Source organism: Collinsella sp. SGI.184 (genome assembly GCF_050313415.1).
In the GTDB taxonomy this organism is placed as follows: Bacteria; Actinomycetota; Coriobacteriia; order Coriobacteriales; family Coriobacteriaceae; genus Collinsella.
Window position 1 is genome coordinate 115,344 of sequence record NZ_JBNPLJ010000001.1, and the last position, 57,671, is coordinate 173,014.

41 protein-coding genes, 2 tRNA genes and 3 pseudogenes (2 of these 46 cut by a window edge) are annotated in these 57,671 nt (G+C 57.5%); 36 read left to right on the forward strand and 10 right to left on the reverse strand.

What is annotated here, in order from left to right; all coding sequences use genetic code 11:
• A protein-coding gene (locus ACQRAJ_RS00480) for a SpaA isopeptide-forming pilin-related protein (RefSeq protein ID WP_427747374.1) crosses the window boundary here: on the forward strand, nucleotides 1–6,393 show its 3' portion. It extends 3,309 nt beyond the left edge of the window; 6,393 of the gene's 9,702 nt are visible here — the last part of the coding sequence; the start codon falls outside the window, past its left edge; its stop codon occupies nucleotides 6,391–6,393.
• Between the two features lie 251 nt (nucleotides 6,394–6,644).
• Here the strand turns inward: ACQRAJ_RS00480 and ACQRAJ_RS00485 are convergent, their stop codons facing one another.
• The 3 genes from ACQRAJ_RS00485 to metK all read right to left on the reverse strand — a co-directional run bounded on the left by ACQRAJ_RS00485 (nucleotide 6,645) and on the right by metK (nucleotide 11,751).
• Nucleotides 6,645–8,102 (reverse strand): L,D-transpeptidase, encoded by a 1,458-nt coding sequence (locus ACQRAJ_RS00485; RefSeq protein ID WP_427747375.1) that lies wholly within the window; start codon nucleotides 8,100–8,102, stop codon nucleotides 6,645–6,647.
• Between the two features lie 416 nt (nucleotides 8,103–8,518).
• Nucleotides 8,519–10,126: an L-serine ammonia-lyase, iron-sulfur-dependent, subunit alpha gene (gene sdaAA / locus ACQRAJ_RS00490; RefSeq protein WP_427747376.1), complete on the reverse strand. Its 1,608-nt coding sequence runs from the start codon at nucleotides 10,124–10,126 to the stop codon at nucleotides 8,519–8,521.
• A gap of 344 nt (nucleotides 10,127–10,470) precedes the next feature.
• On the reverse strand, nucleotides 10,471–11,751 hold the full coding sequence (gene metK / locus ACQRAJ_RS00495; protein ID WP_427747377.1) for a methionine adenosyltransferase: 1,281 nt from the start codon (nucleotides 11,749–11,751) through the stop codon (nucleotides 10,471–10,473).
• A 326-nt stretch (nucleotides 11,752–12,077) separates the two neighbouring features.
• On the opposite strand from metK, the gene gltX reads away from it, so the two are divergent.
• The 5 genes from gltX to ACQRAJ_RS00520 all read left to right on the forward strand — a co-directional run bounded on the left by gltX (nucleotide 12,078) and on the right by ACQRAJ_RS00520 (nucleotide 19,295).
• Nucleotides 12,078–13,553, forward strand: coding sequence for a glutamate--tRNA ligase (gltX, locus tag ACQRAJ_RS00500; protein ID WP_427747378.1), 1,476 nt, complete (start codon nucleotides 12,078–12,080; stop codon nucleotides 13,551–13,553).
• Between the two features lie 70 nt (nucleotides 13,554–13,623).
• Nucleotides 13,624–16,095, forward strand: a complete 2,472-nt coding sequence (priA, locus tag ACQRAJ_RS00505) for a replication restart helicase PriA (RefSeq protein WP_427747379.1) — start codon at nucleotides 13,624–13,626, stop codon at nucleotides 16,093–16,095.
• 18 nt (nucleotides 16,096–16,113) lie between these two features.
• On the forward strand, nucleotides 16,114–16,650 hold the full coding sequence (gene def, locus ACQRAJ_RS00510; protein WP_427747380.1) for a peptide deformylase: 537 nt from the start codon (nucleotides 16,114–16,116) through the stop codon (nucleotides 16,648–16,650).
• A 327-nt stretch (nucleotides 16,651–16,977) separates the two neighbouring features.
• The gene (gene fmt / locus ACQRAJ_RS00515) at nucleotides 16,978–17,898 is read left to right on the forward strand and encodes a methionyl-tRNA formyltransferase (RefSeq protein WP_427717377.1); all 921 of its coding nucleotides are present in this window, start codon (nucleotides 16,978–16,980) and stop codon (nucleotides 17,896–17,898) included.
• Nucleotides 17,895–19,295 (forward strand): RsmB/NOP family class I SAM-dependent RNA methyltransferase, encoded by a 1,401-nt coding sequence (locus ACQRAJ_RS00520; RefSeq protein ID WP_427729059.1) that lies wholly within the window; start codon nucleotides 17,895–17,897, stop codon nucleotides 19,293–19,295. The genes fmt and ACQRAJ_RS00520 overlap by 4 nt, the downstream gene beginning before the upstream one ends.
• 460 nt (nucleotides 19,296–19,755) lie before the next feature.
• Here the strand turns inward: ACQRAJ_RS00520 and ACQRAJ_RS00525 are convergent, their stop codons facing one another.
• The 7 genes from ACQRAJ_RS00525 to glgB form a co-directional block, all read right to left on the reverse strand.
• On the reverse strand, nucleotides 19,756–19,992 hold the full coding sequence (locus ACQRAJ_RS00525) for an FmdB family zinc ribbon protein (RefSeq protein WP_154518065.1): 237 nt from the start codon (nucleotides 19,990–19,992) through the stop codon (nucleotides 19,756–19,758).
• Nucleotides 19,993–20,080: 88 nt separating this feature from the next.
• On the reverse strand, nucleotides 20,081–23,377 hold the full coding sequence (locus ACQRAJ_RS00530) for a 4-alpha-glucanotransferase (protein WP_427747381.1): 3,297 nt from the start codon (nucleotides 23,375–23,377) through the stop codon (nucleotides 20,081–20,083).
• 219 nt (nucleotides 23,378–23,596) lie between these two features.
• Entirely contained in the window at nucleotides 23,597–26,011 is a 2,415-nt protein-coding gene (gene glgA, locus ACQRAJ_RS00535; RefSeq protein WP_427747382.1) for a glycogen synthase GlgA, read from the reverse strand.
• Nucleotides 26,012–26,101: 90 nt separating this feature from the next.
• A complete protein-coding gene (gene glgD / locus ACQRAJ_RS00540; protein WP_427747383.1) occupies nucleotides 26,102–27,229 on the reverse strand; it encodes a glucose-1-phosphate adenylyltransferase subunit GlgD in 1,128 nt (375 codons plus the stop codon).
• A gap of 4 nt (nucleotides 27,230–27,233) precedes the next feature.
• Nucleotides 27,234–28,382, reverse strand: a complete 1,149-nt coding sequence (locus tag ACQRAJ_RS00545) for a glucose-1-phosphate adenylyltransferase (protein WP_427747384.1) — start codon at nucleotides 28,380–28,382, stop codon at nucleotides 27,234–27,236.
• 105 nt (nucleotides 28,383–28,487) lie between these two features.
• Complete coding sequence (locus ACQRAJ_RS00550) at nucleotides 28,488–30,914, reverse strand: glycogen/starch/alpha-glucan phosphorylase (RefSeq protein ID WP_427747385.1); 2,427 nt, start codon at nucleotides 30,912–30,914, stop codon at nucleotides 28,488–28,490.
• Nucleotides 30,915–31,007: 93 nt separating this feature from the next.
• Complete coding sequence (gene glgB, locus ACQRAJ_RS00555) at nucleotides 31,008–33,287, reverse strand: 1,4-alpha-glucan branching protein GlgB (protein ID WP_427747410.1); 2,280 nt, start codon at nucleotides 33,285–33,287, stop codon at nucleotides 31,008–31,010.
• Between the two features lie 331 nt (nucleotides 33,288–33,618).
• On the opposite strand from glgB, the gene ACQRAJ_RS00560 reads away from it, so the two are divergent.
• The 30 genes and pseudogenes from ACQRAJ_RS00560 to ACQRAJ_RS00705 all read left to right on the forward strand — a co-directional run.
• The gene (locus tag ACQRAJ_RS00560; protein ID WP_427747386.1) at nucleotides 33,619–34,308 is read left to right on the forward strand and encodes an HAD family hydrolase; all 690 of its coding nucleotides are present in this window, start codon (nucleotides 33,619–33,621) and stop codon (nucleotides 34,306–34,308) included.
• A gap of 9 nt (nucleotides 34,309–34,317) precedes the next feature.
• A complete protein-coding gene (locus ACQRAJ_RS00565) occupies nucleotides 34,318–34,959 on the forward strand; it encodes a thiamine diphosphokinase (RefSeq protein ID WP_427747387.1) in 642 nt (213 codons plus the stop codon).
• 295 nt (nucleotides 34,960–35,254) lie between these two features.
• A tRNA-Ala gene (locus ACQRAJ_RS00570) sits at nucleotides 35,255–35,330 on the forward strand.
• Nucleotides 35,331–36,116: 786 nt separating this feature from the next.
• Entirely contained in the window at nucleotides 36,117–36,662 is a 546-nt protein-coding gene (gene loaP / locus ACQRAJ_RS00575; protein WP_427747388.1) for an antiterminator LoaP, read from the forward strand.
• 102 nt (nucleotides 36,663–36,764) lie between these two features.
• Nucleotides 36,765–37,478: a sugar transferase gene (locus ACQRAJ_RS00580; protein WP_427747389.1), complete on the forward strand. Its 714-nt coding sequence runs from the start codon at nucleotides 36,765–36,767 to the stop codon at nucleotides 37,476–37,478.
• Nucleotides 37,479–38,600 carry a glycosyltransferase family 4 protein gene (locus ACQRAJ_RS00585; RefSeq protein ID WP_427747390.1) on the forward strand — a complete coding sequence of 374 codons (1,122 nt, stop codon included), beginning with the start codon at nucleotides 37,479–37,481 and terminating at the stop codon, nucleotides 38,598–38,600. It abuts the gene before it with no gap.
• Nucleotides 38,601–39,833 (forward strand): glycosyltransferase family 4 protein, encoded by a 1,233-nt coding sequence (locus ACQRAJ_RS00590; RefSeq protein ID WP_427747391.1) that lies wholly within the window; start codon nucleotides 38,601–38,603, stop codon nucleotides 39,831–39,833.
• The gene (locus ACQRAJ_RS00595; RefSeq protein ID WP_427747392.1) at nucleotides 39,830–41,023 is read left to right on the forward strand and encodes a glycosyltransferase family 4 protein; all 1,194 of its coding nucleotides are present in this window, start codon (nucleotides 39,830–39,832) and stop codon (nucleotides 41,021–41,023) included. The genes ACQRAJ_RS00590 and ACQRAJ_RS00595 overlap by 4 nt, the downstream gene beginning before the upstream one ends.
• 9 nt (nucleotides 41,024–41,032) lie before the next feature.
• Complete coding sequence (locus ACQRAJ_RS00600) at nucleotides 41,033–42,178, forward strand: radical SAM protein (protein WP_427747393.1); 1,146 nt, start codon at nucleotides 41,033–41,035, stop codon at nucleotides 42,176–42,178.
• Between the two features lie 180 nt (nucleotides 42,179–42,358).
• Nucleotides 42,359–43,447 carry a hypothetical protein gene (locus ACQRAJ_RS00605; protein ID WP_427747394.1) on the forward strand — a complete coding sequence of 363 codons (1,089 nt, stop codon included), beginning with the start codon at nucleotides 42,359–42,361 and terminating at the stop codon, nucleotides 43,445–43,447.
• A gap of 202 nt (nucleotides 43,448–43,649) precedes the next feature.
• On the forward strand, nucleotides 43,650–44,726 hold the full coding sequence (locus ACQRAJ_RS00610) for a glycosyltransferase family 4 protein (protein ID WP_427747395.1): 1,077 nt from the start codon (nucleotides 43,650–43,652) through the stop codon (nucleotides 44,724–44,726).
• Nucleotides 44,727–44,735: 9 nt separating this feature from the next.
• A complete protein-coding gene (locus ACQRAJ_RS00615) occupies nucleotides 44,736–46,844 on the forward strand; it encodes a polysaccharide pyruvyl transferase family protein (RefSeq protein ID WP_427747396.1) in 2,109 nt (702 codons plus the stop codon).
• Nucleotides 46,845–46,862: 18 nt separating this feature from the next.
• A complete protein-coding gene (gene wzx / locus ACQRAJ_RS00620; protein WP_427747397.1) occupies nucleotides 46,863–48,278 on the forward strand; it encodes an O-unit flippase-like protein in 1,416 nt (471 codons plus the stop codon).
• Nucleotides 48,279–48,342: 64 nt separating this feature from the next.
• A complete protein-coding gene (locus tag ACQRAJ_RS00625; RefSeq protein ID WP_427747398.1) occupies nucleotides 48,343–48,573 on the forward strand; it encodes a hypothetical protein in 231 nt (76 codons plus the stop codon).
• A gap of 211 nt (nucleotides 48,574–48,784) precedes the next feature.
• Nucleotides 48,785–49,054, forward strand: a complete 270-nt coding sequence (locus tag ACQRAJ_RS00630) for an ATP-binding protein (RefSeq protein WP_427747411.1) — start codon at nucleotides 48,785–48,787, stop codon at nucleotides 49,052–49,054.
• Between the two features lie 90 nt (nucleotides 49,055–49,144).
• A pseudogene (locus tag ACQRAJ_RS00635) lies at nucleotides 49,145–49,981 on the forward strand (IS256 family transposase); the annotation flags it as partial.
• A gap of 287 nt (nucleotides 49,982–50,268) precedes the next feature.
• Nucleotides 50,269–50,532: pseudogene (locus tag ACQRAJ_RS00640) on the forward strand (transposase); the annotation flags it as partial.
• Between the two features lie 27 nt (nucleotides 50,533–50,559).
• Nucleotides 50,560–50,874: a UDP binding domain-containing protein gene (locus ACQRAJ_RS00645; protein WP_427747412.1), complete on the forward strand. Its 315-nt coding sequence runs from the start codon at nucleotides 50,560–50,562 to the stop codon at nucleotides 50,872–50,874.
• A 594-nt stretch (nucleotides 50,875–51,468) separates the two neighbouring features.
• Nucleotides 51,469–51,858, forward strand: a complete 390-nt coding sequence (locus tag ACQRAJ_RS00650; protein ID WP_427747400.1) for a hypothetical protein — start codon at nucleotides 51,469–51,471, stop codon at nucleotides 51,856–51,858.
• 255 nt (nucleotides 51,859–52,113) lie between these two features.
• Nucleotides 52,114–53,202, forward strand: a complete 1,089-nt coding sequence (locus ACQRAJ_RS00655; RefSeq protein WP_427747401.1) for a hypothetical protein — start codon at nucleotides 52,114–52,116, stop codon at nucleotides 53,200–53,202.
• Nucleotides 53,203–53,371: 169 nt separating this feature from the next.
• Nucleotides 53,372–53,662: a type II toxin-antitoxin system RelB/DinJ family antitoxin gene (locus ACQRAJ_RS00660; protein WP_427747402.1), complete on the forward strand. Its 291-nt coding sequence runs from the start codon at nucleotides 53,372–53,374 to the stop codon at nucleotides 53,660–53,662.
• The gene (locus tag ACQRAJ_RS00665) at nucleotides 53,643–53,942 is read left to right on the forward strand and encodes a type II toxin-antitoxin system YafQ family toxin (protein WP_427747403.1); all 300 of its coding nucleotides are present in this window, start codon (nucleotides 53,643–53,645) and stop codon (nucleotides 53,940–53,942) included. Before ACQRAJ_RS00660 ends, ACQRAJ_RS00665 begins: the two co-directional genes overlap by 20 nt.
• A gap of 581 nt (nucleotides 53,943–54,523) precedes the next feature.
• Nucleotides 54,524–54,841: a hypothetical protein gene (locus ACQRAJ_RS00670; protein WP_427747404.1), complete on the forward strand. Its 318-nt coding sequence runs from the start codon at nucleotides 54,524–54,526 to the stop codon at nucleotides 54,839–54,841.
• Between the two features lie 234 nt (nucleotides 54,842–55,075).
• Nucleotides 55,076–55,342 (forward strand): hypothetical protein, encoded by a 267-nt coding sequence (locus ACQRAJ_RS00675; RefSeq protein ID WP_427729114.1) that lies wholly within the window; start codon nucleotides 55,076–55,078, stop codon nucleotides 55,340–55,342.
• A gap of 52 nt (nucleotides 55,343–55,394) precedes the next feature.
• The gene (locus ACQRAJ_RS00680; protein WP_427729116.1) at nucleotides 55,395–55,739 is read left to right on the forward strand and encodes a hypothetical protein; all 345 of its coding nucleotides are present in this window, start codon (nucleotides 55,395–55,397) and stop codon (nucleotides 55,737–55,739) included.
• Between the two features lie 24 nt (nucleotides 55,740–55,763).
• The gene (locus tag ACQRAJ_RS00685; protein ID WP_427747405.1) at nucleotides 55,764–56,132 is read left to right on the forward strand and encodes a hypothetical protein; all 369 of its coding nucleotides are present in this window, start codon (nucleotides 55,764–55,766) and stop codon (nucleotides 56,130–56,132) included.
• Nucleotides 56,129–56,443: a type II toxin-antitoxin system RelE family toxin gene (locus tag ACQRAJ_RS00690; RefSeq protein ID WP_427747406.1), complete on the forward strand. Its 315-nt coding sequence runs from the start codon at nucleotides 56,129–56,131 to the stop codon at nucleotides 56,441–56,443. The genes ACQRAJ_RS00685 and ACQRAJ_RS00690 overlap by 4 nt, the downstream gene beginning before the upstream one ends.
• 381 nt (nucleotides 56,444–56,824) lie before the next feature.
• Nucleotides 56,825–57,037: pseudogene (locus tag ACQRAJ_RS00695) on the forward strand (DUF3825 domain-containing protein); the annotation flags it as partial.
• Between the two features lie 138 nt (nucleotides 57,038–57,175).
• Nucleotides 57,176–57,250: transfer RNA gene (locus ACQRAJ_RS00700), tRNA-Val, on the forward strand.
• A 393-nt stretch (nucleotides 57,251–57,643) separates the two neighbouring features.
• A protein-coding gene (locus tag ACQRAJ_RS00705) for a hypothetical protein (RefSeq protein WP_427747407.1) crosses the window boundary here: on the forward strand, nucleotides 57,644–57,671 show its beginning. 1,130 nt of this gene lie beyond the right edge of the window; only the first 28 of its 1,158 coding nucleotides appear in the window; its start codon is at nucleotides 57,644–57,646; the stop codon falls past the right edge of the window.

Sequence of the window (57,671 nt, forward strand, 5' to 3'; positions counted from 1 at the left end):
GGGTCTAAGTACGACTACCTCTTTCTTGAGGAATCGGTGGATGGCTTTAACCTAGACCATACGGTTCGCGGTATCGACCCCGAGTCTCGCAAAATCTATACCAAGTTTTATAACCGGCCCGTGATTGAAGGCAATGCCTCCAGTTCGAAATTTGCGGTCTCCAAGAAATGGCTTGATAGCGGCAACGCTGCCTCCCGCGTGCCTGTTGAGATTGGCCTGTATGCGAATCACGATATCTATTCTCACAGGGATAGACAGTTGGCCTATAGAGAGGGTGAACTGATTAATAAGGTCACTCTTAACGAAGAGAACTCTTGGTACGACGAATTAAATGTCCCAGTTGGCGGGCTTTCCAAGAATGACGTCTCTATCAGAGAGCTGTCTACGCTTAATAGCAGCGATACACCAGACGACCTAAAATATGAGGTCATCGATCGCGATACTGCTGTTCGCAGGGCTACAGACGGCTCTGCCGAGGAGATTGCGGCCTATCGTTCGCTGCTTAGAAATTGGCCTGAGACGGATACCTCTACTCGCATGATCTCCAAGAACCTTTCGCAGGGCTTTTCGTATGAGGTTTCGTATGGGGAAAATCTCGATAAAAATTCTCTCGAGGTCACGAATCGCCGCGTTGGTTCGGTGGATATCTCTATCGATAAGACCTGGGCTGACGCTGGATCCGATGCGAGCAAGCGCCCCAAAGCTCAGATAACAATCTCTGCGCCCGCATCGAGCTCCGAGTTTAGGTTTGTCTATGACAGTAGCCGGGAGCTGTCCGTTATGGTTGCCGGTAAAATCGACCAGCCTCTAAAGAAAAAAGATTCGGAGGGCAACTTTAGCCAGCTAACTGGGTCTGCTGACGCCTCCGAAAACACCGATGTGATTGTTTCAGAGGATTCAAAGTCCATTACCTTTACGGTCGATGTGAACAAGGCCTCATCCTTCTTCTCCGTCGTGGGACTTCCTAAGTACGATCTTTCCGGCGCCATCGTTGATTGGAAGGTCAAGGAGCATATCGTCAATGCCGGTGACTATCGATCCGTCGGCGGACTTTCGAGCACAGACTTCGGTTCGCCCTGGCATCAGGAAGACCAGCTCAACTATTCGTTTACTAACAAGCGTACGGGCACCAAGGACGTGACGTTCCATACCAAGTGGTTTGACCACTACGTCAAGGACGTCCTCAACCAGCGCCCTGACGTTAAGCTGGTGCTGTATCGTGCGGCTTATACGTATGACGATAACGGCAATATCATTATAGATGGCGAAGGAAATCCCGTAATCACGCTCTCGTCGGTTTCTCCTTCCGAGTACGACGGCCACTTTGAGTGGGTGTCGTCCGACCCAGCCGATCGCCTGCGCAACGACACCAAGGGTGACTTTACCCAATACGCCACGTTCAAGAACCTTCCCAAGTACGACGGCAACGGCGGACAGTACGTCTATTACGCGCGTGTGGATATGAATGTCCTGGATGACACCAAGGGCGCGCTCGACTACTATGATGACGATACGGTTTCGCAGGATCCATATACAAAGGACCCCGGCTCGTGGGATAAGGCAGATGACGAGGTTGGATCGTTTGCCGATTGCCTCCTTGCAGACAACGACCAGCAGCTCGTTTACCGTGAGGACTCGACGTTTAATTTCCATATCCACGGCTCGGTAACGGTCTCGGGTGAGAAGCTGTGGGAGAACGTCCCTGTCGGTTACTCCAAAGACGACCTGCCGGCGATTTCTATCTACGTGCAGCGCCGCCTGCTTAAGGGTTCGTACGGAGCTAACGGCAACTGGACCGATGGCGCTGCTTTGCCTTGGTCTGGCCTTGCACTAACTGTGGATGATACGCAGGCAAAGGGCTATAGCGTGGCCAGCTCTAATACGGGTAAGACCGACTCTGGTCAGGAGATCCTTGACGGCAAGACTGCTGTGGCCTGGACGGACAGCCTTGAGAAGGACGGCAACAACTGGACGTTCAGCATCGGCCAGTACGGGGACAATTCCAATAGCAACGCTCTGCCGAGCGATAATAAGCTCGCTGCCTACGATGCCGAGGGACGTCGCATTGAGTACCGTGTGCGCGAGGTCATCGATGGCATTGTTGGTAAGGACGGTTGGCACCTCACGTCCGAAAGCGAACTCGAGAAGGCCTTTGACAAGGTCTACGATATTAGATATACGGACTTCTCGATCAGGAATACCTATAAGTCTAAGCAGAGCAAGCTCACGCTGTACAAGGTCTTTACGGGGCGTGCCTACGTTGACACCAAGTACCCCGACTCGACGTTTAGACTGTACCGCTACTACGTCAAGGATGATGACTCCAAGAGCGCTCTGACCTTTGTGGCTGAGCAGACGCTCAAGGGCGAGGACGTCAATCATGGCACCGAGTCCGGTGCTGTCACGTTTGACAACCTCGACATCTACGCGCCCTCAGGTGCCAAGTGGCAATACGTTGCCGTTGAGGTTGTGCCCAACGGCTACACCGCCACGAGCGGCATGGGCGAGCTTGCCGCCGATGCTTCTGGTTTTAAGTCTTCGGATGAGTGGGCGGCCGCCAACGGCGTGTCGCTTCCCACGGACGTGACCGGTGCCCTCTCCATGGGCCCCACCGTTGAGCTTGAAGAAGCTGGCACTGAACCCGACGTGACGTTTAAGAACGCCTATGAGCCTGCTACTGCGACGCTTACGGGTAAAAAGATCTGGCAAGACCGTAATAACGTGTTTAGCACGCGGCCTGATTCGATCACGATCGAGTTGACGCGTAAATACCAGAACGGCACCTTGGATGAGGACCTTGATGCTGGCCTGGTCAATCTCCAGTGCGATAATCCTGATCTGGAGAACTATATCTCCTGGGACAGATCTTCTGATACAGGTTCTTGGACCTATACCATCAAGAACCTCGAAAAATGGGCGCCCGATGGTACCCTGTGGCGATATGACGTTCGTGAGACGGTGACGCCGGATCAATATCGCATAAGCGGTAACGGCGGCTCGTGCCTCTCCGATCCAGGCGAGCTCCCCAATATCACCAACGTCCTGAATGGCCAGGTTGGTTTTTCCAAGCAGTGGGATGCTCTTGATTATTGGAAGCAACGGCCGATCCAGTACTTTACGCTCCAGGCGCGAGAGGCTGGCACCGACTCTGATTGGAAGGAAGCGGGCACGTTCTTTACCGCTCATGGTGTTAACGTGGGTACCGCGTCGAGCTATAAAGACACGGTCAACAACATAGATACCGGCCTGACGTGCTATACGCTTTCTAATGGTTCGGTCGTTCGTAAAACGGTCGATCAGCTGACGCCAAAGGAAAATGACGGCAAGGATCCCTACAACTTCAATAGCCATTGGACCATGCTCCCGCTCTCTCTCGGTGCCGGTTCTTCTGCGGTTAACGTTGAATATCGCGTTGTCGAAAGCCTTCTGGTCTATGAGCAGCGGGGGTCTAAGGTCAAGGTCTATCTTGACTGCGATAAGAACGGAAACTACTCAATAAGGGGTAGCGGGGCGAGCATCTACCTGCCTTCTCAGACTGAAGAGCATGCATCTGGAAGCTCAACCTGGAAATCGAACATTACCAACGAGTTGAAGGGTAAAACGACTTCGATAAAGGTTCGCAAGACCTGGGACGATGGTGGCAACGCTTGGGTAACTCGTCCGGGCACGTCTTCTCCAAATGGCTCCTGGGCTACGACGTTTGTCCTGCAGCGCTCTTCTGATGGCGGGGATACGTGGGAGTGGTTTACCAAGTACGGGTCCGTTGTCGCCAATCCATTTGTCTACGATCCATTTAACGGTTGGATTCTTAACGATAGCCTGCTTACCCGAAATGTCAGTGTCGCAGATACCAATGATTCCTTTGATGAGTTGCCTGCGCAAGGCGTTGGTGTGAAAGATCAGGCCGTTAAGTACCTTGAGTACCAATACCGCGCAGTGGAGCTGGTTAAGGGTAGCTATCTGGCTACGACCGCTCCGAGTGATGTTCTGGCCACGAGCGGCGACGGGTCGATGCGTCTTGAGCTGGTGCCGGCCTCAGAAGAAGGAGGGGTTCAGCACTATGTGAACACGCTGCTGACGACCACAGTTACCGGTACTAAGACTTGGAATGACTGGGGCTCGGGGCTTGCTTCGACGCTTGATCCTTCTACCTGCCGTATTAAGCTCAATTTGTATCGAAAGGTTGCGGGTGGCAGCGAGGAGCTTGTCAAGGTTGCCGATGCCACTGGCGCCCTGCGTGATGCGGCGCCTAAGTGGACCAAGAATGAAGATGGCACCTGGACCTACAAGTTTACGGGATTGCCCCAGACCGACCAGAACGGCAAGGTGTATTCCTACAGCGTGAAAGAGGTCGACGGGTCCGTTGCCGGTTGGTATAACGCTCAGAATGATAAGGGCAACCTTACCAACGCTGCGACGCGCTTGACGTTTGACAAGGTTGAGGGCGGCTCGGGCACCGGCGCCGCGACCGGCGATGCGCTCAACGGCGTGAAGTTGGAGGTCTCGGATAGCACTGGCAAGAAGGTCGCTACGTGGTCGCGCGATGAGAATGGCGCTGTTTCCGTTACTGTGGAGGACCGTTATGGCAAGGCTGGCGCCGGCGAAATCGCTGGCTGGATCGTGGGTTTGCCGGCAGGGGAGTACAAGGTTCACGAGGCTGTGGTGCCCGCGGGCCATGTCGCCGTGGCGGACTTCACGGTCAAGATCGGCGTCGATGGCGTCGTGACGCTCGAGGAGCCGCCCGAGGGCGTCGAGCTCGAGGAGCCGCCCGAGGACGTCGAGCTCGACGCTTCCGTCGCCAAGATCACGGTGGCCGACCCGCTCTACCGCTCCGCCTTCTCGCTGGAGAAGGTCTACAGGCACGGAGATTCCGAGCTGCCGGTCGCGGGCATGACGTTCGACCTCTACCGCGGCACCTACCATGCCTCCTCCGTTGACGGCGGCGGCGTGAAGATCGCCGCGATCGTGACTGATGCCGATGGCAAGTGGGGCGCGGACGGCTCCGCTGAATGGCTCAACCGCGATGACGCCTTTGGCGTGCTCGCTGGCTACTTTGTCAGGCAGTCCGACGGCCTGCCCGCGGGCAAATACTACCTGGTGGAGACGGGCGAGTCCGCGCTCACCAAGAAGCCCGGCGCGGCCGGCGCGGTGACCGAGTTCACGCTCGGCGACAACGACAGGGGCGCGGTGAAGGCCGTCAAGGTCGAGAACGGCGAGTTCAACGCGGGGCTCGCCATTGAGAAACGCGATGCCGCGACCGGATCTCCGGTCAACGGTGCGGGCTTCGAGCTCGTCTACACGCCGCTTGGGAAGACTGACTCCGTGACGATCTCCGGGCTTAAGACCGGCTGTTCATATGTGCTCGACGCGACGGGCACGCAAGTGGCGGCGCATTCCTCAAATGCGGACGGCTGCCTTAAGGTGACGGGCCTCAAGAAGGGCGGCTATCGGCTTATCGAGACGGTTTCCGCAACCGGCTATGCGCCGGTTGCGCCGGGCGGCTCGCTCGTGAGCTCGTTCGATGTGCTCGATGCTGCCAATGGGGTCGGCAACGTGCTCGCCACGGCAGACAGCTCGGCTCCCGTCGTTACCAACGAGCCGCTGCTGGGTAGCGTGTCGATGCGCAAAGTCGACGAGGGCGGACAGCCCATTGCCGGCACAACGTTTAAGCTGCAGCTCAAGAGCGGTTCGGACTGGGTCGATGTGGGCGATGGCCGCGCAACCGATACGGATGGCTCCATCGTGGTGACGGATCTCGCGTGGGGCACCTATCGCTTTGTCGAAGTCGCCCCCGCGGCTGGCTATTACCTCGATCGCGAGGAAGTCGCTACAAACGAACTGACCGTTACGGCAGATAATGTGGCCGGTTCCATCGAGTTACCGCTCGACTGCGGCACAGTGACCAATACGGCTTTTGCCCTAAAGCTCCTCAAGCGTAATGGGTCCGGCGATGCGCTGCCCGGTGCGGTCTTTACTGTTGAAGGCCGGTTTGCCGACGGCTCATCTGTCGTTGAACTTACCAGCGGCGACGATGGCATCGCCTCGCTTGGCTCGGCCCAGCTCGTGGCCGGGGAGACCTATACCGTGACGGAGACTGCGGCGCCTGCCGGTTACATGATCGGCGACGGTACCGCCGCGAGCGCATCGTTCTCCTTCTCGGTTGCCGCAGACGGATCTTGGTCCGCTGTGGGTGAGAGCAACCCCGCCGTCTGGTCCATGAGTGGCACGGGCTCGCTTGAGCTTGCTGTGACCGATAAGGCCCATACGGTCTTGCGCTCCAAGGACGGCATGCCCGGCACGGGCGACAGTCTGTTTGCCGTCTCTGACGCGCTCGCAACGCTTGGTCTCATGGCGCTTGCCATTGGCTTGCGTCGCACGCGTCGACGCAGCTAGGCGGTTATTAATTACGCCAAAGCGGGGCATACGGTTCATCACCGTATGCCCCGCCTTTCTTGTCTGATGCGTTATCCCGCGTTAGTAGCTGCCCTTCGCCGCTCGTATCGCTTTCGCCCATGATCGTGCCGCCTGTTACCGTGCGCCCTCGTTGACGCTCTGACCGGCCGGTTGGGGCGGGTGCGTATACGTGTTTCTTTCAGCATTAAAAGGTAGGTGACACGAGGCTTTGTTGTGTTGCATGTGATGTGCTACGAGTGCACGACCACGCATAGGCCTACGTTGATGCAATCGTGGAGTGCCTTGGCATCGGCCAGACGCAAGTTGATGCAACCGTGGCTGCCGCACCATTTGTACGAATTTGGGTCGTCAAAGCTCTGATCGTTTTGCCATGTTGCATCATGGAAACCAACCATGTTGCCTTCAAACGGCATCCAATATGACACGGGGCTTTCGTATTTTGGTTTTCCGGTCTTTGGGTCTTTGGCACCGATGAGCTTGCTTGCGCCGTCATTGCTATTGATCTGCCAAACGCCCTCGGGGGTGGCATCCTCTCCCGGTTTGCCCGAGATAAAGTTGGCCTCCCAAACGATATTACCGTTCTCGTCATAGTAGCGCGCGTGCTGCTCGGACAGGTCGACGTCGATATACGCCTTCCAGTCGGGCTCTCCCTTTGCGGTATAGGTGTCGGCCTTCTGGGAGTACTTAATCTCGATTTCGCCGGTCTGCTTGTTGTTAATGGCGTCCTCGACCTGCTTGGCAAGCGCGTCGCTATCGACGGACCAGCCAAAGTCACCGCCCTCGACGGCACATTCTTTGCCGTCGGCACGCGTCCACCAGCGGGTGGTGCCCACGGTATTAAAGCCGTTGGCGAGCTCGGCTGCCCAGCTACCGATCTGCGACGTATCGAGTGTGGGGTTGGCCGGATCGGCAAAGCTGATCCACTGCAACACGGAGCTGCCGTCGACCTTGCCGGCATCCTCGCCGTTGAGCTTGAGGGTCACGTTGACGCCCAAGAAGTTGTTGGCGGCATCGCATGCGGCCTGAATCTGATCATTGGTCAGCGTTTCATTGAGCGGCTCATAGGCATCGTTGCCGAGCTTGGAAAGATCTACGGTCTCGGCCAGCGAGGCAAGCTCGAGCTCGGCATACTTAATGACATGCTCGCGGTTGAGTTTTTCGTTGGAGCGCGCCTTCTCGACGGTAAACTTGCCGGCTTGCTCGTCATAGGAGCTATTGGCCTCGAACGTACCCGAACGGCCCTCGTTAAACTCGTCAATGGCGGCGCCCAGATCCTCCTCAAACTTCTTTTGGTCAAAGGTGTCAGAGAGCATGGACAGGTCGACGTCTTGTTCAAGATCGACTTCGTTGGAGGTAGCGATTGTTTTGGTCTTGCCGCTTAAGGATTCCACAAGGCGGACCGGCCATATAAAGGCTTCGTTGCGGCTGATGATTTCTTTTGCGGCAGCTTCGCCGTCGACGATGGGTTCATCGGACTCGGGCTGATAGGCCCAGTTAAAGTCATCGCCTGTCACGGTGAGCTTATAGTGCTTCCATGCCGAGTTGACCTTAGTGGCAGCAGACGAAGCGTTGGAGAACGAGACGTCGACGCCGGCAATGGTGGTGTTGGGGTAGGCTACCTGCGAAAATGCGACAACGCCAACAATGTAAACGACAACAATGAGGCCCAGAGCAACGAAAAGGGTCATTTTGGCCCCGGATTTTTTCCCGTTGGCGTGGTTCTCTGACCCACGGGGGCCCTTGTGATGGTTTTGCGTGTGTGAAGGCGCGTGCTTAGTCGCTTTATTGCCCTGACGCTGCTGATACGCATGGGGGTTCTGGCGCTGTGAGGTGTTTCCCGAACCATGCTTTGTGCTATGCGTTGGCGTAATGGGGCGCGGCGACTGAACGCCGCCGGTAGGCCTAGAAGGCTGCTGCGGATCGGGAATCAGTTGGGTGCGGTCGTTTTGCGACATCGTATGCATATCCTTCGAGTTTCGCCTTGCGGCTCATCGTGTTTTTACTGGGCTTGCATTATAGCGATTACCTAGTTGTTTGTGGTATTGAAACGGTGGCATTGGCAAGAGGTTGGACATTTGTCCCACCTCTTGTTTTGGACTGCTCTTTATCCGCACACACCGCATTTAGCGCAAGCCGAAAGTGCTGCGGGAGCTTGTGCGATGCCACCCTTGGCCGTCTCGCGCAGCGTGGCCGGCAACGCGTGGCCCACCGAGAGCATGACGTGTGCCATCTGGTCGAAGGGCACAAGGCTTTTGATACCTGCAAGGGCGAGCTGCGCCGAGCTAAATGCGGCCGCCACGCCGATCGCGTTGCGGTTTTGGCATGGCACTTCGACAAGGCCGCCCACGGGATCGCATACAAGACCAAGCAGATTGCTCAGTGCGATAGAGCTAGCGTCAAGTGCCTGCTCGGGCGTGCCGCCCAGCATCTGGACTAGCGCGGCAGCGGCCATGGCGGCGGCGCTGCCCACCTCAGCCTGACATCCGCCTTCTGCACCGGCGACGCAGGCACTTGTGGTGAGGTTGAGACCAATCGCGGCAGAGCAGTAGAGTGCGTCCATGACCTGTTCGTCATCGAGCTGTAGATGGTCGGCGAGCGCCAACACGCAGCCGGGCACGACGCCCGCAGAGCCGGCCGTGGGGGCGGCGACGATGACGCCCATGGTGGCAGAGCGTTCAAGCACAGCCATGGCGCGGGCTACGGCTTCGGTTTGGACGGCGCCCATCAGGTTTGTGCTCAGATCGTTGCGGCGTGTGGCGTCGACGAGTTTTGCCTCGCCGCCGATAAGCCCGCCGAGCGAGCGCTGCGGTGCGGCGATGGGCGCCGTTGTCTCCTCGCGCATGACCTCGAGTACGCGGCGCATGGCGGCGACGGCGTGCTGCTCGCCGGTCAGGCGGGCTTCGCGTACGGCCATGACGGCGCCAATGTTGAGGCCCAGTTCGGCGCAGGCGTCGAGGAGCTGTTCGCCATCGTCGAAGATTTCCTTGGCGGAAACGCCGGGGGAGAGCGATGAGGCCGAGCCGGGAAGCTTAATGAAGGTGGCGTAATCGACATGGTCGAGCATGCGTAGCATGGGAACGACGATGTCATCGGGGGTGCCGTCGGTCTCAAAGACGGAATAAGCTTGGCCGCCTACCTCGGTGCGGTAGGTGCGGCAGAAGGCAATGTTTACGTGTGCGTAGGCGAGCTGGTTCGTGAGGGCGGCGAGAACGCCGGGTACATCCTGGTGCGCCACAAACAGGGTGGAATACATGCCCGAGATATCGACGCCGACGCCGTTGATGCGGCTGATGCGCATCTTGCCGCCGCCAAGGCTCTCGCCCCGGACCTGCGCAGTGGCGCCCGTGTCATCGACCATGTCGATGTCGACGGTGTTGGGGTGGATGGAGGCGTCGTCGCCCTTAATGTCAAAGTGATAGCTGAGGCCCTGCTCGCGCGCGAGGTCAAAGGCCTGCTTGATGTTCTCGTCGTCGGTATCGAGGCCCAAGATGCCCGCGACGAGTGCGCGGTCGGTGCCATGGCCGCGGTAGGTGTGGGCAAAGGAGTTCCACAGGCCAAAGGTGACCTTGGTGATGCGGCCTTCCAGCAGGCTGGCGGCAACCTGGGCGCAACGCAGGGCGCCGGCGGTGTGCGATGAGCTGGGGCCGACCATGATGGGGCCCAAGATCTCGAATGCCGAGGTCGTAGCTAGTGTTTGCGGCTTGCCTGCCATGGCTGCTCCTTCTCTATCTCGTCGTCCCGAGGGGCGGGGCACACGCTGTCCCGCCGTTCCGAGGGCTTTAGTATTTGGTCGCCTGCTCGGACAGTCCTGACTCGCACGGAGAGCACATTAAGTGCTCTCCGGCTCGTGCGGAACTCGCGATCGACCAAATACTAAAGTCCTCGGAACTTAGGATACATGGTTGGAGTCGCTCTGCTGCAAAATTTATCGGCCTGTGACCTATTCCATGTCCCAGGTCGGCTCATCTTCACCACCTTTAAATAAAAAAGAGGTACCGATTGTTCCGGTACCTCTTTTTGGTGCGTTTTTATTTGGCTGTGGCTTTTCTCGTTAGCTTACAGGCCGCAGGCTGCTTTGAGTTCGTCGATGCGGTCCGTTTTCTCCCAGGTAAAGTCGGCGTCTTCGCGGCCAAAGTGACCGTAGGCTGCCGTCTTTTCATAGATGGGGCGACGCAGGTCCAGGTCGCGGATGATTGCGCCCGGGCGCAGGTCAAAGGTCTTCTCCACGGCCTCGACGATCTTGTCCTCGGCAACATGCGCGGTGCCAAAGGTGTCGACCATGATCGACAGCGGCTTGGACACGCCGATGGCGTAGGCCAGCTCGACCTCGCAGCGATCGGCCAGACCGGCGGCGACTACGTTCTTGGCGACCCAGCGAGCGGCGTATGCGGCAGAGCGGTCGACCTTGGTGCAGTCCTTGCCGCTAAAGGCGCCGCCGCCGTGACGGCCGTAGCCGCCGTAGGTGTCGACGATGATCTTGCGGCCGGTCAGGCCCGTGTCGCCCATGGGGCCGCCCACGACAAAGCGTCCGGTGGGGTTCACATAGATATCGGCGCCATCCCACGGCATGTTCTCGGCATCCATGACGGGTGCGATGACATGCTCGATGAGGTCGGCCTTGATCTTGCCCATGTCCTCAACTTCGGCAGCGTGCTGCGTGGAGATGACGATGGTTGTGACCTCCACGGGCTTTCCGTCCTCGTAGCGCACGGTGACCTGGGTCTTGCCGTCGGGGCGCAGATAGGGCAGGGTGCCGTCGTGGCGCACGGCGGACAGGCGTTCCGCCAGGCGGCTTGCCAGGTAGTGCGGCATGGGCATGAGGGTCTTGGTCTCGTTGGAGGCGTAGCCAAACATCATGCCCTGGTCGCCGGCACCGATCAGGTCGATCGGGTCGGTGGTGGCGCCGGTCTGGGTCTCAAATGACTCGTCGACGCCCTGGGCGATATCGGGGGACTGCTCGTGGATGAGGCTCATGACGCCGCAGGTATCGCAGTCAAAGCCAAACTTGGCGCGGTTGTAGCCGATGCGGCGGATGACGCCACGGGCGATTTCCTGCACATCGACGTATGCCTGGGTGCGAATCTCTCCGGCGACGATGACGGTGCCGGTGGTCACGAGGGTCTCGCAGGCGCAGCGGACGTTTTCCACATTGGCGGGCACCCCGTTGGGCGCAATATAGCCCTGCTCCTGCAGCTCTATTTCTTTGGCGAGGATTGCGTCGAGGACGGCATCGCTGATCTGGTCGGCGATCTTATCGGGATGGCCTTCGGTCACCGACTCCGACGTAAACACAAAAGACCCCTGCTGGGGCGGGATGGAACGAAGCTCTTCTGACATGATTGTCCTTTCGAATAACGTGTCCCAGCGACCGTTACCATTCCGCCGGGCTCTGTATGCAGGGGCACATCATAGCGCGTAAATCCAACATTCACACCCTTTACGCACCTACTTATGAGGTAGCTAATTTGGGACGGGGCTTTTTTAGCTACCCCGGCTGATTGTTTGCTGGTTTAGCCGATAGCCTGCCGGGGCAGCTAAAAAAGCCCCGTCCCAAATTAGCTACCCGGCTTCGATGACTGGGTCGGTGCCCTTTGTGCGGAGGTGGGCATTGTTGCTTTATACTGGTGCGGTTAGACATCCATCCTGCAATCGAGGAGATTTCCATGGCATCAGACGTTCGCGTCCGCTTTGCACCCTCACCGACGGGCAAGCTGCACATCGGCGGCGCCCGCACCGCTATCTATAACTGGGCTTTTGCCCGCGCAAACGGCGGCACGTTCATCCTGCGCATCGACGACACCGACCCCACCCGCTCTACCGACGAGAACACGCAGATCATTCTGCGCGCTATGCGTTGGCTGGGCCTGGACTGGGACGAGGGCCCCGAGGTCGGCGGCGACTATGGCCCCTATGCCCAGACCGAGCGCCTGGACCTGTACAAGCAGGCCGCCCAGAAGCTTTGGGACGAGGGCAAGGCCTATCCCTGCTTCTGCACCAAGGAGCAGCTCGAGGCCGACCGTAAGGCCGCCCAGGAGCGTAAAGACCCCTTCCAGGGCTATCAGCGCCGCTGTCGCGATCTCGATCCCGAGGAGGCACGCCGCCGCATCGAGGCCGGCGAGCCCTACGTCCTTCGCATCAAGGTGCCCGAGGACCGCGGCGATGTCGTCATCCACGACGCCGTCCACGGCGAGGTGACCTTCGACGCCAAGGAGCTCGACGACTTTGTCATCTTCCGCTCCGATGGCACGCCCACGTATAACTTCGCGACTGTCGTCGACGACGCCATGATGAAGATCACCCATGTCATCCGCGGCGACGACCATCTGTCCAACACCCCGCGCCAGGTCATGGTTTACGAGGCCCTCGGCGCCCCCGTTCCCACATTCGCCCACATCTCCATGATCTTGGGTGCCGACGGCAAGAAGCTCTCTAAACGCCACGGCGCCACCTCGGTGGAGGAGTACCGCGACGCCGGCTACCTGTCCGACGCGTTCGTTAACTACCTGGCGCTGCTCGGCTGGTCGCTCGACGGCGAGACCACGATCATCCCGCGCGATGTTCTGGCCAGTAAGTTCTCGCTCGACCGCATTTCCAAGAACCCGGCGACCTTCGACCCCAAAAAGCTCGACTGGGTCAATGCCGAGTATATCAACAACATGTCCGACGCCCAGTTTGCCGACGAGATCATGATCCCCGAGCTGCACGTGGCCGGCATGATCGAGGGTAATGTCGAGTACGGCGAGGACTGGATCGACGCGCTTGCCGCCATCGTCAAGCCGCGCACCAAGATGCCGGCCGACGCCGTGACCGTCGCCGTTCCCATCTTTGCCACGGCCGAGACGCTCGAGTATGATGAGAAGTCTGTCAACAAGGGTCTGGCCAAGGAAGGCATGGGCGCCATTCTGGATGCCGCCAAGGCCGCGCTCGAGGGCGTGGACGAGTGGACGGCTGCCAGCATCGACGCCGCGCTTGAGCCGCTGCCCGAGCAGATGGACCTCAAGAAGCGCGTGGTGTTCCAAGCTGTGCGCGTCGCCGTCTGCGGTAACATGGTGAGCCCCCCGCTGGGCGAGACCATGGCGCTCGTCGGCCGCGACGACTGCCTGGCGCGTATCGACCGCGCCCGCACGATGGCGCTGTAGCAGCTGCGTAAACGCATGTATCTGAGCCCCGTTCACCTGAGCGGGGCTCTTGTTTCTAAAGACGTATGGGATGGGAGGTACAGAGACCATGGCCGAGCAACTGTCGTTGTTTGGTTCGCCGGAACCTAAGGAAGCTCCGAAGTCCACGGCCCCTGCCGCCGCCCCGGCGCAGCCCGAGCCCGCACCCGAACCCGTCTCCGCCTACGCGAGCGTGGTCCTCGACATCCCGACCCGTGCGCTCTCCGAGCCATTCGACTACGGCATCCCGCAGTCTCTTGCCAACGATGCCCAGATCGGGTCCACGGTCCTGGTCCGTTTTGGCAACCGTGCGGCCGCGGGCTATATCGTCGATATCGCGCCCGAGCTGGGCGACCTGCAAGGCAACGACGCCCTCGACCCCTTGCGCATCAAGCCCATCGAGGCCATCCTCAGCAAGCCGCTCTTTACCGCCGAGGCTGCACGCATTGCGCGCTGGATGAGCCACGAGTACGTCGCGACGCTTTCCGAGTGCCTGCGTCTGTTCTTGCCTCCGGGCGGCAGCCCGCGTGTCGTGAAGGGCGATGACGGCGTGTGGACCGTTGAGCGCCCCGCCGTAAAACCCATCCAAAACCGTTGGGTCATGCTCACGCCCGAGGGTTTCGACTACACGCCGCCCAAGACAGCGGTCCGTCAGCGTCAGCTCATCGACGCGCTCCAATGCGGCCCGGTCACGACGCGCGACCTCAACCTGCTCTACAACAGCATGTCGGCGACCATTAAAGCGCTCGAAAAACGCGGCGTCGTGGTGGTGGAGGAGCGCCGCGCCTGGCGTGGGTGTAGCGAGCAGACCACGTTGTCCTCGGCAAGCGGCAAGGCACCGGTCTCTCTCACCAACGGCCAGCAGCAGGCGCTCGCGCAGATTGAACGCGCCCGCCTTGATGCCCATGGCGACGTGGTCCTTGTCGATGGCGTCACCGGTTCCGGCAAAACCGAGGTTTACCTTTCGGCTATTGAGCGCGTGCTGGCGGCCGGCCGTTCGGCCTGCGTACTCGTGCCCGAGATCTCGCTGACGGCCCAGACCGTCGGCCGCTTCCGCTCGCGCTTTGGCGAGACGGTCGCGGTCTTCCACTCGCGTCTTTCGGCCGGCGAGCGTCTGGACCAGTGGGATATGGTTGCCAGCGGTGCCGCGCGCGTGGTCGTGGGCGCCCGCTCGGCGCTCTTTTGCCCGCTCAGCGATCTTGGTCTCATCATCATCGACGAGGAGCACGAGACCAGCTACAAGCAGGGCTCCAGCCCGCGCTACCATGCGCGCGAGGTGGCTGCCGAGATGGCGCGCCGCTATCGGTGCCCGCTCGTGTTGGGCTCCGCCACGCCCTCGGCCGAGGCCCTCGACCGCTGTTGCCGCGGTATGTACAACGGTGCCACCTGGACGCGCGTCGAGATGCCCGAGCGCCCGGGACACGCCGTGCTGCCCACGGTCCGCATTGCCGATCTGCGCCGCGAGTTCGCGCACGGCAGCCGCTCCATGTTCTCTAAACCGCTGATGGAAGGCCTGGAACGCGTGGTCGAGCGCCGCGAGAAGGCCGTACTGCTGCACAACCGCCGCGGTTTTGCGCCGTTTTTGATGTGCCGTGAGTGCGGCTGCGTCCCCACCTGCAACCACTGTTCTACCGCGCTCACGTACCACGAGCGCACGCACACGCTGCAGTGCCACACCTGCGGATCGTCTTGGCGCGTGCAGCCCTATCCTGCGCCCACGAGTCGTTGTCCCAAGTGCGGCAGCCGCTACCTGGCAAAAATGGGCCTGGGTACGCAGCAGATCGAGGACGCCCTACACCAGATGCTGCCCGAGGATGTCGCCATCATTCGTATGGACGCCGATTCCACACGCGGCAAGGATGCGCACAAAAAACTACTCGAGCAGTTCGATGCCGCCGATTGTGCGGTGCTGCTGGGTACCCAGATGATTGCCAAGGGCCTCGATTTTCCCGAGGTCACGCTCGTGGGCGTGGTCAATGCCGACTTTGCGTTAAAGCTGCCCGATTTTAGGGCGGGGGAGCGCGCCTACGATTTGCTAGAACAGGTCGCCGGCCGCGCCGGTCGCGGCGATCGTCCCGGCGAGGTTATCATCCAGACGTATCTGCCCGAGGACCCGGTCATTCGCGCCGTCGCAGAGCACGACCGCTCGATCTTTACCGACTACGACCTGGACCAGCGCCGAGACGCGCTGTACCCGCCTTTCGTGCGTCTTGTCAACATTTTGGTGTGGTCGGCGAATCGTGATAATGCGCAGGACTACATTGGGCGCATCGCAAAGCTTCTCAAGCGCCGCTGGCATGCCGCCGCGCCTGACTTTTTGCGAGCGGGGAGCGCCGTGCCCCAGGTGCTGGGCCCCGCTTCGTGTGTAATCGAGAGAGCCAAAGACCGTTATCGCTTCCATCTGCTTGTAAAGTCGCCGGTAGGGTACCATGTCTCTGATGATATCGACGCCTGCCTCAAAGAGGTGGGCTCCGTGCGCGGCGTGAGCGTGAGCGTTGACGTCGACGCCTATGATTTGATGTAACAACCCGAAAGGATGGCCATGGAAGCCAACGGAATCGTATTGTCGCCCGACCCTCGTCTGCGCCAGGAGTGCGCCGTCATCGAGGAGATCACCCCGGCGATTGAGGCGCTTGCCGAGAAGATGAAGAAGATGATGTTCGACAACGGCGGTTGCGGCCTGGCTGCCCCGCAGATCGGCGAGCTCGTCCAGCTCGTCACCATCGACTGCGACTACACCGACAAGAACGACTACGATCCCTACGTGCTCATTAACCCTGTCATTGTTGAGCAGAGTGACCATCTGGTGCCGTTTAGCGAGGGCTGCCTGTCCATCCCCGGCATTAGCTGCGAGATCGAGCGTCCCGACCATGTCGTTGTCGAGGCATACGATTTGGACGCCAACCTGATTCGCTATGAGGCCTCGGGCGACCTGTTCTGCGTGTGCCTGCAGCACGAGATCGATCACCTGCACGGCAACACCATGTTCGAGCGACTCAAGCCGATGCAGCGCATCAAGGCCGTCAAGGAGTACCAGGACGCCCTGGCCCGCGGCGCTCGACCGGGCGAGACTGAATAAGGTCGTCCGTCCCTGGGGCTGGCCGCCTATATATCGTCCCGCGCGCAGTTTCGCAGCGCAGCGAGAATGTTTGAGCACGGGATGATATATAGGCGGCCAGCCCCAGGGACTACTAGTTCTTGGCTCGGTTCGCCCGGGTGCCGTCGGGCCAGGGAGGGGCGTCTTCGCTGATAATTGCTTTGTTGGAAGAGCTGCTTTTATTGCGGCTCTTTCTTTGGTTTTGGGTATATTTGTTCTTGTTGAATTGTTATTGCGGATGGGCTGGCGACTTGGCTTTCCGCTGTTATTTGGAGCCGTCTCGGTTTTGTTTGAGGGGAGACGTTCTTTATGCGTATTGTGTTTATGGGTACGCCCGATTTCGCGGTGCCGTCGCTGACTTCGCTTGTTGAGGCTGGGAATGAGATTACGCTGGTAATTACGCGTCCCGATGCTGTTCGCGGGCGTGGTAAAAAGCTGGAGCCGTCTCCTGTTAAGGCCAAGGCGCTTGAGCTTGGTCTTCCCGTTGTTGAGGCAAATCGTATGACGCCGGATGTTATTGATCGGCTTAAGGCTGCTGATGCCGATATTTTCTGTGTGGCTGCCTATGGCTGCATTTTGCCCGATGAGGTGCTGCATATGGCGCCGCTCGGTATTGTGAATGTTCATGCTTCGCTGCTGCCCCGTTGGCGTGGCGCTGCTCCCATTCAGCGTGCCATTCTTGCTGGTGACGAGGTTGCTGGCGTTTCCATTATGCGCATTGGGCATGGCGTGGATACGGGCGCTTATTGCGCCCAGGCGTCGACCTCGGTTGCCGGTAAACATGCCGAGGCACTGACCATGGAGCTTGGTGAGCTGGGCGGTAAGTTGCTTGCCGATACGCTTCCCTCGCTTGCCGATGGCTCGGCTGTTTGGACTGAGCAGGATGAGTTCCTTGTCACGCATGCTGCCAAGATTTCCAAGCAGGAGATGCGTCTGGATCCGCAGATGGGGGCGCTTGATTGCGTGCGTCATGTGCTTGCCTCTTCCGACACCGCTCCCGCTCGCTGCGTGATTGCCGGCAAGACCGTGCGCGTGCTCGATGCCGCGCCGGCAGATGTATCGCTTGGCGAGGGGCTCGTCGCCGTTCAGGCCAAGCGCGTCTACCTGGGCCTGTCCGATGGCGCGGTCGAACTGCTCGAGGTTAAGCCCGATGGAAAGCGTGCTATGGCTGCTTCTGCCTGGGCTGCCGGCCTGCAGGGTGCGGATCTTTCGTGGGGTGTTTTGTCATGAGTAAGCTTTCCCCTGCGCGCAAGCTCGCGCTCGATGTTTTGATGGAGGCCGATCGCCGCGGCATGTACGCGCGTGACGTGCTCTCGTCCCGTGCCTCGGCCAAGGCCATTGACCAGCGCGATTCTGCTTTTGCCGCTCGTTTGGCACTGGGCGTTGCAGCCACCCAGGGCATTTTGGATGAGCTGCTCGACCAGTTTCTCGATAAGCCCAAAAAGGTCGCGCCTCGTGTGCGCATGGCACTTCGTATCTCGGCCTTCGAGATGCTCTACCTGCATACCCCGGGTCGTGTTGCGGTGAGTCAGGGCGTTGAGCTCGTGCGCAGCGGTGCTAAGTCTGCCGCCGGTCTGGCGAACGCCGTGCTGCATAAGGTTGCGAACAACGTCGAGGACTTTGCCACTGCGGCGGATGCCGATGAGTCCGAGCGCCGTTTGGTTCGACTATCTCGCCTGATGGGCATGCCGCGCTGGCTTTGCGCTCGCATTATGGCGTCGTTCGATACACCCGAGGGCGCGCTCGGCTTTGCCGGCAATCTGGCGCCCGCGCCGCTGGCTTTGCACGAGAATGCCTTTGCCACCAAACCCGATCCGTACATTTCGCAGCTTGTGGCACCCGTGTTCCCGGGTTGCCATGCGCCGGTCGACGCGCAGGCCACGGTTGCGTCGGGCGTGTTTGAGCGCGCAGCTGCCGTGGCCTCGGACCTTAACGCCCAGCTCATCGCTACCGCGGCGACCCGTCCCGGGCGTTGTCTAGAGATTGGCGCCGGTCGTGGCACCAAGACCTATGTGATGATGTGCCAGGCCAAGCGTGCCGGTTACGACCGTCAGCACACCGCACTCGATTTGCACGACCGCAAGTGCGACCAGAATCTCGCACGTCTGCATAAGGCGGGTATTACGGGTGTTCGTACGGTGTCGGGCGATGCCTGCGAGCTCAATGAGGTGCTCACGTCCTTTGACGCGATGCTTGGCGAGCCTGCCCTGTTCGACACGGTGTTTATCGATGCTCCGTGCTCGGGCACCGGCACCATGCGCCGTCATCCCGAGATACCGTGGCGTCTGACCGAGGGCGACGTTACGACTGAGCTGCCCCGCCTGCAGCTGACGATGCTCAAGGAAGCAGCCGCGCGCGTCGCTGCCGGCGGTGAGCTTATCTATGCCACCTGCTCGGTCTTCGACGAGGAGAACACGCAGGTCGTTGATGCCTTCCTAGCCTCTCCCGAGGGCGCCGGCTTTACCGTGATGCCGCTTTCCGAAGCCCAGATTTTGCAGCTCCCTGAGTACGACCATGCCAAGAGCCTCGTCACCCTGCGCCAAAACGCTCGAGGCCTCTTCCAAAGCGTCCCCGCAAACGCCGATTCCTACGACGGCCACTTCTGCGCCAGACTGGTCCGCAAGTAAAACGGATTCCAAGGGTAGCTAATTTGGGACGGGGCTTTTTTAGCTGCCCTGGCCGCCAGTCGGCCAAACATTTGCGTTATCAGCTGGGGCAGCTAAAAAAGCCCCGTCCCAAATTAGCTAAAGAGTGGGAAAAATAGCCCCGTTTCATACTTGCTGCTATCAAAAGTAGAGCGGATTACGGGGCAAGATTGGTGATGCCTGACCACAGCAAAAATGGCCTAAATAAAACCGCAGGTAGATGGTTTGTTGAAATTTGCAAATTACCGGAATGGATAGAGGTTGCCAATTCGGCCCCGTAATCCGGCAGGGTTTTGAAATGTTACAAACTTAGCATCAGCCCGAAATCCGATCTAAAGAAAAGTTGCGGTGAAATGGATCCTGATTGGCCGTTGAAAGGGCTGATTCAGGAACTATTTCACCGCAACTCATCAGGAAGCCTGGGTGTCGGGACCGCTTGTCGCTAGTGGTTATGTGGGCAGTCGGCGCAACAACCGCTTGTGGCGCTGGTGCTGGACCCGCCACTGCGCTGGTCGGTGTTGTAGAAACCGCTGCCGTCGAACTTAATGCCGCTGGCCGAGAACGTCTTGGATGCCGGGGCGCCGCAGCTGGGGCATACGACCTCGGGAGTCTCGGACATGGGGTGCTCAACCTCAAAAACGTTGCCGCAGCTCGTGCACTTATATTCGTAGCGCGCCATAATACTTCCTTTTCAGCACAAAGCGGGCAGATCGCTCTGCCCGCAAAAATTCAAACGTTTGTAACTGTACCCTATATCGAGGGTTTTATCACGCTTCGCCCCAGAATCTATGGGTGCTGCGCAGGAGCTTCGCAGTTTTCTCTTCGGCCTCCGCAACGTCTGCCTCTTGTGCCTGCCACGTCCAGTTGCCTGTGGCTACACCCGGCACGTTCATACGTGCGTCGTCCCCCAGCCCCAGCACATCCTGCAGCGGCATCATAACGAGCGGAGCATCGCTTGCCAGGGCATTGCCAATGAGCTCGCTTGCTACCTCAGCACCGCTCGGCTCGTCGCCGCCTGCAAAGGAGCGCGTGCACCAGCCAGCGAGCGTCGAAGTGTCGTGCGTTGAGGTGTACAGGATTTTGCCCGGCGTGGTATGAATTCCGCCGCGAACGTCGTAGTCACTAAACTCCAGTACGTCCATGCCGGGAAAACCGCAGGTCGAAGCCATAGCGCGAACGCCAGGCGTCAGATAGCCCAGATCCTCGGCAATAAAATTGAGCGGACCCAGCTCGTCGTAGGCGGTCTGGAACAGGTCCTTGCCCGGACCAGCAAGCCAGCGGCCGTCGGCACAGGCTTTGCCAGCGGGAATACTAAAGTAGTTGTGGAAGCCCAGGAAGTGGTCCAGGCGCACGCGGTCGTAGAGCGCGAACGCTCGGCGCAGGCGATCGAGCCACCAGCGATAGCCGCTCTCCTTCATGTGATCCCAGCGGAAGGTGGGGTTTCCCCACACCTGACCTTCGGGCGCAAAGTTGTCGGGCGGCGCACCGGAGATCTCGATTGCCTTGCCGGTATCGGACAGCCAGAAGATATCGGGCTCGCTCCACGCATCTGCCGAATCGTCCGATACATACATCGGGATATCGCCGATGACCTCGATGCCCTTCTTGTGCGCATAGTTCATGAGCTCGCACCAGGCAAGGTCAAAGCGGTACTGCATGTACGCCTGAAGCTCGGCCTCGTCGTGGAAGCGCTTGTCGTCGATCAGATGCTCGTTGTAGCGCGCGACATCTGCCGGCCAATTGTGGCGCGACTCGCCCTCAAAGTATTTCTTAACGGCCATGTAGACGCAGTACTTCTCGAGCCAATCGGCATTGCGATGTTTAAACGCGGTGTACAGCGGGTCGGCATCTTCGCCACCGTGGGCCTTCCAAGAAGCGAAGTCGGCGGCCAGCTCCTCGTGACTCTCGGGCAGCAGGTCGATGTTACCCGCAAAAGCCGAGGGTCCGGCATAGGGGGAGCGGAAGAAATCCGTCGGGTTAACGGGCAGGACCTGCCAGTAGCGCATGCCCATGGCGGCCAGGTGGTCGATAAAGCGACGCGTGGGTGCGCCGATCGTACCCGGCTTGCCATCGTCAGTCGGCACCGAGGTGATGTGGCACACGACGCCCGCGCCATGATCGAGCGGCTCCTGCAGGCGCCTCTCGGCATGGTGATAGATGATCGAAGAGCCCAGTGGGTACAGGTCGAGCGTAACCGTGCCGTTGTGGATCTCGCACTCGTGGCCGCTGATCACGTCACTCGCGCATTCACCGAGCGCCGGAATCGTCACGCGGTGCGAATTGCGCAGGCTGCGATTGACGATAACAGTCGCAGCCTCGCCGTCTTTGCCCGTGCGGGTGTAGGCTAGGACGTCGTCGTTAAGCGCGAAGGCCTTGATCTCGCCGTCAACCATAAACGGCAACGCGCGGCGCAGGGCGGATGCGTTCTTCACGATGGCCAACGTATCGAAATCGTGAAGCTGGTCCTTTGTCGGCAGGGTACGGCGGTTGCCCGGATCGGTGAGGCCCTCCAGGCCGTACTCATCGCCATAATAGATCGAGGGCACGCCGGGGAAGGTCATCTGCATGAGCGTCGCCAACCAAAAGCGCCTCTTGGCCAGGTCCATGGAGTTCTCGTCCAAGCGCCATTTGCTACGCTCGCTCTCGGGTAGCTGCGACTCGTCGGGACCACCGCCGAGCACCGAGATAATGCGCGGACGGTCGTGGCTCGAAAGCAGATTGAGCGCGCAGGCCAGTGCCTCGCGCGGGTAGTTCTCGCGCAGTGTCTCAATGTCCTCGGCAGCCTGATAGGCGTCCTTGTAGCCCATCAAAAAGCCGATGACCATGTCGCGGAAGGGGTAGTCCATGGCGGAATCGAGTTCGGAGCCCTGCAGATAACGGCGCAGATGGCCATAGCTGATCTTGTTAGAGGCGTCCTCCCAGACTTCGCCGAGCAGCAACGCATCGGGCTTCTCTTCGAGCACGGCGGCCTTGATATCGGCCAGGAAGTCATCGGAAAGCTCGTCGGCCACATCGAGTCGCCAGCCGTGGGCACCGGCGCGCAGACACTTGCGAATGACGCCGTCCTTGCCCAGAAGCTTTTTGCGCACGAGCTCGGAATTCTCGTTGAGGGCGGGCATGTTGCTCACGCCCCACCAGCAGTCATACGAACCGTCCTCGTGGAAGGTAAACGCATCGCGCCACGGGGAGTCCTCGCTCTGCCACGCGCCGACGCCGGGATAGTTGCCGTAGCGGTTAAAGTAGATCGAGTCGTCGCCCGTATGGTTGAAGACGCCGTCCAGGATGATGGAAATGCCGAGCTTCTCGGCCGCCTCGCATAGCTCCGTAAAGTCCTGCTCGGTTCCCAGAATCGGGTCGATCTTGGTGTAATCGGCCGTGTCGTAGCGGTGGTTGCTCGCGGCCTCAAAGATCGGGTTGAGGTAGATGGCCGTAAAGCCCAGCTCGGCAATGCGGGGCAGGTCATTTTGGATACCCTTGAGCGAGCCGCCGTAAAAATCCCAGGTCTTGATGGATCCGTCCTCGGCACGCTCGTACACGGGCGGCTCGTTCCAGTCCTCGACCATGCGACGCTGGATTCCCTTACGCGGTTTTTCGACCTCGGCCAGCGTGCGTTCGCGCCAGTTTTCGTCGCGGGCGTAGCGGTCGGGGAAGATCTGGTAGACCATGCCGTGCTCGTACCAGGTGGGACGGTTCTCGCGGTGCTTGTAGACGGTAATCTGGAAGGACGGAACCTCGGCGTAGTCGTATACAACGCCCTCGCCGCCGGTGCGACCCTGCGGCGCACCCAAGCGGACCTCGGGCTGACCTTCGATATTGCATATAAAGCTGTACCATACAAGACAGGGCTCGGCGCAGTTGAGCTCACCGGTAAAGATGCCATCGCCCTTGTGCTCCATGGGGATTAAGGTCTCTCCGATGCCGTCGACCCAGGTGCGCAGGGTGAGCGTTGCCTGGTTGGGGTCGGCATCCTCCAAAATCACCGAAAGCGAAACGGAAGTTCCAGTGGTCACAGCGCCAAAAGGAGTGCGAAACTGCGTCAGGCGGCTGTTGTGTATCAATCTCATAGTACGGTCCAGTTCTATACAATCATGGCCAGCGGGTCATGGGCTTAACGCACAGTGCATAAGTATATCCGTTGCACTTTAGTTGTATAAACTACAGTCGCTCACTATCGGCGAACGGTTGTCCTAGAAAATCGTTTTATCAACTATCTACAGAGAAGGGGCGCCCAGTTGGAGCGCCCCTTGTTTAGGGTTTTTGTTAGGTTTTAGATCGTCTGTGGACTAGCGGCGCTTGCGGGTGGCCGTTGCCTTGCGGACGGAGGTCTTCTTGGTCGGAGCCTTTTCCTCGGTTGGAGCGGCGGGGGAGACCGGGGCCTTCTTGGCGGGTTCGGTTTTTGCCGTAGCCTTTGGAGCGGTCTTGACCTCGGCGGCCTTCGGTTCCGGCTCGGCCTTTACTGCGGGTTTGTCCTTGGCTTTAGCCTCTGCCTTGGGAGCGGCTGTCTTGGTCGTAGCCTTTTTGGCCGTTGTCGTGGCGCGCTTGCGTGTGGTGGTCTTGGCGGCCGGCTTTGCCTCGACCGTTGCCTCGGCCTTGGGCTCGGAGGGCACCTCCTCGACCTTGACGGCGGGCTTTGCAGCAGCCTTCGGGGCCGTCTTCGCGGCGGCCTTCGTCGTAGCAGCCTTGGTCGCCGGCGACTTCGTAGCCGTGGCCTTCTTGGCGGTCGCGGTCTTGGTCGCGGTCTTGGTCGCGGTCGTCTTCTTGGCAGCGGTCTTGGCCGGAGCCTTTGCCGCGGTCTTAGCCTCGGCAGTGGTAGCCTCAGCGGTGGCCTCGGCCTTTACCTCGGGAGCGGCCTCGGCTTCGACGGCCTTCTTGGCAGCGGCGGTCGTACGCTTGCGCGTGGTGGTTGCCTTGGCAGCGGTGGTCTTGCTCGTAGCGGCCTTCGTGGTCGTGGCCTTCTTAGCCGTCGTCTTGCGGGTCGTCGTCTTCTTGGCGGCAGGCTTCGCCGTGGGCTTTACCTCGCCGTCGTCAGCCGGCTTCTCCTCGGCCTTGGGCTCCTCGGCAGCAGCGGGCTCCTTAACGGGTGCCGCAGGCTCGGCCTCGGCAGCAGCGGGCTCCTTAACGGGTGCCGCAGGCTCGGCCTCAGCGGCAACCGGCTCCTCCACAGCCGCAGCAGCCTCCACTGCCACCGGCTCCTCCACAGCCGCAGCAGCCTCCACCGCCACCGGCCTCTCAATCTCCGGGTGCATAAAGAAGTACAGGTCCAGATACTTATCGGCCGAACGTGTCCAGCTAAAGTCCTGGCTCATGGCCTGCGTGACCAGCTGATTCCAGGCCTCGCGGTTATCCCAGAACAGGCGAGCCGCGCGGAACACCGCGTCGCCCATCTCGTCGCCGTTAAAGTGACTAAATGAGAAGCCCGTGCCCTCGCCGGTAAACTCGTTGTACGGTTGCACGGTGTCCTTCAGGCCACCGGTCTCGCGCACAATGGGCAGGGTGCCGTAGCGCATGGCGATGATCTGCGACAGGCCACAGGGCTCAAACTTCGAGGGCATCAGGAACATATCGGCGGCGGCGTACATGCGCTGCGAAAGCGCCGGGTCAAACTCGATACGCGCCGCCATGGTGCCGGGGTATTTGCCCTGGAAGTAGCGAAGGCCGTCCTCGTAGTCGCGGTCGCCGGTACCCAGCACGGCCACCTGAACGCCACCGGACAGGATGCGGTCGAGCGCGTACATGACCAGGTCCATGCCCTTCTGTCGCGTCAGGCGCGTGACCATCACCATAAGCGGGCGGTCGTCGCGAATCTCGAGCCCCAGCTCCTCCTGCAGCTTGGCCTTGCATACGGCCTTCCCCGCGCGGTCATCAACCGTGTAGTTGGCGGCAATGCGCTTGTCGGTCGCCGGATCAAAACCCACAACGTCAATGCCGTTGAGGATGCCCTGCAGAGCGTACGAACGCTCGCGCAGCACGCCGTCCAGGCCCTCGCCAAACTCGGGCGTCTGGATCTCGCCCGCATAGGTGGGGCTCACCGTGGTGATGGCATCGGCATAGTGCAGCGCGCCCAGCATATAGTTAATGCTGCAGGCGTCACAGCGCAACTGCGTGGCGGCTGCCGGAATATGCGCCATACCCAGTATGTCTTCCATCACGGTGTCGCTAAACTGGCCCTGGAACGCCACATTGTGGATCGAGAACACGGTCTTGACGCGGTCGTACAGCGGCAGCCCTTGGTAGAACTCTCGCAAGAACACGGGCGCCAGCGCCGTCTGCCAGTCGTTGCAGTGCAGGATGTCGCACTCAAAGCCTTCAGGTAGGTGCTGCAGGCTCTCGGTGATGGCCTTGGAGAAAAACGCGAAGCGCTCGCCGTCGTCAAAGAAGCCGTAGGGATAGTCGCGCGCAAAGTAGTGCTCGTTGTCCACGAACATATAGGTGACGCCGTCGTGCTCGAGCTTCTCCAACCCGCAGTACTCGTTGCGCCAGCTCAGGCTCACGTAAAAGTCGGCAAAGTGCTCCATCTGCGCCTTGTACTCGTCCTTGATGGTGGCGTACTTGGGCACCATCACAATGACTTCGGCGCCAGCGCGCACGAGTGCCGCAGGCAGCGAGCCCGCCACGTCACCCAGGCCGCCGGTCTTAACAAACGGCGCGCACTCGGCCGAGGCAAACACGATCTGCATCTTTTTGCTGGTTTGTGCCATTATGTCTCCCATGTTGCAATTCGAGAATAGTCGCCTGGCGCTAACCGGGCGACTATTCTACAAGTTACGTGCGATTATGTGGTGCCAACGTTAACGAGCGATGGTGGTATCGGAAGTTAACGGAGCCTTGCCCAGCACCAGGATGTTCTCGGGCGTACCGCGAAGCTCGGTGTTGGTGGGAACCACGTTGTTCTTGTCCAGGATGGCGTTCTCAACACGGGCGCCGCTCTTGATGATGCAGCTCTGGTTGATGATCGAGTTGGTCACCGAGGCGCCTTCCTCGATCACAACGCCGCGCGACAGGATCGAGTTGCGCACGGTGCCCTTGATGATGCAGCCGGCCGAGATGATCGAGTTGCAGGCGTGGCTGCCGGTCGCGTAACGCGAAGGCGGCACGTCGTGGGCCTTGGTCAGGATCGGGCGCTCGGGGTCAAAGAGCTGATCGGCCACGGTCTGGTCGAGCAGGTCCATGCTGCGACGATACAGCGACTTCTCGCTAAACACGCCCACGACCTCGCCCTTGTACTTGTAGCTGCACACGTCGATGTTGCCAAAGTCGCCCTGGAGTGCCTCGAGCAGGTCCAGATAGTCGGCGGCCTGGTAGTGGTCGATGATCTCGAGCAGCGTCTCGCGGTTGACGATGCAGCAGTCCATAGAGGCGTTGTCGCCGTACGCGACGCCGGCGCTCACGCCCGTCAGGCGGCCGTTCTCGTTGATATCGAGCTTGGTCTCGTCTTCGATGTTGTGCGTGGCCTTGCAGTACACCACGGTCATCTGGGCACCGGATTTCTCGTGCGCCTCGATGATGGTGTTGAGGTCCATGTTAAAGATGACGTTGGTGCCCATCATCACAACATAGGGCTTGTCCGAGCGCTGGAACAGCGTCTTGTTGGAGATGATGTCGCGGAGCAAGAAGCGCATGCCGCCCTTGGTGGTGCCATACGCGTTGCCGGGCACCATGAACAGGCCGCCGTTCTTGCGGTCCAGGCCCCAGTCCTTGCCCGAGCCCACGTGGTCGATCAGCGAGCGGTAGTTGCCCGGCATGACAACGCCGACGGTCTTAATGCCGGCATTCATCATGTTGGACAGCGGAAAGTCGATCAGGCGGTAGCGGCCCAAAAACGGAATCGACGCGATGGGGCGATCCTTGAGCAGCACGCTGCCGTAGGTCGAAGAGTAGTTAGCGGTGATATAGCCGATGGCCTTGCGATTGATCATCGGATCATTCCCCCTTCCCGACAACGACGTCATTTCCAACGACGGCCGTATCCTTGGTGGTATCGACAGAGCCGAGCTTCACGCCCTCTTCGACCGTGGAGTTCTCGCCCAAAATAGCGCGGCAAATGTGCGCGCCGCTCTTAACGTGCGCACCCGGCAGCAGCACGGAGTCCTCGACCACGGCGCGCTCCTCAATGATGACATCGGTCGAAAGGATCGAGTGGCGAGCGGTGCCGTAGATCTTGCAGCCATTTGAGACCAGGCAGTCGTCCAGGCGACCGTCCGGGCCAATGTAGTGCGGCGGGCGCGTGGTGATGTTGGACATGATGGGGAAGCTCTTGTCAAACAGATCGAACTCGGGGTTGTTGCCCAGCAGGTCCATCGAGGTCTCGTGGAAGCTGGCGATGGTGCCAACATCCTTCCAAAAGCCGTGGAACTCGTAGCTGTACAGGCGCTTGTCCTCGGCGAGCAGCTTGGGGATGATGTCCTTGCCAAAGTCGTGGCTCGAGCGCTGGTCCAGAGCGTCCTCCTCGAGCGCCTTGACCAGCACGTCGGCCGAGAAGATGTAGATGCCCATGGACGCGAGGTTTGAATCGGGCTTCTCGGGCTTCTCCGTAAACTTGGTGATGCGGCCGTCCTCGGGGTCGGTGGTCAGGATGCCAAAGCGGCTGGCCTCCTCCCACGGCACGGGCATAACGCTCACCGTGAGGTCGGCGTTGTTCTCAATGTGCGTCTTGAGCATCTTGCGGTAGTCCATGCGATACAGATGATCGCCCGAAAGAATCAGGACGTACTTGGGGTCGTTGGACTTAATGTAGTCGAGGTTCTGCGTGATGGCGTCGGCCGTGCCCGCATACCATGCGCCACCGGTTTGCGTCTCGTACGGCGGCAGGATCGACACGCCACCGTCGCGGCTGTCCAGATCCCACGCCTCGCCAGAGCCCACGTAGGCATGCAGCAGGTAGGGACGATACTGCGTCAGAACGCCCACCGTGTCGATGCCCGAATTGGAGCAGTTAGACAGCGAAAAGTCGATAATGCGGAACTTGCCACCAAAGCTAACCGCCGGTTTAGCGATCTTTTGGGTGAGTGCCCCCAATCGACTGCCCTGTCCTCCTGCGAGGAGCATCGCGATGCATTCTTTCTTACTCATCGGTTTCTCCTTCTGTCATCGATGTTCCTAAACCCATTAGCGACGGGCGCGGCGCTCGGTCGCGCCCGTCGAGTAATGCCGTGCGGCAAAGGGAACTCGCGGCCTTTAAGCGTGCCAGATCTCGTCGCGGTACTCGCGAATGGTGCGGTCGCTCGAGAACCAGCCGCTCGAGGCGGTGTTGAGCAGGGCCTTGCGGTTCCAGGTCTCCTGGTCGCCATAGCTGCCCGTGAGCTTCTCCCATGCATCCACGTAGCTGCGGAAGTCTGCCATGACCAGATCGGGGTCGTTGTTGTTCATAAGCTCGTTGTAGATGCTCTCAAAGTTGCCCGAAAGGCCGGCAAACGTGTTGTCCTTGAGCTCATCCATCACGCGGCCCAGACGTTCGCGATCATTGTTGAGCGTATCCCACGCAAAGTAGCTGTTCGATGCCCAGAGCTGCTCGACCTCGGGAGCGGTCAGGCCAAAGATCGCCTCGTTCTCGCGGCCGGCCAAATCGGCGATTTCGATGTTGGCGCCGTCGAGGGTGCCCAGCGTAATGGCGCCGTTCATCATGAGCTTCATGTTGGACGTGCCCGAGGCCTCCTTGCCAGCTGTGGAGATCTGCTCCGAAATCTCGGCGGCAGGGTAGATGAGCTGGGCGTTGCTCACGCGGAAGTTGGGGATAAAGCAGACCTTCATGACCTCGTTGACGCGCGGGTCGTTGTTGATGACCTCGGCCACCGAGTTGATCAGGCGGATGGTCTCCTTGGCAAAGGTGTAGCTCGAGGCAGCCTTGCCGCTAAAGATAAAGGTCGTCGGTGTCACGTGGAAGTTGGGATTGGCGATGCGACGGTTGTAGATGTCCATCACCTTCATGATGTTCATGAGCTGGCGCTTGTAGGCATGAAAACGCTTTACCTGAACATCGAAGACGGTGTTGGGGTCTATAACCAGACCGGTCTCTGCCTTAACGTAGGCAGCAAGGCGCTCCTTGTTGGCGCGCTTGGAGGCACCCACGGCCTTAAGGAACTCGGTGTCGTTCTGAAAACCTTTAAGTTTCTCCAGCTCAAATGCGTCCTTCAGCCAGCCGTCGCCAATGGCCTCGGTCACGAGCTTGGCGTAGGTGGGGTTGGCCTCGGCAAAGAAGCGGCGGTGCGAGATGCCGTTGGTCTTGTTGTTGAACTTCTCGGGCGTCAGGGCATAGAAGTCCTTGAGCACATTGTTCTTGATGATATCGGAGTGAATCTTGGCCACGCCGTTGACGCTGTGGCTGCAGATCACGGACAGGTTGGCCATGCGAACCTCGCCGTCCCATAGGATGGCGGTCTGGCGCAGACGCTCCTGCCAGCCCTCCTGCGTAGTATCGAACGACTCATGCCAACGACGGCTGATTTCGTCGATGATCTGGTACACACGGGGGAGGAGCTTGGAGAACGTGCCGATGGGCCACTTCTCCAGGGCCTCGGGCAGGATGGTGTGGTTGGTGTAGCTCACGACCTGCGTCACGATGTTCCAGGCGTCATCCCACTCGAGCTTCTTCTCGTCGATGAGGATGCGCATGAGCTCGGGGCCGCACATGGCGGGGTGCGTATCGTTGGTGTGGATGGCCACAAACTGCGGCAACAGCTCCCAGTTCGCGCCGTGTTCCTTCTCAAAGGTGTCAAGCAGGCTATAGATGCCGGCCGAGACAAACAGGTATTCCTGCTTCAGACGCAGCAGACGGCCGTGCTCTCCGGCGTCGTTGGGGTAGAGGATGGCGCTGATGGCCTCGGCCTCGGCGCGCTCGGCGTCGGCCAGGGCGTAGTCGCCGCGGTTGAAGGCCTCCAGATCGAAGTGCTCCTCGACCGGCTCAGCGGCCCAGACGCGCAGCTTGTTGACGGTCTCGCCGGCATAGCCCACCACGGGGATGTCATAAGGGACGGCCAGGATGTCCTGCGTGTCCACGGTTCGATAGAACGTGCGGCCGTTCTCCTCAAAGCCCTCGACGCGGCCACCAAACTTAATGGTCACGGCCTTGTCCTGACGACGGACCTCCCAGGGATAGCCGTTGGTGAGCCACTCGTCGGTGGTTTCGACCTGGCTGCCGTTGACGATCTCCTGTTTAAACAGGCCGTAGCGGTAGCGCATGCCGTTGCCGTAGCCGGCAATGCCCTCGGCTGCCATGGAATCCAGGAAGCATGCGGCCAGACGACCCAGGCCACCGTTGCCCAGCGCCGGATCGGGCTCCTGGCTCTCGATGACGGACAGGTCAAGGCCCATATCGTCGAGCGCCTCGGCGACCATGTCGCGCACGCCAAAGTTGAGCAGGTAGTTGTCGAGCAGGCGGCCGATCAAAAACTCGATCGAGAAGTAGTACACGCGCTTCTTGCCCTCGGCGGTGGCGCGGGCGTCGCTCTTGGTGGCAACGGTGCGGGCCTTCTCGGCCACGAGCTTGGCCAGGGCGTTAAAGCGATCCAGGTCGCTGGCTGCCTCGACGCTCTTGCCGCTAATGCTCATGACGGCATCGCGATAGAGTTCGGTAAACTCCTGCTTGTTGTCGAAGATCTTATTCATACGTTCCTTCCCCCGGGGATGTTTCTCCCGGAACGGCTGTGACTTGTATCCTACGCCCCCGCGGGGCGGGAAATTACAGTGGTAACGCCTTTGTTACGCATCCTTAGGTGACGACTTAACAGAAGCAGACTTGGCTTTGGCAGCGGCCTTTTTGGCAGCCGGCTTCTTGGTCGCGGTAGCCTTGGCAGCGGGCTTTGCGGCGGCCTTAGCCTTCGCCTTAGTGGTCGTAGCCTTCGCCTTGGCCGGAGCCTTCTTGGCGGCCGCTGGCTTGGGCTTTACCGAGGACGCACGCTTGCGGGTCGCCTTCTTGGGCTCCTCGACCACGGGCGGCTTATAGCTGCTGGGGCCGCGACGCTTAAGCACCACGCCTGCCAGGCTGGGCACCTTAATCTCGATGGAGTCCATCTGCCCGTTCCAGGGATAGGGCTCGCTCGAGCAGGTGTAGGGCTCCTCGCCAGCATAGCCGCTGCCGCCAAACTCGGGACGGTCGGAGTCAAAGATGACCTCCCAGTCGCCCTCACGCGGCACGCCCACACGGAAGCTCCCGTAGGCCGCCGGGTCAAAGTTGATCAGGATCACGAGGTCGTCATCGACGTCCTCGCCCTGACGCACAAAGCTCACGATGGACTGCTTGGAGTTGTCCGCGTCGATCCAGGTAAAGCCGTCGTCATTGTAGCCGCGCTCGTACAGGGCAGGCTCGGCGGTATACAGGTGGTTGAGCGCCTTAATGAACGCCTGATGGTGTGCATGGGTCTCATACTGCTCGGTCAAGAACCACTGAATAGATTCGTAGTAGCGCCACTCGATAAACTGGCCGATCTCGTTGCCCATAAAGTTGAGCTTGGCACCGGGGTGCGTCATCTGGTAGAAGGCGAGCGTGCGCAGGCCGGCAAACTGGCGCCACCAGTCACCCGGCATGCGGCCGATGAGCGAGCACTTGCCGTGCACGACCTCGTCGTGGCTCAGCGGGCAGATAAAGTTCTCGGTAAAGGCGTACATGATGGAGAACGTGAGCAAGCCATGGTTGCCGGGGCGCCACGGAAAATCGGTCTGCATGTAGTGCAGGGTGTCGTTCATCCAGCCCATGTCCCACTTGTAGTGGAAGCCCAGGCCGCCATCCTGCGGCGGATAGGTCACAAGCGGCCACGCGGTGGACTCCTCGGCCATCATCATCACGTCGGGGTAGTGCGCCTCTACAGCGCAGTTGACCTGACGGATAAACGCGCTGGCGTCCAGGTCCTCCTCGGTACCGTACTTGTTGAACTTCTTTTGGCCAGGATCGTCAATGCCAAAGTTGAGGTACAGCATGCTTGACACGCCGTCCATGCGAATGCCGTCCACATGGAAGTTCTCGATCCAGTACAGCACGTTGGAGACCAAGAAGGAGCGGACCTCGCCGCGGGCGAAGTCAAACTTGTGCGTGCCCCAGTTGGGGTGAATCTCGTGCTCAAACAGCATGTGGCCGTTAAAGGTGGCAAGGCCGTGGGAGTCGGCGCAAAAACCGCCGGGCACCCAGTCCATGATCACGCCGATGCCCGCCTCGTGGCACGCATCGATAAAGTGCATGAGCTGCTGCGGGTTGCCGTAGCGTGACGTGGCGGCAAAGTAGCCGGTCGTCTGGTAGCCCCAGGAGCCATCGAAGGGGTGCTCCATAAGCGGCATGACCTCGATATGCGTGTAGCCCATATCGCGCACGTAGTCCACGAGCTCCACCGACAGGTCGTCGTAGGTGTAAAACTCGCCGCGCTGCGCAGGGAAGGGGTCCATGGGACCGGGGTAGTTGCCGTACTCGTCCGGCTCGCCCTGTGGCTCGTCTCCGTGGCGCTTCCACGAGCCAATATGCACCTCGTAGATGTTGAGCGGCTGCGACATGTGGTTGTGGCCGGCGCGGCGCTTGAGCCACGCGGCGTCGTTCCACTGGTAGCCATCGAGGGTCCACAGCACGCTCGCCGTTCCCGGAGGGCACTCGGCCTTAAAGGCGTACGGATCGGCCTTGTAGAGCTTTTCGCCCTCGTTGGTCTCGATGAGGTATTTATAGAGCTGGCCCTGCTCGGCGCCAGGAATAAAGCCTTCCCAGATAGCGCTCGTGTGTACGGGCACCAGCGGGTTGGCTTGTTCGTCCCAATTGTTGAATTCACCGATAACGTGGACGCTCTTAACGTCGGGCGCCCAAACGCAAAAACGCCAGCCGCGCGTGCGCTGCTGCGTGTCGGGATGCGCGCCCATCTTTTCCCAGCTGCGCTCCCACATTCCAATGCCAAACAGATAGACATCGTCCTTGGTGAGCTCCGGTGCGTGCGGGGCGGCTTTACGGGTAGCGGGCTTTTTGGTTGCTGGCTTTAGCTTTGTATCGCTCACGTTTGATCCCATCATGACGCGGCAGCGTGTTGCCTTGGTGACTAGATGCGAAAGGTCCAAGGCTGCACGAATCGAAGGGACGGCGATAGCTCTATGAGTCGTCCCACCTCGCGTGCACGGTGGAACTTTCGGCAAAAACCACAATAACACCTGTCCGTTACTTTTATGGACGAAAGTGGATTTACGGTGGCGTTTAATCGGTGAGCGCCATGTTTATGCCACTGACAGAATTGCGATGGTAAAACTCTTGACAGTTTTACCAATTAGGGTTTCAAGATTTTTAGATTTACGTTTGGTAAAACGTTTTTAGCAGGTTGTTTACCATTTGACATTGAAAGGTTTGCGAATGAACCACACAGCCGCCTCTAATGTTGCTTTTATTTTTGATTGCGACGGCACACTGGTAAATAGCACCCCCGTTTGGGGCTATGCGCAGCCCGAACTATTGCGGCGTCACGGCATTGATGTAACGATTGACGATTTTGCCCAGTTTGAGCATTTGTCGCTCGAGGACGAGTGCCAGGCCTACCACGACACCTGGGGCATTGGCGAAAATGGCGAGGAGCTGTATCGCGAGCTGAGCGACATCCTGATTGATGGCTACTCCAAGGTGCCGCCGCGCGAGGGGCTCCTGGCATTTTTGGAGCAGGCGAAATTGGCCGGTGTTGCTATGTGCGTGGCCACGTCTACGCCGGCCGAGCTGGTGCAGTCCGCACTCGCGGGTGCGGGGCTCGACGCCTATATGGAGTTTATTACCACGACGGGCGAGGCGGGCCGCTCCAAGCAGTTCCCCGATGTGTACGAGCTGGCGTTGCGTCGCCTGGAAGAGCGCCACCGTCACCAGTTTGAGCGCGCGTGGGTGTTTGAGGACGCGGTCTTTGGCCTTAAGAGCTCTGGCACTGCAGGCTTTAAGCGGGTGGGCATTTATGACCCACACGGCCGTATGGAGCGCGACGAGGTTCGCGACAACTGCGATATCTTTATCGATAGCTATGAGGACCTGGACCTGGCCCGTGTGCTTTCGTTTGAGGGCTAGGCGAGGGCTGTGGCTTGTAAGGTATTAGTGGTATGTGGTTCGCCGGTGGTGGCGAGCGCGGATCTGTTGCGTCGACTAGCGGGGGAGTGCGACCACGTTGTCGCCGTTGACCGCGGGCTCGACGCGCTGCTGGGCGCCGGCCTGGGCTGCGACGTGTATGTAGGAGATGCCGACACGGTGAGCGACGCCGGTCGCGCGTTGGTGGATGCCGCCGAGGCCTTTGAGGTAGAGCGCCACGACCCCTACAAGGACTATACCGATCTGGCGCTGGCGCTCGATTCCGTCCGACGCCGCTGGCCGGGTGCCGAGGTGGTTGCGACCTGCGCCACCGGCGGTCGCCCGGACATGGCGCTTTCCGTAACTGGGCTGCTTGCGGGCTACGAGGATGCTCCCATTTGGATTGCCGAGGACAAGGTGGTCGCCCGCATCCTTCACACAGGCGAGTCGTGGACCATCGAGGGTGCCGAGGGCAAGACGTTCTCCATCATCGCCATAGCCCCCAACACAGAGATAAGCGAACACGGCCTAGAGTGGGAACTGGACCACGCCCCGCTAGCCCTACTAGCCGACACCGGCATCTCTAACGTCGTTAGAAGAACGGCCACGATCCAAATCCACACCGGCACGGCCATCGCTTACCTTTACAAGTAAGGTGCCGCAGCGTGAGGGTTTTATCGGGACGGCGGGCGAGCAGGCAGTCGCCGCGTGAGGGTTTTATCGGGACGGCGGGCGAGCAGGCAATCGCCGCGTGAGGGTTTTATCGGGACGGTGGGCGAGTGGGCAATCGCCGCGTGAGGGTTTTATCGGGACGGTGGGTTAATTGACTGATTTTGCCGAAGTCAAAATCAGTCAATTCAGCCCCGTCCCAGGAAAACCCGTAAGAAAAAGTTTCAACAAAAATCTCTTGCATCAAGCAAAATCTTCCCCTATAGTATCTCCTCGTCACGGGGGCGTAGCTCAGCTGGGAGAGCGCTTGACTGGCAGTCAAGAGGTCAGGGGTTCGATCCCCCTCGTCTCCACCATCGTGAATGCAAGGCCTTCGGAAAACCGAAGGCCTTTTTTCATACGTGTCCACGCCACAATCCATAGTGACGATCGCATCATCCTGTAAAAAGTTGCGCAATTACCTCCCCGTTTTGTACAAAGTTTGTTAGCCAAACATAATAGTTTGAGCAATTCACGCCGCCACCAATACATCTCAGGCAGTGCTCATCGACCCACACACCCCCATAAACCTGCGTCAATGTGTGCAAGGCGGCACAATATCTCCCATAACCACGGCAAGTAACCAATATGTTGCTAAACACACCCCAAAACGTATGGGCTACCTGCTGTGCTAGGATAACTAACATTATATGGGTTCAACTGTGTTCACGGCTCCAGCAAGCCGCAAAGCACAGGGTCGATCAGCATCCGGCCGTAACGGCGGTGCCAGAAAAACCACGAGCTCCAATAGCGTCGTCATGCGTATCGCATCGAATGACTTTGTGCTTGTCTATGTGCAAGCTGTTCTTTCGACTCGATATTCCATGACTCATCGCAGCAGTCCTAAAGCTGTTTGCGTGCGATTCAGTTTTTTCCCGCTTGACTGGATCGCACGCAGCCAGCTGGGGTCGCGGTCATTTTGCGATACACGTCCGCGACTCTAGCAACTGCACTTATACATACCGTTCACGGTGGGGCAGAGCCACGCGCTTGTCTAACTGGGCTCAGGGTTTGAATATGGAGCGCCCTCGCGCACAAGCGCCCTGGCGAAGCCATACCTAAACCCCGTGAGCCACACGTAAGACAGCAAGGGGGTGGTGCTCGTGTGGTATGTGATCCAGGTCATTAATGGTCGCGAAAATGTAATGCGCGAGCGCATTGAGCGCATGGTGCCGGCTGGCGCCATTCAGGAGCTCTTTTATCCCCAATTTCAAACCGAGATCAAGGTTCACGGCGAATGGGTCAACACGACCAAGCCGCTTTTTCCCGGTTACCTTATCTGCGATACGGCAGATCCCCGCACCGTGCAACAGTATCTGCTGCGCATGGACGACTTTGCCCGGGTGCTATCCCAGGACGGTCAGTTTGTGCCGCTGGCAAAAGAAGAGGTTCAGCTTATTGGCAGCTTTACGCATAGGGGAGAGCGCGTAGTGCCCATGAGCGAGGCCCTAAAGGACGGCGACCAGGTCGTAGTGACGGCTGGTCCGCTGCTGGGCCACGAAGGCCTTATCAAATCCATTAACAGACGCAAGAGCACTGCTTATTTGGAGCTCGACTTGTGCGGCCGACGCGTGACTACCCGCGTTGGCCTTGCCGTGCTTTCGGCCGAGCAGCGCGCAATGCGAAACCTTAAAAAGGCGATCGCCTAGCTGCGGGCGACTGTTTAACGGACAGGGAGGATCCCCGGGGGCGGGGACGTAGGTTTGAAGGAAATAGGGTCAGATAAAACTGAATATTCAGAAGGAGCGCCGGTGGGGGCCGCGCTCGTTGCCCAGGCCATGAACGGCGGCGACGTGAGCATGCGCTACAAGGCCATGCAGGTCCTCAAGGACTGGGACCGAACGCGCCTTGCCTACCGCATCGCCAAGCGCGTCTTCGACATCGTGTTCAGCGGCTGCGTGCTGGTAGTCATCGCCATACCCAGCCTGGTGCTGGCGGCGGCCATCCGCCTGGAGAGCGAGGGCAACCCGTTCTACAGCCAGATCCGCGTGGGCCAGACCCACCGCGACGGCAGCCTGTCCACCTTCCGCATGTGGAAGTTCCGCAGCATGTACAAGGACGCCGACGAGCGCCTCGCCGAGCTCAAGGGGCAGAACGAGATCGCCGGCGCCATGTTCAAGATGAAGGAAGACCCGCGCGTCACCAAGATCGGCAGGTTCATCCGCAAGCACTCCATCGACGAGTTCCCGCAGTTCCTGAACGTGTTCCTGGGCCAGATGTCCGTCGTCGGCCCGCGTCCGCCGCTGCCCAACGAGGTGGCGGAGTACACCGAGTACGACCTGCAGCGCCTGGCCGTGAAGCCCGGGATCACCGGCTGGTGGCAGGTGACGGAGCGCAACTCGACCGGGTTCGACGGTATGGTCCAGCGCGACCTTGAGTACATCGCAAAACGCGGTCCCGTCACGGACCTGAAGATAGTCGTCCTCACGGTGATCGAGGTCATCACCGGTAAGGGTGCGTGCTAGATGCGCATCGCGATGATCGGACATAAGAGATACGGCTCCCGCGAGGGCGGCGTGGAGGTCGTCGTGACCGAGCTCGCCCGCCGCATGGCGGCGCTCGGCCACGAGGTCACCTGCTACGACCGTTCCGGCATCGATGTCATGACCGGTGACGCCGCGGATGGCCGCGAGCGCACGGTCGACGGTGTGCGCGTCGTTCCCGTGAGAACAATCGACAAAAGGGGTCTTGCTGCACTGAGTTCCTCATACTTTGCCACCCTGGCGGCCATCAAGGACAGGCCTGATGTAATCCACTATCACGCTGAGGGCCCTTGCGTGCCGCTTCCCCTGGCAAAGCGTGCCGGCGTCCGGACCGTGACAACCATCCACGGCTTGGACTGGCAGCGCGCTAAGTGGGGCAAGCTCGCTAGCACGTATATCAAGATGGGGGAGAGGGCCGCGGCCACCAAGGCAGATGGCCTCATCGTGCTGTCCAAGTCCGCACAGTCCTACTTCGAGGACACCTACGGCCGCACCGCGAGGTTCATCCCCAACGGTATCGAGCCAAAGCAGCCGAGGCCGGTCAACCAGATAAAACAGAAGTGGGGGCTCGATGCGGGTTCCTACCTGCTGTACCTGGGCAGGCTTGTCCCCGAGAAGCGCCCCGAGCTCCTGATCGAGGCGTTCAAGAATCTCGACACGGAAAAGAGACTCGTCATCGCCGGCGGCGGTTCGGACACCTCCGAGTACGAGGCGTCACTTCGCGAGGCCGCGCAGGGCGACCCTCGCATCCTCTTCATCGGCTTCGTATGCGGTGAGCCCTTGGAGGAGCTGTACTCCAACTGCTATGCCTACGTGCTCCCTTCAGACGTGGAGGGCATGCCCATGAGCCTGCTGGAGGCCATGGCATACGGTCGCTGCTGTATGACGAGCGATATCCCCGAGTGCGCGGACGTGCTTGCTGGCAACGGTGTGACGTTCGAGAAGGGGAGTATTGGCTCGCTGCAGTTCGCGTTGCAGGGCTTGCTCACCGAAAGCGATCGCGCGGCCGCCCTCGGCGCCGCCGCTAAGGTCCATGTCGAGAAAACCTACAACTGGGATTCCGTCGTCGAGCGGACCCTTTCTCTGTATAAAGGGGAGCTCTAAATGAAAATTCTCCAAGTTAGTAAGTTTCTCGTTCGACGCGGTGGTGTTGAGACCTATCTGCTCGATTTGGGTTCACTGCTGAGTGCAGCCGGTCATGACGTTCAGTACTATGGAATGGAAGATTCAAATAGGGTCGTTGGAAATGACTATGGCATTTATGCTCCGGCTATTGAGCTCGGTGGGCGACAGGGCGTTTCTAGAGTTCTTGATGTTGCGAATACAATCAACTCTAAAGCCGTTTTCAAGAGCTTCTCAAAGCTCCTCGATTCGTTTCAGCCTGACGTCATTCATTTGAATAATATTCACTACCACTTAACTCCTGCCGTTATCGTTGCCGCACATCGATATAAGGTCGTTTCAAGCAAACCTGTTTGTCTCGTTATGACTATGCACGATTATCATTCTGTTGTTCCGTGTGATGGGTGCATGAACAACTCAACTTATGAGATTTGCGACCGTTGTCTCGATGGCCGCTATTCTCGTTGTGCCATTTCTCAATGCACGAGAGGCGGCAGAGCAAAGAGTGTCGTCGCGGCAATTGAATCTACTTACTGGCATCGCAAAAAAGTGTACGGACTTCTGGACTGCGCTATTTGTCCAAGTATGTACATGAAGAATAAGTTTGATCGTGTGCCTGAGTTCAATGGAAAGACAGTCCATCTTCCCAATTTCACCAATCTCGAGCGTCGCTCATATAAAAAGGAGCGCTACGTGCTCTATTTTGGAGCATTTAATCGAGATAAGGGCGTGGGAACACTCCTTGATATTGCAGAAAAACACCCAGAGATTCAGTTCAAATTTGCTGGTAAGGGACCTCTTGCGGGGCGCATGAATGGCACGCCTAATGTCGAGAACCTTGGTTTCAATACGGGCGATGCTCTTCGAGAAATAGTAGGACGAGCCACTCTGGCGGTCATGCCGTCAGAGTGCCTCGAGAACTCGCCTTTCGCGGTTCTCGAGGCACTCTGTTCTGGCACCCCCGTACTTGGCGCTCGTATCGGTGGAATCCCCGAACTCATTGACGAGGGCGTGACCGGCGAGCTATTTGAATTCCGCAATTCGTCCGACCTTGAATCAAAGCTGGTCTCGCTCTGGAACGACCCCGAAAGATGTTCGCGATATGCGGCCAACTGCGCCTCATTCGAGCCCATGTCCCCCGGGCGCTACTTGGATGCTTTGACCGATATTTACGCTGGGGCTATGAAGAGACAATCTGAGGAGTTTTCTAAATGAGGATATTCGAAATAGGAACGGGCTATACGTCTATTCCCGCAGATAAGGGGGCTGCAACTGAGATTGTCGTGGAGAACCTTTCCCGCTCTCTCATAAAGCTCGGACACGATGTGACGGTAGTAGATATCGAGGATCCTAATCGTCTCCCGACGGACCTTTCCATCCTTGAAGTCCCTATGCCCAAGGGTTTTGGGGCGACCGATGAGGCTTTGGGCATCAAGCATAAGCTCAAGCGAGTCGTATACTCGATCAAGCTCGCCGGGGTTCTCAAAAGGGTGCTTTATCAGCTTCCTGCTGGAGATAAGGCCCTTCTTCACTTCCATAACCAGTACAATGCCTTCTTTTTCTATAGGTTGGTACCGTCAAGCCTGCGCTCGAAGGTTGCAGTGGCTTACACGGTCCACAGTTATATCTGGCATGACGACTGGGATGTCATTGAGGGAACGATAAAGAGGCGTTATTTCCAAGAGGTCGATGCGATGAAACGCGCCGACCAGTCGTTCGTCCTTAACGCCGATGCGATCAACCTCATCACTGAGCATGCTGGTGTTGACGCTTCTAAGCTTACCTTGATCGCTAACGGCGTCGATACCGAGGCCTATCGTCCTTGCGAATCGTCTGAGGTCGCTGATTTGGCATCATCGCTTGGCCTTGCCGATATGGACTGTATCATCCAGGTGGGGTCCGTGTGCGATCGAAAGAACCAGATGGGCGCCCTCAAGTTGATCGCCCCCCTTATGAAAGAGAGGGAAAACCTCGCATATATTTACGCGGGTGGTGTCATCGACCAGGAATACAAGGATTCTCTGGATGCATTTGCCTCTAGCTACGGTATCGGCGAGCGAGTGGCCTATCTAGGCGAATTGAAGCCCGGCAAGGAATTGAATAGGTACTATAACCTTGCGAAATGCAGCCTGTTTGCAACAAAGGCCGAAGCTTTCGGCCTAGTTGTAATCGAGGCGATGTCAAGCGGTCGACCCGTGTTCGTTGATTCTTCACTCAAAGTGGACCTCGCTGGTGTCGAGCGCTACAACGACGGCGATGAACTCCGCAGGAAGATTTCGCGAGTCATGGATGACGAGCCCGAGCGCGAGCGGATGGCCGCCGCCGCTCGCACGACCGTCCTTGAGAAGTACTCCTGGGACAAGGTCGCCGTTGACTACGCAAGAGCTTTCGAGAAGTTGATTTAGGAGAATAGTATGGCCGAAAAGAAACTCAACGGTACCGTCATCGTCACCTACCGCTGCAACGCGCGCTGCACCATGTGCAACCGCTACAAGGCTCCCAGCCGCCCGGAGGAAGAGCTCTCCATCGAGACCATCAAGAAGCTCCCCAAGATGTACTTCACCAACATCACCGGCGGCGAGCCCTTCATCCGCCAGGACCTCAAGGACATCGTGCGCGAGCTCTACAAGAAGTCCGACCGCATCGTCATCTCAACGAACGGCTTCTTCACCGACCGCATCATCGACCTGTGCGAGGAGTTCCCCAACGTCGGCATCCGCATCTCCATCGAGGGCCTGCAGCAGACCAACGACAAGATCCGCGGCCTGGAGAACGGCTACAACCGCGGCTACGCCACGCTCAAGAAGCTCGTCGAGCTCAAGCACCCCGACGTGGGCTTCGGCATGACGGTACAGGACCTCAACGCGCCCGATTTGGTGCCCCTCTACAGGATCTCCGACGAGCTGGGCATGGAGTTCGCCACGGCGTCGCTGCACAACAGCTTCTACTTCGTCGAGGCCAAGAACATCATCCACGACCGACCCATGGTGGCCAAGAATTTCGAGGACCTGGTCAACGAGCTGCTCAGGTCCAACAGCCCCAAGAAGTGGTTCCGCGCCTACTTCAACCACGGCCTCATCAACTACATCTATGGCCAGCCGCGCCTGCTGCCGTGCGACATGGCGTTCGATACCTTCTTCATCGACCCCTACGGCGACGTCATGCCCTGCAACGGCACCAAGGACAAGGAGGTCATGGGCAACCTCAACGAGGAGTCCTGGGACGAGCTGTGGAACTCCGATCAGGCCGAGAGGGTCCGCGCGAAGGTCCGCCACTGCGACCGCAACTGCTGGATGATCGGCTCGGTGAGCCCGGCCATGCACAAGTACATCTGGAAGCCCGGCTGGTGGGTGCTCAAGCACAAGGTGAAGGCCCTGTTTACCAAGAGGCCCTACGACATGCACGAACTCAAGGTAGTTCGTGACTACGAGGAGGGACGCGTGACCAAGGAGCAGCTCGATGCCTGCTCGACCTGCGATCTTTGCGCCAAGATCAACGACGGTCTGTCCGAGGCGTCGAAGGCCGATGCGCACGTGTACGAGACGCATGAGGCGCTGTAAACAATGCAACTGTTAAGACACAGATTTAGTTTTATCGAGTTGATGTTCTGCGTAACAATATGCACTTTCTTTTTTTCGCAGTATGCAACGGGCGTGCCGGTACTAGGCTCTATTTTCCAGGCGATGGAAAGGTATAAAATTAAATATATACTTTCGTTCATCTTGGCTGGGATGACCCTTGTGGGTATCTCGAAGCGCAAGGAATTTTATTACAAGCGCGAAATTGCCCTCTTGTTCGGTAATGTTTTTATTCTTGTTGCCGTCTCGGTTATATATCAGGTGATTAACGGTTTCCATGGGGACACCTTTAATGAAGCAATGTACTTTATAGTTCCAGCTATTCTTGTTTTTGCGCTTGTTAACCATGAACGGGGGAACATAAAGAAGTACATTGATTTCATGTTCTACTTAAGCTGGATTTGTTTCTTTACGCAAATGTTTGATGTGGCAACGTCTACCAGGATCGCTTCGGGTCGTATCATGATTGATTTTATCGACTCTTATTCGCCTTTTGAATCCGGACTCGCTTTTTTTGCAGTGGTCTTTGTGTTTTTCTATACATTTACTGGTGAGAAACGGAAGAGGAATTTTTCCTTTATTTTGTGCGTGCTCTCATTAAAGAGAATGTCATTTATATTTTCTATTTTATTCATTCTAATTGGTAAACGTATGGCAAATCTAAAGGTCAATAGATTGGTTTGCACGGCTATATTTTGTTTGATTCCGTTTGCATTTTATCTTGTGTGTAATGATAATGTTGCACTAGTTTTTTACCGTATAACCGGTCTTAACCTTAACCAATTTATGATGGGACGTTTCGACTTCATCAATCTCTTGGTCGACAATAGTACTCAAATTAAATATGGGCTTGGGTCGTGTAGAGCCTTTTTAAGTCACTATTATCAAATTTACTACAATACGGTTGGACTGGTCGATGTATATGACCCGCATAATGATATTTTGAGATTTTTTCTCGAATGTACCATCTTGGGATCATTCAGTCTCGCTGCCTCTCATTTTTTCCTCACAAGTGGAAAAACGTGCTCGACTATTTTGCTGCTGTATATTTTCATTGAGTGCTGTTTCAATCATTGTTTTGGTGCGGGTAATACTGTGTATTGGGTCCTTGTATATCTTGTCGTATTCTACATTGATGGCCATCAAATGCCGGATTCCATGTGCAATAGTAAATTATCCGACTTACCTATTGCGCCTTCGCTCTCTCAGGATCTGATTAAACGAGATAGCTGCAGTTCAGGCGGTATTTAAACTTGATAGCAATAATCGTCGATAGGGTTGCCTGATGGGTATTTGTTGCGTTATGTGAAGGGTGTTAAAAAGCGCTTTCTCGTATGGCGATTATTCGCACTTTCTCGTATGGCGAGTATTCGCAATAAGTTTTTAACGATTCTGAAGACAAGTTAGCATCGGCTTTCTTTTGGCCACTTGCTATTCAGGAGGTTTAATCCTTATGAGGATTCTATATCTCACGAATTTTCATAATCCATACCGCGATGAGTTTTTCGAGTGGTTTGGTAAAAAAGTCGACTTGACCGTACTGTTCGAAAGGCGTTTTACAAGCGAACGAGATGAGAGTTGGTTTAGCGGTGCTAAGGCGATTTCGTATCATGAACTCTATTTAAGCGATGTTAAGCGCTCTCTTCGTTTGAGTGCGATGTTTGAAATGCTTAAGGGCTTCGACATAGTTGTTGTTGGCTGCTATAACGATTTTTATCAGATGGCTGCTATTTACCACATGCGGCTTCATGGAATTCCGTATGTTGTTAACTCCGATGGATTTGTATTCAACGGTTCCAATCTAATTAAAAATGCGGTTAAAAAATCCGTTCTGCGTGGAGCCAACGCCTACATAACGGCTGGTAAATGCAGTGTATCCAGTATTCGAGATATTGTTGGTGAAAGAAATCTGATTCACTCTTACCCATTTTCATCTTTAACGGCGTCTAGCTATCTTGAGTGCGCAAAATCTGTTGCAGATCGCGATGCATCCATTGTTTTATCTGTTGGGCAATTTGAAGATTACAAGGGGCTCGATGTGCTGCTTGAGGCGGCGAAGAGTTTTCCTAACAAACGTTTCCGTCTTATTGGTATGGGAAGGAAGAAAGAAAAGCTCGATTCTATAGTTGATAAGATGGAACTACAAAATGTCGAGACTATTGCCTTTCTAAAGCCTAGGGCGCTGGTTCGGGAGTATTTGAAGGCGGGTTTGTTTGTCCTGCCCAGTCGTCAAGAATGCTGGGGACTTGTTATTAATGAGGCGGCTGCAACTGGATGCCCAATTGTTTCCACGTACGGGTCTGGTGCTGCGGTAGAGTTTTTAGCTGATAGATATTCTCGGTTCTTAGCCATTCCGGGAGATTCCGGCTCTCTCGTTGAGGCCATGAACAATTTCTTTGCTCTGCAATCTTGTGATGCCGTTGCGTATGGGCTGTATTTAAAGAAGCGGGCGCAGAGCTACACCATTGAGGCATCTGTTGATGCCCATCTTGCTTTATTTAATGAGATGGTTTACGGAAAGCGAAACTGAGGACGACAAATGAAAATCGGTATTTTGACATTTCAGCGCGCTTATAACTATGGCGCTTCTCTTCAAGCTTATGCATTATCCAAAGCCTTGAAGGGTTCTTCAGAAGACATTGAAGTATCTGTACTTGACTATCGCACCGATAAATTGAACGATGCGGCAAAGTTAATTAAAAGTGGGGAAGGCCTATCTGCAAAAACTGCTGCAAAAATCGGATTTCGCCTCTTAAAGCACCGCAGTTTTAATACCTTCGATAAACGTTATCTGTCTCTTACTGCTCCTATCAGGGATTGGAAGGTTTTTGCTGGCACCAATTCTCAGTTTGATGCCCTGGTCGTCGGAAGCGACCAGGTGTGGAAAGATGACATTACCGGTTCTGACCCCGCGTTTTATTTGGAAGGCATCAAATCTGATATCCCTCGATACTCCTATGCGGCTAGTTTTGCCGGATCTGAGGAAGTGGGTGCACAGGTTCTCAAAAATCACCGCTCGGAACTCGAAAAGTTTGAGACGGTTTCGCTTCGCGAAAATGGATACCTCTCTAATTTCGCCGAACAACTTTCTAGTCCCGTAAGAAGGGATTTGGATCCTGTCCTTCTTTTGTCCCAAAATCAGTGGGCTGAAGTCGCAAGTCCGCGCCTGATTAAAGACAAGTATGCCTTCATGTACGTTGTTGGTCCCGAAATAAATATTCGTAAATTCGCGGAGTCCTACTGCAAAAAGTATGGGCTTAAACTCATTGATAACAAGAAGAGCATTGAATTTTTAAAACATTGTAGCCCCGAAGACTTTCTTTCTTGGATTCAAAATGCCGATTGCCTAATCACCAACTCTTTTCACGGCACTGCTTTTTCGGTTATTTTTCAAAAGACTGCTTTCTATGAACTCGGGCAGGGGGAGAAGCGTAACTTCCGAGCAGCCAGTTTGCTTGACTCGGTTGGCATCTCCGGTCGTGAGATTGTAAGCGACGTTTATTCAGATGGAGAAGCGGTAGTCGATTGGGCCTTGGCGTGCTCAAAGCTCGATGCGATGCGCGAGAACTCCCTTTCTTATGTGAAGGCCATTGCAGAGGGGCGGTCGGGTGCTGACACGAGTGGCATAAAGTGCTCTGATGCAGGATCGAACTGCTCAAATAATCCCGCTGCTCAACTTCCTCGCTATTATGTAGGAGCTCATGGGGATATCGAGATCTGTAAACATAGTTCGTCAGGCGGGGCTTTCACCGCTTTGACTGATGCTTTTTTCTCTCGGCATAATAACTCGGTGATTTACGGCTGTGCCTGGAATGAAAATCTGGAAGCCGTGCACATTCGTGCTGTTGATGAGTCCGGTAGGAATGCTATGCGCGGTTCGAAGTATATTCCTTCCAAATTGGGTGATTCGTTTAAGCATGTTGCAGATGATTTGCGACATGGAAGGAACGTTGTCTTCTCTGGGACTCCTTGCAATATCGCAGCCCTTAATAAATATATCGCTATGAATGGGGTTCCCACGGACAGGCTTCTCACGATTAGCTTTCTCTGCCATGGTGTTGGTAGTGAGCGGTTTTTTCGTGACTATATTGCACATCTTGAAGATCGCTATGGGGGACACGCGATTGCTGTCAACTTTCGTGCGAAGTCTCAAGTCGGAAAAATCCAGGACATGCGGGTTGAGTTTGATAATGGGAAGGTTTATACAGCCGCTTCGACAAATAGTGACTGGTTTTATTCAATATATCTTGCTAATTTAATTCTCCGCCCATCTTGTTACAAATGTAAATTTGCCGGCGGTGCTCGACCTTCTGATATTGATATTGCCGACGCATGGGGTCAACCGTGGATTGATGGTAAGGCGCCCTCGTTACTCATCTCTAACACTGAAAAGGGACAGACCCTTATTGATGACGTTACAGGGGTTATGTCCTTACGTGAGCTCCCTTATAGCCGCGTGAAACAGCCGGCAATGATTCATCATGCGGAAAAACCTCTTCAATATGATGAGTTTTGGCGTGTTTATAACGAGGAAGGATATCTGAGTGCTCAGCGTTTGTTTGGCAACAACACAATCTGGGGTAAAGCCAGGGCCGCTGCTATTAGAGTTGTGGACGTGCTGGGAGTCCGAAAACTGCTGAAGCGCTAGATTAGGAATTATCGGTTTATGATTATTAGGACAACCAAAAAAGATATCGTTTGGAACTATGTCGGGACTATCGTTTCGTTGTCAAGCGGTTTTATTCTCCTTCCGCTGTTGCTCGCCTATCTTTCTGGTGATGAACTGGGTCTTTGGTATGTTTTCTTGGCTATTTCGAATTTAACCCAGTTATTTCAGTGGGGTTTCGAGCCTACTTTTGCGCGAAATATCGTGTATGTGCTGAGCGGTGCGCAGAGTCTTACAAAAGAGGGCTGTGATCCTGATTCTATGGGTAGTTCTGTCGATTGGCATCTGCTCCATGTTGTGTTTAGAGCTTCTAAGGTGATCTTCGGTATTATCGCTGTAGCATCGACAGCTCTTGCCGCTACCATCGGAACGCTTTATATTGCTGCGATTTCAGACGGCATAAAAGGCTATTCACATTGGGTGGCATGGTTCATTTTTCTTCTAGCCATTTTTCTTAACCTTTACTTTTTGTACACAGTTACTTTCTTGCGCGGTACGGGTGATATAGCGGGCGAAAATCGTGCTACTACAATTGCTAAGCTGGTTCAGCTCGCTGTAAGCGCCGTGCTACTAGTCTTCGGTTGGGGGCTCATTGGCGCTGCGATCGGGTTTTTGGCTAACGGCGTGTTAACTCGAGTTCTTGCACTTCATTATCTTAAGGAGCATGAGGGTGTCATAGAGGCCTTCGAAAGTCGTACAAAGGTTAGTCGAGCGGAAATCAAAGAGGTGTTCGATGCCATTTCTTTTGTGGCGCTAAGGAACTGCGCTACCCAATTTGCTTCCTATACATCGACTCAGGCGTCAACGATTCTATGTTCCCTTTTCTTGTCACTTTCAGATACAGGGTTGTTTTCGGTTAGTATGCAACTCGGAAATGCCGTAAGTAACTTCGCTGCAACATTTTTTAGGTCGTACATGCCCGCTCTTCAAGCAGCTTACAGCTCGTCCAACATTGAGCGTCAGCGCACAATCGTGGCAAAGGGCGTGGTAGTGTTTTGGTTGCTAATCGTTCTTGGGACCGTTGCTGTTCCTGTCGCGGTATTTCCATTGGTTCATATTCTGCGTCCCGAAAAGGCTCTTGATACGTGGCTGTTTATCGGTATAAATGTTTATCTTGCTTTCTATACGCACGTTAACTTGATGACAAATATTATTCTTAGCGCAAACTTCATCCCCTTTACCAAAGCCTTTGTAGTGTCATCGATTAGTGGAATCATTTTGTCGGCTGTTCTTATGGCTACTACTCCCCTTGGGGCTTGGGGATTGGTTTTAGGCTTACTGATTTCTCAGGTATACAATTTTTTCAAGTGGCCGCATTGGGTAATGGATTTACTCGATACAAAATATGTCGCATGCCTGAAACGAGGCTTCCATTGGCTAAGTTCGACTGTGAGTAAACAATTATTCGGCCGATAGATTGCTTAAAGCGCATCTATCGGACTGCTTCTGATTCCGATAGAACATCAATGAAGCGAGCTCGATGCCCGATTCGGTCATCTTCCTGGCCTCCGCGTCCAGCCGCGCCCAGTCGATCGTCCTGTCGATCCCGGGTGCGGCCCTCGTCGTAGAGCTCACCGATCTTTGCCTCCGTGAAGCACCCGGACTCCTGCCGTATCTCGTCCTGCTCGCACATGACTGCGCCGGTCAGCCGTATCAGCGGTGCCGTGTGTTTCGTCAAGAGGATTTGAGCAAAAAGAGCTTCGGAATTTGAGCAGCCTGAGCATCGGAAGCGCGCACGCTTTTTGAGCGCTAGCCCTCCTGCATGAGGGCATGGCGGACGCGCTGGGCATCGAGTCGGTCAGGGCGGGGCGCGAGGTCAGGTTCGTGGACTGCGCCCGGCTCGTCGAGGACCTGGAGGACGCTCGTCGCGCGGCATCCTCAAGAAGAGGCTCAGGTACTACGCCCACTCGAGGCTGCCGATCATCGACGAGCTCGGCTACCTCGACGTCGGCAGCGCGGGCGCGGACCTGCTGTTCCAGCTGATATCGACGCGCTACGAGCAGCGCTCGACGATCATCACCACCAACGTGGGGATCAGCGGCTGGGGCAGGGTGTTCGGGGACGACGTGGCGGCGAGCGCGATCGCGGGCAGGGTGTGCCACCACCGCCACCTGGTCAAGATAACCGGCAGGTCCTACAGGCTGAGGGACCTGCCGAGGGACGGCCCGTCAAGCCGTGACCGGAATCGGTGAAAATACGTTAGCGCAACCGGTGAAACCGCCTTTGCGCGAACGGCGCGCCTGTTTAGCGAAACTGGTGAAAAAAAGATTGACGCTAACAGAAGGCCGCTCGGCGGCTCGCCGGTGCCCTACGTCTGGCTCGACGCGACCTACGTCAAGTGCCGCCGCGGGGGGCGCGTCGCCTCCACCGCCGTGGTCACCGCCATCGGCTGCGATGCGGGCGGCTGGAGGCACGTCCTCGGTGTCGACGTGGTTGACACCGAGTCTTACGACTCGTGGCTCGCCTTCCTGCGGGCTATCCGCTCGCGCGGGGCGGCGGGCGTGCGGCTCGTCGTCTCGGACGCCCACCCGGGGCTCGTCCGGGCGCTCGGCGAGGTCTTCCAGGGCGCCGCGTGGCAGCGCTGCGCGGTCCACCTCATGCGCGACTGCATGCGCGAGGCCGGCTCCTGGCAGCTCAGGCGCCGCGTGGGCAGGATCGTGTCGCAGGTGTTCCGCGGGCGCGACGCCGCCACCGTGACGGCCATGTACCACGCGGCGTGCGACATGCTGGCGGGGTGCTGCCCCAGGGCGGCGGCGGTGCTGGAGGAGGCCGAGCCCGACGCGCTGGCCTACCTCGACTTCCCGCCGACCCACTGGAAGCGCCTGCGCACCAACAACGTGCAGGAGAGGACCAACCGAGAGATAAAGCGCAGGTCGCGCGTCGTGCAGGTGTTCCCCTCCACGGGCTCGCTGGTGCGGCTCGCGGGCGCGGTCATGTGCGAGCAGGACGAGATATGGCAGGAGTCCAGGTACTTCTCGGAGGCGAGGATGAACGAGCTCTACGACGACGGTCGCACCCGGGGGACCGACGGTCCCGTCGATTGGGCGCGGCTCGAGGCGGAGGCAAGGAAGATGCTCGAGTCCGGCCTCGAGCTTGCGGACAGGGTCGAGGCGGCATAGGATATCAACCGTATTCCAGATTCTGGGACGCCGGGCCGACTCGCTTCGGATCGGGCACTACACCAACTTTCTCGACACTACCCAAAGGGATCGCGTCGAAAATGTTGGTGTAAGGGCGACGCCCTAGCGCCCGTTTAACGAAGAACGGCCTTCGTCCTAGAATCTGAAATCACCACAACAACAGGTTCTAGGAAAGGACGAAGACCGGTATGGGAATCTTATCAGACCCGACGCCGGACATGCTCGCAATGTCCCGTTTCGGCGACGGCGCCATCGATATGTAGGAACTGCTCAGGCGCCTCGCCGAGCAGGTCGCGAACGCCGTGATGGACGCCGAGGCCGACCGGCTCTGCGGTGGCGGGGCGGCCAGCCGAAACGGCTACCGCGAGAGGTCGCTCGCCACCTGCGTCGGCACGCTGACGCTGCGCATCCCCAAACTGCGCTCCGGCAGCTTCTTCCCGGAGGACGCGCTCGAGCGCCACCGGCGCGTCGACCGCGCTCCCGTGACCGCCGCCGCCGAGATGTACGCCACGGGCACGAGCACCCGCAAGGGCTTCGTGGCCGACGAGGTGCTGCAGATGGCGTGGGACCGCGTTTACGAGGGCAAGGAGAAGCCGGTCGTGGGCGTGTACCGCCTGACGATGAAGTCCAACTCCGACAACTTCCGCGCGAGCTCCATCCAGGGCGTCATGAAGCGCGTGAAGGCCAAGGGCGTGCCCGTGGTGGTCTACGAGCCCACGCTGGACGCGCCGGAGTTCTTCGGCTCCGAGGTGACCCACGACCTGGAGGCCTTCAAGGCCGGCTGCGATGTGATCGTCGCCAACCGCTGGAGCGACGAGCTCGCGGACGTGGTGGACAAGGTGTACACGAGGGATCTGTTTAAGCGGGACTAGGGGAGAGGATTCCCGACCGCGTTTTTTAGCCTTATCTATGAGTCGCATTGTCAAGAAAGAGGTCATATCGGCTAACGCCGATATGACCTCTTTTGGTATAAGACTGATTCCTTTTGCAGCTGGTGAGCGATGCGTTGTATATAGCACGCTAAGCAACGAACTCCATTTTCCCTGCATTTAGCCTTGAGCATCAAGAACGGGACATCGCCCGTGCTGCAATCGACTGCGTCGGGCCTCTTGATCCAGTCCGACAGGCTTCCGACGTCGTGGCTCAGCCAATGCGTCACCCAACTCCGCGTGGGCCACCCCAGACATTTTGAAAAGCTCCATGCTTGCATTGGTGACGACAAGGTTGAAGTACATGGCGGAGCACGAGTGTGAAAGGAGGGGGTATCCGGATATGTCGGAGCTGGAAGAGACAGATGAGCTGAACAAGAATACGGAGCGTAAGATTAGTCCGCACGGGTTGTTAGGCTAAGCTCGGATGTTGCCTTTGTTTATATTTGACGTCTTAAACTTCGATGTGAAAGAGCCGTTCTGCAATTGGGTTATGACTTTGTAGCTGCTCCGGTTGAATATAGGGATAGCGTTCAGTTGAATCCCTCTGAAGTTGTTAAATCAACAATGGATTTAAAATCTCATAATCCATTACCTGCTTATATGGTTTTTCCAAATGGTATTCCACATTTTAATGCAGGAGTGTTTGTAAAGAATGTTCGTTATGCAAACCAAGCTGAATGGCGTATCGCCGTTAATAGGAATGAACGCTCATATGAGCCTCTAATTCTTAAGCTTGGCGATCTAACTGTTATCGCTCATTTGACTAGGAGAACGGAGCTTGCTGAAGATTTGCAACGGGTGCGCGGTTGTTCGGTTCCCTATTTGACTCGGGGGTGCTTTGGAACGAAGACTTCTCAAGAACTATCTCAGGATCTCTTTGAGTTGGGAAATGAGGAGGTCTTTATTACGCTGACGATTGGATAGCGCACAATAAGCGAGGATAGAGGTAATGGACTGGTGACCGCTCTTTGTTAAATAGACGCTAGGGGGTCGCCCCTACACCAACATTTTAGGCACGAATGCCTTTCACCGACTGGCAAAACGATTTACACCTAATTTTGGGATTCGTTTACAGGCAATTCGTTCGCTACTCGCCCGATCTCGCTACACTAATAACTGCTGCTACCAGGGCATTTCCAGTTGCGGCTTCCATTGGCTCTTGCGAAGATCGGAGCGGTTATGTTTGCTGCCGCGTTCCACACCAGCCGTCACTACATCCTGTTTACTGCCATGGCCTGCCTATGCGTTTTGCTGGGCGGGCCTTCTTATGCCGCGGGCGCGGAGAGCCTGATCATCGCGGGCGCGACGTACCGCGAGCCGGGCATATCGGGCCCCGGTTGGGCCTGGACCGATGACGAACATCTGGAGCTTAACGGCTACACGGGCGAGGCCATCGGCGCCTACGGCGGCCTGGTGGTGACGCTGATCGGGCAGAACACTGTTGTCGAGACGAGTGCGCCCGACGTGGACATCTCGCGTTGCGGCATGGAGGTGTGGGGCGATCTGACGCTCCGCGGCACCGGGTCGCTGACGGCCACGGGCTCGCAGTGCGGGATCTACGTTTCGGGGACGCTCGCGGTGGACGGCTGCAAGGTTGACGCCCGGGCCGACGGTGCCGGCATCACGGATGCGTGGGTGGCCGGCGTGTTCGCGGACGGTCTTGCCGTTCGCCGCGGTGGGCGCGTTGTCGCCGCGGGTGCGGGCTCCGGGGCGGGCGTGTGCGCCTATGGTGTGTGTCTGCTGGGCGGGGCTGCCGGCGGCGGCGCGGCCGGGCAGCTTTTCGTCGATGCGTCCTGGCTGGATGCTTCGGGCGCCGAAGGCGGCGTCGCCTGCCTGGGCGGGTCGCTTGCATCCGCGCGCTTTGTGGCACCTGCGGGCGGGGCCTTTGGCACAGGCGGCGTGGTGGATGCCGACGGGTCCGTGGCGGCGCATGTGACGATCGAGCCCGTGGATGCCACAACGCCGACGGGGGAGACCGCCGGTCCCGATGCGCCGGGCGATGGCCCGTCCTCCCCTGGCACCGACCCCGCTACCGGCGAGCCAGCTGCGGATCCCTCGACGAATCCCACACAAAAGCCTGCGGCCGCGACTAAGGCGGTGACCACGCCCACAGTGGCCAACACCACGGCCGCCAAGGCCTCTAGGCCCAAGGCCACCGCTGCGACGTCCGCCTCGCTCCCCAAGGCCGGTGATAACTGCTGGATCGCCGCATCTCTAACGCTAATCTTTCTCGGCATAGCGCTCCTATGTGCCGCGATTCGCTGCTAAGGCGCTCGATTTCCAGATTGCTCCTGAGCGAGGGTATTGGCTTACGCCAATACCCTCGCTCTCTTTGAATAGGGAAGCTTCTACGATGTCGATTGTTTGTAATCATCTTTTCTATACTTGTATGTACGTTATACTAAGGTTGTACTCACGCTATTGAAAGGACCTATAAATGGCAAGCTCAACATTAACCATCAGGGTTGACGACGACCTTAAGCGCGAGGCGGCAGAAGTGGCCGATTACTATGGGCTTGACCTATCATCCGTTACACGCGCTTTCTTTAAGCAAATGGTCAACACTCATCGCATCCCGTTGACCTTTGCTCCCGAGGAACCCAATGTCGAAAGTCTCGAGGCCATTCGCGAAGGAGATTCATTCCTGGCATCCGGTAAAAAAGGGCGTTTTGACAACGGTGCCGATCTGATCGCTGCGGCGATGCGCAATGAGTACGCTGACCGCTGAGTTCTCTGCAGCTTTCTCACGCGATTTAAAGAAAAAAGCAAAGCGCCGGAATTGGAATCTGACAGAGCTTCAAAAGCTAATTGACCTAGTGCTGCAGAATACACCTGAGTCAACAGAGATATTAAAGCGACGCCATAATATGCACCGGCTAAACGGCAACTGGAGCGGACGAAACGAATGCCATGTAGCAAACTCCGGTGATTGGCTTGTCATATGGTCATCAAACGAAGAGGTGGCATTCTTTGAGCGTACGGGTACCCATGACGAACTGTTCCGATGACATCCTTTGGTTCAACACCAGTGAAGCTATTCGAGTTTCAGCAATTCATTTCCTTATTGTTTAACTGTGATAGCTACTTAGCTGCAAAATGACTCGCTCATAGAGCCGGCGTATGGCTATACGCAATCAGGTTTTCCTTTCACCGACTGGCAAAACGATCTACACCTAATTTTGGGAATCAATCACGGGCTGTTTCCCTGCTCGTAGTCTGATCTCGCTACACTAATAACTGCTGCTACCAGGTAGTTTTCAGGCGCCGTTTCCAATGGCTCTTGCGAAGATCGGAGCGGTTATGCTCGCCACCGCGTTCCACACCAGCCGTCACTAGATCCTGTTTACTTTCATGGCCTGACTATGCGTTTTGCTGGGCGGGGCCTTCTTATGCCGCGGGCTCGCGGCCGGGCTGGTTTCCGTCGATGCGTCCTGGCTGGATGCGTCGAGCGCGGGCGGCGGCGTCGCCTGCCAGGGCGGGACTCCTGCATCCGCGCGCTTTGTGGCGCACGCGGGCGGGGCCTTTGTCGCAGGCGGCGTGGTGGATGCCGACGGGTCCGTGGCGGCGCGTGTGACGATCGAGCCCGTGGATGCCACGGAGCCGGCGGGGGGAGACCGGTGGGCACGACGTGCCGGGCGATGGTCCGTCCGGCCCTGGTACCGACCCCGCTGCCGGCGAGCCAGCTGCGGATCCGTCGACGAATCCCACACAAAAGCCCGCGGCCGCGACTAAGACGGTTACCACGACCACAGCGGCCAACACCACGGCCGCCAAGGCCCCTAGGCCCAAGGCCGCCACCGCGACCTCCTCGTCACTCCCCAAGACAGCCGACAGCCATTGGATTGCCGTGTCCGCATTGCTGTTCGTGCTGGGAACAGCGGTTCTTAAAGCTGCACGCCGTTGCTGATGCTCCCGATTTCTGGATGTGCGGGAAAACCGGAGCCCGCCGGGCGCAAGCCAAATTCTGTTAATAAAACTGCAGGTCGCGAAAGCGCAAAACCGGGGTCTGATCGGCAGAACTCGGCCCCCACCACTTCTGGACAAGGCCAGCTGTCAGAGTTCGTGTCTTATAGGAATAATTCACGCCGCGTTACGTCTAGCCTGCTCTTTATACTCGGATATCAACACTAAGGGGGTAGTCATGTTTTGGAGCTATGTTCAGCTTGATGATGGAACCCAGTTTGCCTACTCAGAGACAAGAGAAGACGGAACCGTTCGCGTGGCCGTCGAGCGCCCGGTTGACTTTGGCTTTGACCATGCGGAATGCTTCTTGCCTGCGGTCAAATGGTTCAACGTCGAAGGATTTACTGCTGATGACCTCAATTTCTTGACTGAATTCGTTAGATCAAACGCCCCGTTTATCTTCGAGCTCGCCGAACGCCAAAAAGGCGGACCGGCGGTGGCGTAATTTATTTGGTTCGTTTGCCCGAGGCGAGCAAACGCCCGATAGCGATATTGACTTGCGTCTAGCCTGCGGCAACACCATGACGTTTGGCACGCTATATGAACTTTCACTTGAGCTCGAAAAGGAACTTGGGCGAAAGGTTGATATCGTCACCAACCCACCAGAGCACATGCGCTCGGCCTTCCGCAAAAGCATCGAACAGGATGAGGTCGCCGAGCACAATATCCTCGGCATTGGCGCTCGCAAAAACCTTACACTGCAGCATCGAAGACCTTGTCTGGCAACCAATCGCCATAGAGTACGATTCGAAACCCTGTTCATCCGTAATCTAAATACTAAGATTATTGTTGTTTATCCTTTCTTTCAGTACGTATTTAAATGGGTCTATAATACGTATTAGAGACACATTTTGAAGGAGGTTGCTATGGTTGCCGTAATAGACAAGAAACTCGTTTTCGGACGCGAACAGGTGCTGACTTCGACGCAGGCAAGCAAAAATTTTGGCGAAGCGAGACGTCGCGCTCGAAGGGAGCCGCAATTTGTCTCAGACAGGAACGATGGCATCGATACTGTTATCGTCAGCTTCGACGAGTTCGAAGCGATGGCTGTTGAACTCGAACAGCTCAGAGAGGAGCGCCTGCACGCCATAGCCGCTGCAAGGCTCGCGCAGGGCGACGCTGATTCGAATCGCAAGGGCATCCCGTTCTCCTATACCGTGGGACGTGAGAGGTTCGAGACCATGCTAGAAGCCGAGGCGACCGATCCCATTTCCGACGAGGAGCTGTTCGAGTGAGCGTGGCTAGGTTTAAAGTTGAGTTTTACGACAAGACTGCCGAGAAAGAGTATCTGTCACTCGATGGCTCGGTCCGCGCTATGGTGAACAAAGGTATTGCGCGTCTTGCACTTCGAGCCGATGAAATTGGTAAGCCACTTTCGGGTCTTCTTGCAGGTTGTAGGGAACTTAAGTTTCGCACTGATGGCATTCGCGTAATTTATCGCATCCGCGATGGGCACGTCGAAGTAGTTCAAATCATCGCAATAGGTGCAAGGGGCAAGGGCAAGGTTTTCGACCTGGCATCTAGACGCCTGGACAGCGATGATTGATTGCCTCAAGAAAAATCTATTTAGATTGCATGGTCAACGCCTGGATCCATGACCTCGTATCCGGAAACCGCTCTCGCGCCGATCTCGCGAAAGAGCTTAGGCGCAATTGCGTTGTGTGTCTCGACTGTGCTTCGCCCGTATAGAAGCAAACCTTACGCACGCTGGTTACTGAATGGATTGGACACCGCATGGAACTCCCTAGCACCCTGTGCAGCAATGCCTACGACTTTGCGTTTTGTCCCGAGCCCTGCTACGACCGCCTGGTTGACCTCGCCGATCCCGAGGACTGGGGCCTAGCAACCGCATCCTCAAAAACTACCTGTCGTTTTCTTTTAGCCGCGCGGTGTTCCTGACCGAGCGCGACGCGGACCAGACCGCGCCGCAGCTAGCTACACGCTCGCGGTGCCGCAGTTCTATGGTGGCCGAATCCAGCTGCTCCTGCCGCTGTGCCTGACCGGCGACAAGCCCGAGCTGGCGCTGACCATCCAGCGCGAGGACGGCTTTTACGCCGCGCGCACCTGCCTCACACTCGACATGGCTTACAACAACGCGCGACTTATCTGCCGCCCCGAGACTTCGTGGATTAAGCGATAAATGGCTGTTTAGCTGTGGGTTTGCCGGTTACCTTGGTTGCTTTGGTTTGGCTGGAGCCCACGAATTTAAAATCGAGGGCAAAAAGTTCTTGGTAAACCGCGCGCGGCTATGTTAGTATCTCTTTTGCCGAAAGGCGACGGGCGATTGGCTCAGGGGTAGAGCATATCCTTCACACGGATGGGGTCACAAGTTCGAATCTTGTATCGCCCACCATCAAAAGCATAGGTCAGAGGTGTTAAGCCTCTGGCCTTTTTCTTTTTGACACCAAGGGTGACACCAAAACTGACACCAAAAATAAATCGTAGTCGTATAAGGCGTCATTTTATATCGCGTCCTATTTACCGACGCCATTGCATGTTTTGTATATAACGCATGCGTACTTTCATTGAATTCCCCATGTGATCCGCGCGCAAATGTGGAGACAGGGACCACACGCCCAGGGCTCCTTCCAGCGGATTTCTATCACACGAGGGTTTTCGGCAGAACTCGTCAAGCTATTGGTCAGCGTTTGGTCAGCTTCCGGTACTTACCCGCATGAAGGCCCAGTAGATTATCGGCCATGCCCGTGATCCACACGGCCCGCGGCCGAAACCAGGGGAGACGCAAATGGACGAAATCGTCTGCGCAAACACCG

What these genes read in the sequence shown, in the direction of transcription:
- sdaAA (WP_427747376.1), bottom strand. Translation starts at nt 10,126, where the DNA reads ATGGCAGGCAAGCCGCAAACACTAGCTACGACCTCGGCATTCGAGATC.
- metK (WP_427747377.1), bottom strand. Translation starts at nt 11,751, where the DNA reads ATGTCAGAAGAGCTTCGTTCCATCCCGCCCCAGCAGGGGTCTTTTGTG.
- ACQRAJ_RS00585 (WP_427747390.1), top strand. Translation starts at nt 37,479, where the DNA reads ATGCGCATCGCGATGATCGGACATAAGAGATACGGCTCCCGCGAGGGC.
- ACQRAJ_RS00685 (WP_427747405.1), top strand. Translation starts at nt 55,764, where the DNA reads ATGGTTGCCGTAATAGACAAGAAACTCGTTTTCGGACGCGAACAGGTG.
- fmt (WP_427717377.1), top strand. Translation starts at nt 16,978, where the DNA reads ATGCGTATTGTGTTTATGGGTACGCCCGATTTCGCGGTGCCGTCGCTG.
- wzx (WP_427747397.1), top strand. Translation starts at nt 46,863, where the DNA reads ATGATTATTAGGACAACCAAAAAAGATATCGTTTGGAACTATGTCGGG.
- ACQRAJ_RS00590 (WP_427747391.1), top strand. Translation starts at nt 38,601, where the DNA reads ATGAAAATTCTCCAAGTTAGTAAGTTTCTCGTTCGACGCGGTGGTGTT.
- ACQRAJ_RS00660 (WP_427747402.1), top strand. Translation starts at nt 53,372, where the DNA reads ATGGCAAGCTCAACATTAACCATCAGGGTTGACGACGACCTTAAGCGC.
- priA (WP_427747379.1), top strand. Translation starts at nt 13,624, where the DNA reads ATGGGAGGTACAGAGACCATGGCCGAGCAACTGTCGTTGTTTGGTTCG.
- ACQRAJ_RS00545 (WP_427747384.1), bottom strand. Translation starts at nt 28,382, where the DNA reads ATGAGTAAGAAAGAATGCATCGCGATGCTCCTCGCAGGAGGACAGGGC.
- ACQRAJ_RS00670 (WP_427747404.1), top strand. Translation starts at nt 54,524, where the DNA reads ATGCCACGGAGCCGGCGGGGGGAGACCGGTGGGCACGACGTGCCGGGC.
- glgA (WP_427747382.1), bottom strand. Translation starts at nt 26,011, where the DNA reads ATGGCACAAACCAGCAAAAAGATGCAGATCGTGTTTGCCTCGGCCGAG.
- def (WP_427747380.1), top strand. Translation starts at nt 16,114, where the DNA reads ATGGAAGCCAACGGAATCGTATTGTCGCCCGACCCTCGTCTGCGCCAG.
- ACQRAJ_RS00615 (WP_427747396.1), top strand. Translation starts at nt 44,736, where the DNA reads ATGAAAATCGGTATTTTGACATTTCAGCGCGCTTATAACTATGGCGCT.
- glgB (WP_427747410.1), bottom strand. Translation starts at nt 33,287, where the DNA reads ATGATGGGATCAAACGTGAGCGATACAAAGCTAAAGCCAGCAACCAAA.
- ACQRAJ_RS00600 (WP_427747393.1), top strand. Translation starts at nt 41,033, where the DNA reads ATGGCCGAAAAGAAACTCAACGGTACCGTCATCGTCACCTACCGCTGC.
- ACQRAJ_RS00595 (WP_427747392.1), top strand. Translation starts at nt 39,830, where the DNA reads ATGAGGATATTCGAAATAGGAACGGGCTATACGTCTATTCCCGCAGAT.
- ACQRAJ_RS00645 (WP_427747412.1), top strand. Translation starts at nt 50,560, where the DNA reads ATGGCGTGGGACCGCGTTTACGAGGGCAAGGAGAAGCCGGTCGTGGGC.
- ACQRAJ_RS00675 (WP_427729114.1), top strand. Translation starts at nt 55,076, where the DNA reads ATGTTTTGGAGCTATGTTCAGCTTGATGATGGAACCCAGTTTGCCTAC.
- ACQRAJ_RS00520 (WP_427729059.1), top strand. Translation starts at nt 17,895, where the DNA reads ATGAGTAAGCTTTCCCCTGCGCGCAAGCTCGCGCTCGATGTTTTGATG.
- ACQRAJ_RS00550 (WP_427747385.1), bottom strand. Translation starts at nt 30,914, where the DNA reads ATGAATAAGATCTTCGACAACAAGCAGGAGTTTACCGAACTCTATCGC.
- ACQRAJ_RS00530 (WP_427747381.1), bottom strand. Translation starts at nt 23,377, where the DNA reads ATGAGATTGATACACAACAGCCGCCTGACGCAGTTTCGCACTCCTTTT.
- ACQRAJ_RS00665 (WP_427747403.1), top strand. Translation starts at nt 53,643, where the DNA reads ATGAGTACGCTGACCGCTGAGTTCTCTGCAGCTTTCTCACGCGATTTA.
- glgD (WP_427747383.1), bottom strand. Translation starts at nt 27,229, where the DNA reads ATGATCAATCGCAAGGCCATCGGCTATATCACCGCTAACTACTCTTCG.
- gltX (WP_427747378.1), top strand. Translation starts at nt 12,078, where the DNA reads ATGGCATCAGACGTTCGCGTCCGCTTTGCACCCTCACCGACGGGCAAG.
- ACQRAJ_RS00525 (WP_154518065.1), bottom strand. Translation starts at nt 19,992, where the DNA reads ATGGCGCGCTACGAATATAAGTGCACGAGCTGCGGCAACGTTTTTGAG.
- ACQRAJ_RS00610 (WP_427747395.1), top strand. Translation starts at nt 43,650, where the DNA reads ATGAGGATTCTATATCTCACGAATTTTCATAATCCATACCGCGATGAG.
- ACQRAJ_RS00485 (WP_427747375.1), bottom strand. Translation starts at nt 8,102, where the DNA reads ATGACCCTTTTCGTTGCTCTGGGCCTCATTGTTGTCGTTTACATTGTT.
- ACQRAJ_RS00625 (WP_427747398.1), top strand. Translation starts at nt 48,343, where the DNA reads ATGCCCGATTCGGTCATCTTCCTGGCCTCCGCGTCCAGCCGCGCCCAG.
- ACQRAJ_RS00560 (WP_427747386.1), top strand. Translation starts at nt 33,619, where the DNA reads ATGAACCACACAGCCGCCTCTAATGTTGCTTTTATTTTTGATTGCGAC.
- ACQRAJ_RS00655 (WP_427747401.1), top strand. Translation starts at nt 52,114, where the DNA reads ATGTTTGCTGCCGCGTTCCACACCAGCCGTCACTACATCCTGTTTACT.